Here is a 57,671-nt window from a genome sequence, read left to right as displayed (position 1 = left end):
AGCCGCAGGACCCGCAGCAGGGCCAGCCCGGTTACGGCTACCCGCAGCAGACACCCCCCGGCGTCCCGCCGCAGCAGGGTTACGGATACCCGCAGCAGCCGGGTTACCCGCAGGGCGGACAGCCCGGTTACGGCTACCCCCAGCAGCCGGGCTACGGTGCCCAGCCGCCGTACGCGAACTGGGGCCAGCGCTTCCTCGGCACCCTGGTCGACATGCTCGTGTTCGCCGTCCCCTACATCCTGATCATCGTCGGTAGGGACACCCCGGCGCTGATGCTGATCGGCTACCTCGCCGTCATCGGCATCGCGATCTGGCAGCTCATCCAGGAGGGCCGCACCGGCCAGACCGTCGGCAAGAAGGCGCTCGGCATCCGCCTGGTGCGCGAGATCGACGGCCAGCCGCTCGGCGTCGGCATGGCGTTCGTCCGCCGGCTCGCCCACTTCCTCGACAGCCTGGCCTGCTACCTGGGCTGGCTGTGGCCGGCGTGGGACGCCAAGAAGCAGACGTTCGCCGACAAGGTCTGCTCGTCGATCGTGATCCGCACGCAGTAACGCGTGATTCGCAGGCAGTAACGCGTGATCCGCAGGCAGCGACGAACGCGTCCGCGCGGGCGCCGGCGCTCCGGAACACTGCGGCACCACTGAACCGTTCGCTCCAAGCGCTTCACGCGCCTCAAGCGCTCCAAGGGCCGTGTCTCACCGTGCACAAGGGAGACACGGCCCTGGTGTGTCGTCCTACCCTGTCTCCGGCAGATGCCGGGCCCGGGGAGAACAGGGAGGGCCGGAGATCCAGGTCAAGGCCTCACTGGGCGCCCCGTCCAAGCGGGATCCGGCTCCGGACTCACGACGGACACATGCCGCTGAACGAGGGGGTCACCAACCTCACCTGGTTGGTACCGCTGTGGGTCTGGCCGGGTGACAGCCCATGGCTCAGGTCACCGCTCACGCAGTACGGCAGGGCCGTGTTGTTCGTGACCTCCGCGACCGTCAGCGCGGGATCGTACTTGGCGCTGTCCCCCTCCTTCACCAGGACCGGCACCCCGCTCCCGAGGAGGGGCAGGAGGCACACGTACCCCTTCGCGCAGTACACCGCCGCCGCGTCCTCGGCGGCGGAGGCCGTTCCCAGGGCCGTCGTACCGAGCGAGACGGCCACCGTCGCACTGACGGCGGCAAGACGACGGATCCCGCTGAGTCTGCTCCGCATGACTGAACCTCCAAGGGCCGGGCCAGGATGGGTCGGCCCCTGACACTTCCAGCGGAACGACGGGTTCTGCACTCTGGAATCCGCCATTCCGCCGCGCGTTGGTATCCGCCATTCCGCCACGCGTTGGTATCCGCGGTTCCGCCGCGCGTTGGTATCCGCGATTCCGCCGCGCGTTCCGGCACACGACGCCGTCAAGTGGCCGTGACGACAGCTGCTGCAAAGGCAGGCCGCACCCACGGTGGGGGTGCGGCCTGCCGTTGGCGTGCGTCGGGCGAACTCAGTGGAAGAAGTGCCGCGTGCCGGTGAAGTACATCGTGATACCGGCCTTTTTCGCGGCCTCGACGACCAGCTCGTCACGGACGGAGCCGCCCGGCTGGACAATCGCCTTCACACCGGCGGCGCTCAGGACGTCGATGTTGTCCGGGAACGGGAAGAAGGCATCCGACGCTGCGAAGGAACCCCGTGCCCGCTCGGCGCCCGCCCGCTCGACGGCCAGTTTGCAGGAGTCGACACGGTTGACCTGGCCCATGCCGACGCCGACCGAGGCGCCGTCCTTGGCGAGCAGGATGGCGTTGGACTTGACCGCCCGGCAGGCCTTCCAGGCGAAGCCCAGTTCGGCCAGTTCGGCGTCACCGAGCGCTTCGCCGGTCGCCAGGGTCCAGTTCGCCGGATCGTCGCCGTCCGCCTGGAGACGGTCGGTGACCTGGAGCAGCGCGCCGCCGTCGACGGGCTTGACCTCGACCGGGTTGGACGGGCCGCCGAGGGCCTTGAGCACCCGGATGTTCTTCTTCTTGGCCAGCGCCTCGAGCGCGCCGTCCTCGTAGTCGGGCGCGACGATGACCTCGGTGAAGATCTCCGCGACCTGCTCCGCCAGCTCCTTGCTGACCGGCCGGTTGACGGCGATCACCCCGCCGAACGCGGACAGCGGGTCACACGCGTGCGCCTTGCGATGCGCCTCGGCGACGTCCGAACCGACCGCGATCCCACAGGGGTTGGCGTGCTTGATGATCGCGACACAGGGCTCGGCGTGGTCGTACGCCGCACGGCGCGCGGCATCCGTGTCGGTGAAGTTGTTGTACGACATCTCCTTGCCGTGCAGTTGCTCGGCCTCGGCGAGACCGCCCGTGCCGTCGACGTAGAGGGCCGCGCCCTGGTGCGGGTTCTCGCCGTAGCGCAGGGTGTTCTTGCGCTCGTATGTACGACCGAGGAAGTCGGGGAAGCCGCTGTCGTCGACGGCGGCATAGTCGTCGGCGAACCAGGAGGCGACGGCCACGTCGTACGCGGCCGTGTGCTGGAAGGCTTCGGCCGCGAGCCGCTTGCGGGTGGTGAGATCGAAGCCGCCGTTCTTCACCGCGCCGAGGACGTCCCCGTACCGCGCCGGGCTGGTCACGACGGCCACGGACGGATGGTTCTTGGCGGCGGCGCGGACCATCGAAGGACCGCCGATGTCGATCTGCTCGACGCACTCGTCGGGCGTCGCGCCGGAGGCGACGGTCTCGCGGAACGGGTAGAGGTTGACGACGACGAGATCGAACGGCTCGACACCGAGCTCTTCCAGCTGGCGCCGGTGATCGGGGAGGCGCAGGTCGGCGAGGATGCCCGCGTGGACCTTCGGGTGCAGGGTCTTGACGCGGCCGTCCAGGCACTCGGGGAAGCCGGTCAGCTCCTCGACCTTGGTGACGGGAACACCCGCGGCGGCGATCTTCGACGCGGTCGAGCCGGTGGAGACGAGCTCGACACCGGCCTCGTGCAGCCCGCGCGCCAGGTCTTCGAGGCCGGTCTTGTCGTACACGCTCACGAGCGCGCGTCGGATGGCCCGCTTGTTGCTCTCGGCGGTGGCGGTGGCGGTCACTGGATAACTACCTTTCGTCCCTCAATGCGATAGCCGTTGCGGGCGAGCCGCCCCACGACATCGACGAGCAGGCTTCGCTCGACTTCCTTGATGCGCTCGTGCAGAGCGCTCTCGTCGTCCTCGTCCCGGATCTCGACCACGCCCTGAGCGATGATCGGGCCGGTGTCGACGCCGTCGTCGACGAAGTGGACGGTGCATCCGGTGACCCTCGCGCCGTACGCGAGCGCGTCGCGCACACCATGGGCACCGGGAAAACTAGGCAGCAGGGCCGGGTGCGTGTTGACGAACCGCCCGCCGAACCGGGCGAGGAATTCCTTCCCCACGATTTTCATGAACCCGGCGGAGACGACGAGGTCGGGCTCGTGGGCGGCAGTCGCCTCGGCGAGCGCCGCGTCCCACTCCTCCCGGGTGCCGTAATCCTTGACGCGGCACACGAAGGTCGGCAGCCCGGCCCGCTCTGCTCGCGCGAGCCCCTCGATACCGTCCCGGTCGGCGCCGACGGCCACGATCTCGGCCCCGTACGCCGCCGGCCCCGCCTCCGCGATGGCGTCGAGCAGTGCCTGCAGATTCGTACCTGATCCGGAGACCAGCACAACAAGGCGCTTGGCCACGGGCTTGGCGGCCACGGTGGGGCCCTTTCTCGGGGGAGCGTTTGCGCGGCCGGCTCGTTCGGGCTTGTTTCATGCGTTCACACGCACACATCCACGCTTGTACATTCGTACGAATGCATCGCGCCCCGGGATACGGGGAAGTCTACGAAGCGGCCGACCGTCAGCAACGATACCGGCACACCGGGCGGCCCCCACGGGACGGGGGCGTGGCCGGAAGGTAGCGTCTGGGGAGGATCCACCTGGACCCACCGTCCGGCGCGGGGAACGCCTTGCGCACGTGGGGCGTTGATCTGGGATGGGTACGTGTAGGTCCAGGGCGGTTGTCCCGGGCACACGTGCTTGGGGCGCCGGCCCTGCTGTTACGAAGTCCCGGGGCCCCGGTCCCAGGCACTTGCGCACGGGGCACGAGCCCGCCAGAACCACCAAGGGGAAGACGCACACCTGATGCCGGACCGCAGTCTCCGACTCCCTCCGCTCCTGCTGCGCGAGCGGCGCCCTTCGCCTGTGCCGCCGCGGGAAGGCGGGGGCACGCCCGACTCCGTCCCTGCGGGTGAACAGGGCTCGGCCGACGGGAGCGGGGCCTCGGGCGAGCGAGGCCCGGACACGCCTCCCGCGGGCTCACCGTCGGTGGGCCCGGCCTCCCCGGGCTCGAACTCCTCCGGTGCGGACTCCTCCGGTGCGGACTCCTCCGGTGCGGACGACAATCCGTTCGCCCCGCCCCCGGAGGGGACGCCCGACCGGCCTTGGCAGCCACGGCGGCCCGCGAACGGGCAGGGTTCGGAGGATTCGGGCGAGCACGGTGAGTCCGACGGGTCCGCCGGACAGTCCCGGTGGGGCAGCCAGTGGAGCGACCGGCAGCCCGGCCCCTCCAGCGGCGGCGGTTTCGGCGACCGCCCCGGTACACCGCAGGGGCAGGGCCAAGGCCAGGATCAAGGCAAGGGCGGTCCGGAAGGGCCCGGCACCGGTACGCGCTGGGACCCGACGGACCCGGCCCAGCGCCGCGCACGGTACGCGCTGCTTTCCGGCATGTGGGCGTTCTTCTTCGCCCTCTTCAACTGGCCGTACGTCGCCCTGCTGCTCGGCGCCCTCGCCCTCTACTGGGGCAGCAGCGCCCTGCGGGCCAAGCCCCGCAACGCCGACCCGGACAGTCCGGCGCCCGACCCGGCGAACGCCCGCCCTCAGAAGTCCGCCGCGGTAAGTGGCCTGGTCACGGCGTCCCTGGCCATCGCCATGGTCGCCGCCGGTTTCGCCGCCCAGCTCGTCTACAGCGACTACTACACCTGCACCAACGACGCCCTCACCAACGTCGCAAAGCAGTCCTGCAACGACCTTCTGCCGAAGAATCTGCAAGGAATCCTGGGGACGCAGGGGTAGGCCCCCGGTAGCGGCCGGGGGCAGAGGGGGTAGCGGCCGGGCGGCGGACGGTGCTCGTTTTCTTCAGGCGGCAGCCGTTGGGGTCGCCGATTCGGCTGCGCGGCGGTATTCGGCGTTGATGCGCTGGGCCTCCTCGAGCTGGTCTTCGAGGATGACGATGCGACAGGCGGCCTCGATCGGGGTGCCCTGATCGACGAGCTCACGGGCGCGGGCGGCGACGCGCAGTTGGTAGCGGGAGTAGCGGCGGTGTCCACCCTCGGAGCGCAGCGGGGTGATCAGGCGGGCTTCGCCGATGGCGCGCAGGAAGCTCTGGGTGGTGCCGAGCATCTCGGCGGCCCGGCCCATCGTGTAGGCGGGGTAGTCGTCGTCATCGAGCCGGTTGAACGAGTCGTCTGCTGTCATCGCACCTCTCTGTGAAACGCCTGGAGGGGCCCTGGTGCCATATGACACCAGGGCCCCGAAGGAACTGCTACACCATCTGCCGGCCCTGGTACTGCGCCGGCCTTCTGTTTCCGCACCAGCCCACCGAGGGTGGGGGCGCGTTCAGGGATCGCGGTTGCTCGACCGGAGACCACCTCACTATCGATGTCCTGCGGTACCCGGGCTCTGCGTTTTTCCCGGGCGATCCTGATGGCGCGGGCTCCTCCGTTCTTCCCTCTTGATCAACTACTTACCAACGGGACCTGCGTACTGCTGGTACTGCGACCTGCACTTACGGGTACTGACTTACGGGTACTGCACTGGTGCTGACTTACGGTCCTGCTCGCGGCGGCCCCTGATCACTGCGGGCCACCCGGTCCGGTCGTCAGCCCCGTCGCCATCCTGCGACAACCCTGGCTTCGGAACTCCACCACCGCACCGTCCTGCGTACTGCAACTGCGTACTGCAACTGCGTACTGCTGCCCGGCAGTTCGTGTCTGCCGGGCCCTGCTCGATCTCGGCTACGAGAGAAACCATAACCACACCACCACCCAATGTCTACTCCGGCCGACACAGATTTCCGTGAGCGCGACAGAGAGGTAATCCGGCCCTGGCGGGCGAGGAGAGCGGGGCGGGGCATGGGGCGGGTGGGCGGGACCGGGCATCCGCCGGCGGGAGACCAGAGTGAGGTGGAGACCGGAGTGAAGCGGAGACCGGAGTGAAGCGGAGACCGGAGTGAAGCGGAGACCAGAGTGAAGTGGATGTGCCCGTTGTGCGTCGGGGCGACGACCAAAGGCACGGGCGGAGGGCGAGAAGCCCCGCCCTCATTCCGATTCTTCCGGCTCTTCCGGCTCCCTCGGATCCCCCGGCCCTCCTGAATCCCCCCGCTCCCCCGGCTCTTCCGGCTCCCCCGACTCCGCAGGAGCGGACGCCTCCTTGAGCGCCGCCCAGCGGGCCTCGCGGGCCACATCCTCATGCCACGGGGACCCCACGCTGTCGGACGGCAAGAGGTCATAAAGCTCGTCAAACCCCGAACTCAGCCCCAGCCCCAGCCCCTGCCCCTGCCCCTGCTTCAACCCGAACCCCTGCCCCTTGACCTGGACGGGCGGCGAGCCCTCGGCCTGGTCCGGCACCTGCCCCACAGATTCCCCCGCCCCCCGGTCACCACCGCCCCGCTCGCCACCGCCCCGCTCAGCCCGGGAAACCCACGCCGGCAGCCACGCCCCCGACACCCGCACCCGCGGCAGCCGCCACACCCGAACCCGCCAACCCCGCACCCCCACGACCACAGGAACCCCCACCCCAGCCACCCACAGCACCACCGCAGCCCCCACCTGCCACCACACCGGCCCGAAATGGGCCAGCCGCGCAACCCCGAGCGCCCCCCCGGCCATCCCTGCCAGCAGCGCGAACACACATCCGCACAACCCAGCCGCGACCAGCACACCGCCAACGGTCCGCCCCCGGGACCACACCACCGCACTCCCGGCACCGGCACCGGCACTGGCACTGGCACTGGCACCGACCCCTCCCCCCGGCACCGCCGACGCCACCACGAACCACGCGACCGTCACTCCCGCGGCCACCGGCACCACCCCGCTCGCCCAGTTCAACGGCGTTCCAGCCCCCGGCACCGCGGCCAACAGCGGAAAGGCAGGCAGCAGCGGACCGGGTGCCGCCGCGGACAACGGCCCCGCCACCTGCCCAGCCCCCAGCACGACCCCGGGACCGAGCCCGTAGGACGCCCCCCACACCGCGGCGTTCGGCATGAGCGCCACGCACAGCAGCAGTACGGCGAAGCGCCCCGACCACACCTCGGTGAGCTGAAGGAAGGAACCGCGGGCCGCACCCCCGTGCCACACCAACGACACGGCCACGAGCAACGCCCCTCCCCCGACCAGCACCGCCACCCCGGCTCCGGCTGCCCGCGCCACGCCTCCGAGGAAGCGACGAGCGTCCGGCGCGAACACATGGGTGTCGACGTGGCGGCGTACGCCCATAGGCAGGGCGTCAAGAACCCGGCGGGCCCACGCGGGGAGGGGCTCACGCGGATGCCCGTTCGCCGTCCACACCCCCGCCCCCGCCGCGACGGTGGCAAGCAGCGGCAGGCATACGGCGGTCCACGCCCAGGAGGGCCGCAACTCCCCGCCCGAGGCGTACAGCGCGGCGGCCCCACCGACAGACAGATAGCCGACGACGACACCCGCCCACGCCGCATGGGGCGCTGCTTCTGACTCGTCATCAGCCGCGTCGCGCCCCGCCCGGTGCAGCAGCCACACCGGCAGCACGACGAGGAGCAGCGGTGTGACACCCACCGGCATGGGCGCTCCGGAAAGGGTGTCGGTGCGGACGAGTTCGACGCCGTGGGCCAGCAGCCAGAGGGCCGCGGCCACGTGCAGCGCGCCGCCCGGTCCACTGTCGGGGTACGGGGAGCTGATCCACAGCACGATGACGAGGACTGCGAACGAGCCGAGTCCGAGCCCCGCAGCAAGGACGCCACCCAGGAGGCTGGCGGCCAGTCCGGGGGATCGGTCGCGCATCCGGGTGAGCAAGGGCGGCAACGGGAGCCTGCGGTCGGTCATTTGGGTCACGCCCGCCATGCTCCCAACGACACGCACTTTCTCGTCGTAACAGGCGAACCCCGGATGTGTCGCTCAATATACGGTTATGTACTTTTTCGTACGAAGGGGCGCGCTGTGGAGTCCGAACTGACACAGAGCCCTGCGCCCCCGCTGCCGTCCCCCAAGGAACGCCGCCGCCTGCGCGAGGCCAAGTCGCTGAGTCAGGCCGAGGTTGCGGCCAGATTGGGCGTCACCCGCGAGACGGTGCGCTCGTGGGAGAACGGCCGTACGACGCCACGGGGCCGCAAACGGGGAGCGTACGTGAAACTGCTGACCGCGCCGGATCCGGCGACCCCCGCCGACGTCGAAGACGAGACCGAGACCGAGACCGAGACCGAGAGGGCGGCCGGGGCCGAGACCGAGGTGACCAGCCGTCAGGAAGCGGTCACTGAAGCCGAAGTCGAACCAGAAGTCGAACCCGAGGTCGTGGCGGAGGTCGAGGCCGCGATCGAGGCCGCCGTCGAGATCGAGGTCGTGGCCGAGGTCGAGGCCGAGGCCGAGGCTGAGGCTGAGGCTGAGGCTGAGGCCGAGCGTGGGGGAGAACCCGAAGCCGCAGGCGAACCCCAGCGCGGGGGTGAAGTGGCGAGCGAGAACGAGGGGGAACCCGACCCCACGGCTCCCCCGCCCCCTGCCCTGACACCCCCTCAGGCCTTCGACGCCCTCTACGCGTTCTGCACCCCCGCCCTCGTACGGCAGGCCTACCTGCTCACCGGTCGGCGCGAGCTCGCGCGTGAGTCCGTGGAACGGGCCTTCCAACTGGCCTGGCACCGCTGGCCCGAGGTGGCCGTGGACCGGGATCCGGCCGGATGGGTGCGGGCGACGGCGTACGAGTACGCGCTCTCCCCCTGGCACCGGCTGCGCCCCCGGCATCGGCATCCGGAGGCGCCGCCCGCCGATCCGGCGGACCGCGCGCTGCTCGACGTATTCCTGGAACTGCCGCCGGTGTACCGGCGCACGCTCCTGCTGTACGACGGGATCGGCCTCGACCTGCCGGACACCGCGGCCGAGACGGAGGCGAGTACGCCCGCGGCGGCCAATCGGCTGCTGCACGCACGTGAGGCCGTCGCCGCGCGGCTGCCGGAGCTGGCCGCACCCGACGTACTGCACCGGCGGCTGACCACGCTCGCCGCCACCGAGCGGCTGCGCGCGGCGAAACCGCGCTCCGTCCGCTACGGCAGCGAACACCGTGCCCGCACCTGGACCCGCGCCGCCATCGCCTTCACGGTCCTGCTCATCGGCGCCACCTCGCTGACCCTGCGCACGGCCCCGGACCACTACGAACCTCCCATGGCTCCCGGCGCGACAGTCCGCGGTCTGCCGCCCCGCGCCGCCCCGGGCCCGCTCTCCGACGAGCAGCTGGAACTGCACGCCTTCCTCAAGTCACAGACGGTGAGCGGCCCGGAGAGGCTGGTGCCGGAAGCCCGCTGAGCGCGGGACGCTGGAGACCCCTGAACGCACGGAAGGGCCCGCATCCCGGTGAGGGGTGCGGGCCCTTCCGTGCATTCGAGACCGAGGAACTCAGCCCTGCAGGATCTCGCGGGCCAGCTTCGCCGTCTCGGTCGGCGTCTTGCCGACCTTGACGCCGGCGGCCTCGAGGGCCTCCTTCTTCGCGGCGGCCGTGCCGGAGGAGCCGGAGACGATGGCGCCGGCGTGGCCCATGGTCTTGCCCTCGGGCGCGGTGAAGCCCGCGACGTAACCGACGACCGGCTTCGTCACGTTCTTCGCGATGTAGTCCGCGGCACGCTCCTCGGCGTCGCCGCCGATCTCACCGATCATCACGATCAGGTCGGTGTCGGGGTCGGCCTCGAAGGCCGCCAGCGCGTCGATGTGCGTGGTGCCGATGACCGGGTCGCCACCGATGCCGACGGCGGAGGAGAAGCCGATGTCACGGAGCTCGTACATCATCTGGTACGTCAGCGTGCCGGACTTCGAGACCAGGCCGATGCGGCCCGGCTTCGTGATGTCGCCCGGGATGATGCCGGCGTTCGACTGGCCCGGGGTGATGAGACCGGGGCAGTTCGGGCCGATGATGCGGGTCTTGTTGCCCTTCGACTTCGCGTACGCCCAGAAGGCGGCGGAGTCGTGGACGGCGATGCCCTCGGTGATGACGACCGCGAGGGGGATCTCGGCGTCGATGGCCTCGACGACGGCGGCCTTGGCGAAGGCCGGCGGTACGAAGAGGACGGATACGTTCGCGCCCGTCTTCTCGATCGCCTCGGCGACCGTGCCGAAGACCGGGATCTCGGTACCGTCGATGTCGACCGACGTGCCCGCCTTGCGCGGGTTGACGCCGCCGACGATGTTCGTGCCGTCGGCCAGCATGAGCTTGGTGTGCTTCATGCCCGTGGCGCCGGTCATGCCCTGGACGATGACCTTGCTGTCCTTGTTGAGGAAGATAGCCATGGCGGTTGTTTCCCTCGTCCCTTACTTCGCAGCCGCGAGCTCGGCGGCCTTGTCGGCCGCGCCGTCCATGGTGTCCACGCGCTGCACCAGCGGGTGGTTGGCGTCCGACAGGATCTTGCGACCCAGCTCGGCGTTGTTGCCGTCGAGGCGCACGACGAGGGGCTTGGTGACTTCCTCGCCCTTGTCCTTGAGCAGCTGGAGAGCCTGGACGATGCCGTTGGCGACCTCGTCACAGGCGGTGATGCCACCGAAGACGTTGACGAAGACGGACTTGACGTCCGGGTCGCCGAGGATGATCTCCAGGCCGTTCGCCATGACCGCGGCGGAGGCGCCGCCGCCGATGTCGAGGAAGTTGGCGGGCTTGACCCCACCGTGCGCCTCACCGGCGTACGCGACGACGTCAAGGGTCGACATGACCAGACCCGCGCCGTTGCCGATGATGCCGACCTCGCCGTCGAGCTTGACGTAGTTGAGGTTCTTCTCCTTGGCGGCGGCCTCGAGCGGGTTGGCCGAGTCCTTGTCCTCGAGCGCGGCGTGGTCCGGCTGGCGGAACTCCGCGTTCTCGTCCAGGGACACCTTGCCGTCGAGGGCGATGACCTTGCCGGAGGCGACCTTGGCCAGCGGGTTGACCTCGACCAGGAGGGCGTCCTCCTTGATGAAGGTGTCCCACAGGGTCACGAGGATCTCGGCGACCTGCTCCGCGACCTCGGCCGGGAACTTCGCCTGGGCGACGATCTCGCGGGCCTTCTCGATGCTGACGCCTTCGTTGGCGTCGACCGGGACCTTCGCGAGGGCCTCGGGGTTCTCCTCCGCGACGACCTCGATCTCCACGCCGCCCTGGACGGACGCCATGGCGAGGAAGGTGCGGTTGGTGCGGTCGAGGAGGTACGAGACGTAGTACTCCTCGACGATCTCGGGCGCGGTCTCGGCGATCATCACCTTGTGGACCGTGTGGCCCTTGATGTCCATGCCGAGGATGTCCGTCGCACGGGCGACGGCCTCGTCCGGGGTGGCGGCGAGCTTGACGCCGCCGGCCTTGCCTCGGCCACCGACCTTCACCTGCGCCTTGATGACGGACTTGCCGCCAAGACGCTCCGTCGCCTCGCGGGCTGCCTCAGGCGTGTCGATGACTTCACCGGCCAGCACCGGTACACCGTGCTTGGCGAAGAGGTCCCTCGCCTGGTACTCGAACAGGTCCACGCGCGTCCGTCCCTATCAGTGATCTCGCCGCTCTGCGGTCTGCTGTCTCCGTGGGCGTGCCGCGAAGGGCAACGTGACGTCCGCTGTCACAAGGGTGGCGCACACGGTGTCCGAGCGCGCGGCATGTCCGTCTCGCAGGTTATCGCCGCCGGACGCGGGTCCCTAAATCGCAGGTCGCACCTGAGCGGTGATACCTGTCACAGAGCGGGCCCGGGCAGGGCCTCACCGGGCCGGGGTTTGCCCGGTGAGGCCCTCTGAACAGCCCCGAGGGGCCCAGGGCGGTCGGTCCCCACCCCAATGGGGACCAACCGGACCCCAATGGGGACCAACCGGCCCTTCCGCGGACTTCCTCACGTGGTGTCCGGTATCGGCAACGGACGCTTCTCGACAGCCGCCGCCATCACCTCGGGAAACAGATCGGGTGTGCAGGCGAACGCCGGCGCGCCCAGCGCCGCGAGAGCCGCCGCGTGCTCACGGTCGTACGCCGGTGCCCCCTCGTCGGACAGCGCGAGCAGCGTCACGAACTGCACCCCCGACGCCCTCATCGCCGCGACCCGCTTGAGCATCTCGTTCCGTATCCCCCCTTCGTAGAGGTCGCTGATGAGCACCACGACCGTGTCGGCGGGCCTGGTGATCTGCGACTGGCAGTACGCGAGCGCCCTGTTGATGTCCGTACCGCCGCCGAGCTGCGTGCCGAAGAGGACGTCGACCGGGTCGTCGAGCTGGTCGGTGAGGTCGACGACGGCCGTGTCGAAGACGACGAGCCGGGTGTTGATGGACCGCATGGACGCGAGAACGGCGCCGAAGACGGAGGCATAGACGACGGAGGCCGCCATCGACCCCGACTGGTCGATGCAGAGGATGACCTCCTTCTTCACGGACTGCGATGCCCGCCCGTAGCCGATCAGCCGCTCGGGCACGATCGTGCGGTACTCAGGCAGGTAGTGCTTCAGGTTCGCCGCGATGGTGCGGTTCCAGTCGATGTCGTGGTGGCGGGGCCTGCTGATCCGGGCGCTGCGGTCGAGGGCGCCGGTGAGCGTGGCCCGGGTACGGGTGGCGAGCCGCTTCTCCAGATCCTCCACGACCTTCCGTACGACGGCCCGCGCGGTCTCCTTGGTCGTCTCCGGCATCGCCTTGTTGAGGGAGAGGAGGGTGCCCACCAGGTGTACGTCGGCCTCCACCGCCTCCAGCATCTCGGGCTCCAGCAGAAGGGCGGACAGCCCAAGCCTGTCTATGGCGTCCCGCTGCATGATCTGGACGACGGACGAAGGGAAGTACGTCCGGATGTCCCCGAGCCAGCGCGCGACAGACGGCGCGGACGCTCCGAGCCCAGCTGAACGGTCCCGCCCCGTCTGCCCCTTGCCCCCTTTCCCGTACAACGCGCCGAGCGCCCCGTCCATCGCAGCGTCCTGCCCGGTGAGAGCACGCCCGGTTCCGTCCGCCTCGTCGCCCCCGAGCACGAGCCGCCAGCGCCGCAGCCGCTCGCCCGCAGCGCCGGTCGCAGCACCGATGCCGGTCGCGTCGACCACGCCGGTCGCGTCGGTCGCGTCGGTCGCGTCGGTCGCGTCGGCCAGGTCATTCGCAGTGCTTACGCCGTTCGCGTCCGCCGGTGCGGTCATCGGGTCACCTCCACAAGGTCGTTGTCGTCGCTCGCCCGGTCGTCGGCTGTGGCGCCGCCGCTGGATTCGTCCAGGCCGAGCAGCAGCCGCAGCACCGGCAGTACGGCGTCCGCACGCTCGAAGTCGAGCTCGGGGGCGAACCCGGGTATCCCGGAGGCCACAGCCACGGCGCTGCCTCTCGTCCCTGGGCCGCGTCTGATCAGCTCGCCCAACGTCCGGCGCACCCCGGCCTCGTAGGCTGAGAACGTCCGCCGCAGCAACGGCAGCACATCGGTGAACGCCTCCGCCGGCACCCCGATCAGCCACGCGTCCACCAGACCGAGCAGCCGCTCGTCGTGCAGGAGCAGCATTCCGCCCCCGGGGCCACCGCCGACGAATCCCTCGATCCACGCGGCGGCGTCCCCAGGCTCCGTCCCCGGCGAAAGCACAAGACCCATGAGCCGGGCAGCCTCGTCCTGCGCCAACTCGCCGTCGTCCAGCAGCAGTCGCACGGCCCGTCCTCGGATCACCCCTGGCACGGTGTCCCGCCCGGCCAGCACCCGAAGCACGGAGTGCCAGCGGCGACGCATACCCCCGGATGACGGTTTGCCGTCGGACAGCGGCCTGCCGTCCGATGACGTGGCGACCGGGTCAAATGGCACGGCGGGGTCGGACGACGCGCCGATGTCAGGTGATGCGTCGGCGCCGGACGACGCGGCGGCGTCCGGTGATCCGTTGTCGGGTGCCCCCGCCAGCAGCCCCACCGCCCCCTGAACCGCGTCCACATGGCGTCGCATCTCCTCGGCGGCCTCGGCGTCGAGAGCCGCGCAGGCCGGCGGGAGTCCGACGAAGATCCGCTCGGCGAGGCCCGCCGCGACATCGTTGAGGGCCTGTGTGTCGGTGCCGCGTACGTCGCCGTAGCGCAGGGACCGGACCAGTGCGGGCAGGGCCTGGGCAAGGTGTCCGACGTCGGCGTCGAGGGCCGCCCGGTCGGCGAGGACCCGCATGACCACGGGCAGCGCCTCCGGGAGTTCGGCGAGGAGACAGCGCTCGGCGAGTGCCGTGACCTCGGCCAGGGAGCCCGCGCCGATGGCGTCCGCGTCGGCCTTGGCGGTCGCGGCGGAGAACACGGTCGTCCCCCAAACCCCGGCCTCGGCGACCCGCACGGCCAGCTCGGGCTCCCAGCGCAACCGCCAGGTCTCGCGGAAGGTTCCGGTGCTGCCGCGTGACGCGACGGGCTCGCCCCAGCCGATGGCCAGCAACCGCAGCCGGTGCAGGAGTCTGCTCCGCCCGGCGTCGGTCTCCTTGCGCAGGTCGAGCTCCAGCTCCCGCTCGGCCGCCTCCGGTTTGAGCCGCAGGCTCCGCTGAAGCCGCGCGAGGTCGCGCTGCAACGGCACCGCGGGTGCGGACTCCGGCACCTCCCCCATCACATCGCCGACCACGAGCCGGTCCCGCACGAGAGCCAGCGGCACGTCCGAGCCCTCGCACATCACGGCTCGTACGGCATCGGTGGTCTCGGTCAGGCCGGGCAGGGGACGGCCGCGGATCGCGGCGAGCGTGTCGGCCAGCCGAACCGCCTCGATGACGTGGGCGGACGAGACCATCCGGTCCTCGTCGCGCAGCAGCCGGGCGACCTTCGTCATCCACCGCTCGACCGGGCGGTCAGGGGCGCCGAACAGATGCCCGTACCAACCCGGCGAGTCGATGCCCGCCCCGTATCCGCTGACCCGGGAGAGCCGGCGGTGCGTCCACGGCACCCAGGTCATGTCGGCCTTGGCCTTGGGCAGCCCCTTGAGCAGCGCCCGGTCGGCGCCGACGGTGGTCTTCTGCCGCAGCGCGGGGACGTGCCAGGCACCGCACACCACGGCCACCTCGTCCCCGAACTCCCGCTGCGCCGAACGCATCTGGAGTCGCATGTACGCCTCGCGCAGGAGATCCCGCTCGTGCCCGCCGGCTCCGTACGCCTCGCGCAGCGCGCCCATCGCCTCCTCGAGTGCGGCGAACGGCGCGAACGGATCGCCTCCCGCCCCGCCCCGGTGCTCGACCACGTCCTCCCACCACCGCTCGGGGTCGTCATAACCGGCGGTCTCTGCCAGCACGGCGAGTGGGTCGACACGGACGGCTTCCGACGGGAGCTCCTCCTCATCCTCCGAGTGCTCCGCGGAGGCCCCTTCTTGTTCTTGCCCCCAGGCCAGCGTGTGGGTCGCCGGAAGGTCGATGAACCGGGCCGGGACTCCGTGATCCAGTGCCCAGCGGATGGCCACCCACTCCGGGGAGAACTCGGCCAGCGGCCAGAATGCCGAGCGGCCGGGCTCGTCCACGACGTGGGCGAGGAGGGCGACCGGGGGCCGCATGTCCGGGTCGGCTGCGAGCGGGATGAGATCGTCCGCCTCGGGAGGCCCCTCGATCAGTACGACCGGCGGAGCTGCTGCCTCCAGTGCGGTCCGCACGGCCCGCGCGGACCCCGGCCCGTGATGCCGCACGCCGAGCAGCAGCGGCCCCTGACCGAAAGCCCCTCCCCGCAGCAGTGGCCCGTGACCGAAAGCCCCTCCCCCAGGCGGTGGCCTCTCGACGTCCGTCACACGATCCCCCTCGGTCTCGACGTGCTCGGCGCTCTCCTCCCGGTCTCCGCTCATACGCTCACTTCCCGGCAGGCTCGGTAGAAGTCCTTCCAGCCGTCCCGCTCACGGACGACCGCCTCCAGGTACTCCTGCCAGATGACGCGGTCGGCCGCCGGGTCGCGGACGACGGCGCCGAGGATGCCGGCGGCGACGTCACCCGCTCGCAGGACGCCGTCGCCGAAGTGGGCTGCCAGCGCAAGCCCGTTGGTCACGACGGAGATCGCCTCGGCGGTGGAGAGCGTGCCGCTGGGCGACTTCAGCTTCGTACGCCCGTCGGCCGTGACTCCGTCGCGCAGCTCGCGGAAGACGGTCACGACGCGGCGGATCTCGGCGATGCCGTCGGGCGCGGCGGGCAGGTCGAGGGAGCGGCCGAGCTGGTCGACACGGCGCGAGACGATGTCGACCTCTGCGTCGGCGCTCTCCGGCAGGGGCAGCACCACCGTGTTGAAACGGCGGCGCAGCGCGCTCGACAGCTCATTGACCCCGCGGTCGCGGTCGTTGGCCGTGGCGATCACGTTGAAGCCGCGGACGGCCTGCACCTCCGAGCCCAACTCCGGTATGGGCAGCGTCTTCTCCGACAAGATCGTGATGAGCGTGTCCTGCACGTCGGCGGGGATACGGGTCAGTTCCTCGATCCGCGCCGTCATCCCTTCCGCCATGGCGCGCATGACCGGGCTCGGCACCAGGGCGGCCCGGCTCGGCCCGTGCGCGAGCAACTCGGCGTAGTTCCAGCCGTACCGGATCGCCTCCTCGGGCGTGCCGGCCGTGCCTTGCACGAGCAGCGTGGAGTCACCGCTGACCGCCGCGGCCAGATGCTCGGACACCCAGGTCTTGGCGGTGCCGGGCACACCGAGCAGGAGCAGCGCACGGTCGGTGGCAAGCGTGGTGACAGCTACCTCGACGATGCGGCGCGGTCCCACGTACTTGGGTGTGATCACCGTGCCGTCCGGCAGAGTGCCACCTTGCAGATAGGTCGCCACGGCCCACGGCGAAAGCCGCCAGCGGGCCGGACGCGGCCGGTCGTCCTGTGCGGCCAGCGCGGCGAGTTCGGCGGCGAAGGCGTCCTCGGCGTGTGGCCGCAACACCTCGCCCGCCTCGTGCGGGGCCGCGCCCGCGGGCGGATTGACGGACGTCGACTCACTCGGCTCAACGGAAACAGACATGGCTAGGTCCCCCTCCAGCTCGGCCGGTTCGATCGGCCGGTTCGGACTGGTTCCACCGTGCACCACGCCACTGACAATGCGATCTGACCTGCGCAAACGCCGTTGCGGGAGTCGATTGTCAGTGGTGGGACCTACCTTCGATGACATGACTCAGCAGGGGGTGCGCTGGACTGCGGATCAGGTGCTGGCACTGGCGCCTGACGCAGCGTCACGCAAAGCGGGAAGCAAGCTCGGCGCGACCGGGCCGTGGTCGGAGACAGGCAGTTCTGACGAGGGGACGGTATGGGGACTGTGCGCGGGAAGTGGCAGCAAGCCGTATCAGACGGTCATCGATATCGCGGACCCCACCGGGCCCGCGTACAAGTGCAGTTGCCCAAGCCGCAAGTTCCCGTGCAAGCACGCGCTCGGGCTGCTGCTGCTCTGGGCGGGCGAGGAGGGCACGGTGCCGCGGGGGCATGCACCGGACTGGGCGGAGCAGTGGACAAAGGGGAGACGACAGCGCGCGGAGGCGAAGGGGACGACGACGGGCGGGGCATCTGGGACGGCCTCGTCGGGTGATCCGGAGGGGGCACGGCGCCGGGCGGAGCGGCGGGCCGAGCGGATCACCGCGGGCGCGGCGGAGCTGGAGCAGCGGCTGGCGGACCTGTTGCGGGGCGGCCTGGCCGGGGCCGAGCAGGCGGGGTACGGCCTGTGGGAGGAGACGGCGGCCCGGATGGTCGACGCGCAGGCACCTGGACTGGCCGCGCGGGTGCGGGAGTTGGGAGCGGTTCCGTCGTCCGGCCCGGGCTGGCCGGTGCGGCTCCTGGAGGAGTGTGCGCTGTTGCACCTCCTCGACCAGGGCTGGCTGCGGCGCGAGCGACTGCCGGACGGCCTTGCCACGACGGTCCGTTCCCGGATCGGGCTGCCCAGCTCGGCCGACGGGCCACCGGTGCGCGACCGCTGGCTGGTCCTGGCCCAGTACGACACGGCGGACAGCCGTCTCACCACACGCAGGATCTGGCTGCACGGATCGAGGTCCGGCCGCACCGCGCTGCTCCTCTCCTACGGAGCCGCAGGCCGCGCACCGGACCTGGCTCTGCCCGTCGGGCTGGCCTTCGAGGCGGAGCTGTCGGCGTACACCGGGCAACTACGAGCGGCACTGGGCGAACAGTTCACACCCCCGGCCCCCACCACGACACGGCCTCCGGGAGTCACCACATCCCGGGCGGCGGCCTGTTACGGAGAGGCTCTGCGGGCCGACCCGTGGCTCGACTCCTACCCCGTCACCCTGGACCGGGTCATACCGACCCCGGACGGCGACACAACCGCGGGCCCGCCACGCTGGCAACTGGCCGACGCCGACGGGGAGCTGGCCCTGCCCATCACCCCGGCGTGCCGCTCCCTCCCCGGCCTGTGGCGCCTCGTCGCCCTCTCCGGCGGCGCTCCCGTCACCGTTTTCGGCGAGTGCGGCCACCACGGCTTCACTCCTCTGACGGCGTGGCCAGAGGGCCAGGGAGAGGCGGTGCCGCTGTGCTGACCAGCTCCGTACGGAAAGGAAGCCGACGCTCATGAACACGACCTCTGCTCCACCGGGAGCGTCCGCCGGGAACTGCTGGGAGGACCTCGTCACCGTGGCGCTGCTCGGAACCGAGCGGCGTACGCCTCCAGGGTGCGGGCCGGGACAGGACGCACCGACGGCCCTCCTGGACGTGGCCGCGGTGGAGACGCTGCGGCGGCGGGCCGGGGTGCGGCCGGCACGTGCGGCATCCCGGCCCGACCCGGCGGCGCCGGATCCACGCCCGCCCCTGCCGGCCGCCGCGGCCCACAGACTCACACTGCTCCTGGCGGACCGGCCCGGCACCGGAGGCGGCAGCCGCAGAGGAACGGCACCTGATCTCATGGAGCTGCTGCCGCAGTGGCTCGCCCTGGCCAATGCGCACGGGTTCGCGGCACCCCCGCAAGCCCTGCCCGCGCTCCTGGACACGGCCCGGGGCCGGACGGATCTACGCCCGGCCGCGCTGACCTTCGCCGGGCCGCGCGCCCTGTGGCTGGCACGGCTGAACCCGGAATGGCGCTTCGCACTGCGCTCCATGCCGGGCGGCGGCACGGCGCTCCCGGACTCCGCTGAGCCCGAGCGCGTACAACAGCTCTGGCAGGAAGGCCTGTTCGCCGAGCGGGTCGCGCTGCTCACGGCGATACGGACCCGACAGCCGGCCGCCGCACGCGAACTGCTCACCACGACATGGGCGACCGAGCGGGCCGAGGACCGACTGATGTTCCTCGACTCACTGCGGTCAAAGCTGGGCGCTGCCGACGAGCCTTTCCTGGAACAGGCGCTCGCCGACCGGAGCCGCAACGTGCGGGCGACGGCGGCCGAGTTGCTGTCCGCACTGCCGGAATCAGCGCTCGCCGCGCGGATGGCTGCCCGAGCGGGTTCCTGCGTGGCTGTCGACCGAACCCGGGGCACCCCCACGATCGTGGTCGAGGCACCGCATGAGTGCGACCCCGGCATGGAGCGGGACGGCGTGGTGCCGAAGGCGCCCGCCGGGCGAGGTGAACGGTCCTGGTGGCTGGGCCAGTTGGTCGAAGCGGCACCACTCTCGACCTGGCCGCGACGGCTGGGCGGGCGTACTCCGGATGACATCGTCGCGCTGCCCGTGGCGGACGACTGGCAGGGCGAGCTGCACGCCGCGTGGTGCCGGGCCGCGGTGCGGCAGCGGGATCCGGGGTGGTCCAGGGCCCTCCTCGGGGCGCCCTCCGCCCCTGAGGCCGGGGGGCCCGGAGCGGTGTCCCTGGCGGAGCGGTCGAAACTCCTCGCCACGTTGGGCTCGGCCGAGCGGGCGGAGTGGGTGGCCGGGTTCATCGGCACGCACGGGTTGTCCGAGGCGTTTCAGTTGCTCGGGGTGTGTGCGGTGCCCTGGACGGGGAGCTTGGGGCGGGCGGTGGTCGACGCGCTCGATATCGCGCGGGACGCGGGAAGTTACCCCTGGAGCTTCAGTGGGGTCATGGGGCTGGCCGAGCGTTGCCTCGACCCTGCCGAGGCCGTACGACTCGAAGCGCTCACGGGCGTTCCCGACGAACCGGAGCACGCCGCCCCCGGCGCCGGCAGCTACTGGTCCGAGGCCTTCCAACGCCTCGTCACCACCCTCCGCCTACGCACCACGATGACCAAAGAACTCACCCCGCCCACCTCGACGTAGAGGAGTTTCCTTGCCCCCTCCAAACGCCCATAGGGCTCGTCAACGACCCGGACGGACCGGACGGGCCGGACGGGCCAAAGATCTCAGCCCCGCCGGGGCTGAAGAGATGAGGACTGCCCACCGGAGCTGGAAAATGTTGCTGCGACCCCCGCAGCGGCAGCCGAATGACGGCGGAAGGGGGCGTGCCGGTACGTCCAGATGCCCGTCGCGTACGCCCGCGTCACCGGACCCCCACACCCCTGCCCGACGCCTGATCCGGCGGCGACGGGCGGGACGTACCGGCACGCCCCCGACCCACCCACCGGACGACACCCGCACCCGCACCGGCACCGGCAGCGGCCAGCACGCACACGCACCGCACAGCTACCCCCGGCTAGCACGCACCCGCACCCACCCGCACAAGGCGCCCCCGCCAGCCCTACGCGCCGGCAGGCTGCCGAACATTCGCCCGCACCCAGTCCACGATCGACCCGGTGGTCGCCCCCGGGGTGAAGATCTCCGCGACCCCCTTCTCCTTGAGAGGAGCGATGTCCGCCTCGGGAATGATCCCGCCGCCGAAGACCTTGATGTCGTCCGCCTCGCGCTCCTTGAGGAGGTCGATGACGGCCGAGAACAGCGTGTTGTGGGCGCCGGACAGGATCGAGAGACCGATCGCGTCGGCGTCCTCCTGGATCGCGGTGTCGACGATCTGCTCGGGAGTCTGATGGAGCCCGGTGTAGATGACCTCCATACCGGCGTCGCGCAGCGCCCGCGCGATCACCTTGGCCCCGCGATCGTGGCCGTCGAGCCCCGGCTTGGCCACCACCACGCGGATCGGACCGGCTGCCACACCCATCACTGCCTCCATGAACCGACTACACGAACCTGCACCAACACACACGGACAGCTATTGCACATTGCATCGCTCAGCAGACCATGCACGGACCAGCCGCACACCACACGCGGCGCCCACCGCACAGGCGCCCGGCCCCCGCATCGGCCGACGAAGTGAACGAACGTTATCCCCAGCATCCCGCAACCGGCAGTTTCGCGGTGGGTACCGAGGGGGAAATCACACGTGGGACAAGTTAGCCGCGCACCGCTCCGGGTTTTTGCGGCACACGCACCGCATGGACCCGCGGCGCATGGGCCCCGGCCGGAGTCCGCGCAAGGAGAGCCGCTATCAGGTGGCCGCACCACGGCGTCGTCAGCGGGACACCGCGGTGGTGGGGCACATCGGCGATGGCACGACGATTGCACGACAGCGGGGAGCCAGCCCCGTACGAGGACGACGAGGACCGAGGGCCCCACCGCACGCCGGAGGAGCCCGCCGCCGCACAGCCGGCGAAGACAGGAACCCACGTCACCCCGACGGAACGGCCCCCCGTCGCGTCACCGGCGCCCCACGCGCCACAGACGTATCGTCGCGACACCACCGACACCGGCCGAACGACCGCCGAGCCGAACCGGGCCCGGCGTCGAGCCGGGATCGGCCGGCCTCGACCCGGCACCCTGCCGAGTTCGAGCCGACGTCGACCGAGTCACCACCGGCAAACGCGACTCTCCACGAGTGCACACGGGGGACAGAGCTGCCCTCCGCGTGCCGACAGGAGGTCGGCCATGAAGGTCACCAGGGCAGCGTTGCCCTTTCTTCCCCTCTGCCAGCGCCTGTTTCCGAGCAGGCTGGCAGGCCTCTCGATGGTTCTCCTGAAGGCGACAGCCCTGGAGATCGCGATCCTCGCCGGACACCTCCTCCTCTACCCATCAGGCGTGGCCCAGGAGCGCCGCGCCACCCCCACGCTTCCCTCACCGGAGGCCACACGGCTACCCACCGAGGCCAAGCCCCCGGTCGTCCTCCTGCACGGCTTCATAGACAACCGCTCGGTCTTCGTCCTGCTGCGCCGCAGCCTCGCCCAGCACGGCAGGCAGCACATCGAGTCCCTCAACTACTCGCCCCTGACATGCGACATCCGCACCGCCGCGGAGCTGCTCGGCCGGCACATAGTGGAGATCTGCGAGCGCACGGGCCAGGACCGCGTGGACATCGTCGGGCACAGCCTCGGCGGACTGATCGCGCGTTACTACGTGCAGTGCCTCGGCGGCGACGCGCACGTGCGCACCCTCGTCACGCTCGGCACACCGCACTCGGGAACCCGCGTGGCCCCATTGATGAACGCACATCCGATCGTCCGTCAGATGCGCCCGGGCTCCGAAGTGATCGAGGAACTGCGCAGGCCGGCGCCGGGCTGCCGCACGCGTTTCGTGAGCTTCTGGAGCGACCTCGACCAGCTCATGGATCCGCTGGAGACGGCCTGCGTCAATCACCCGGACCTGCTCGCACAGAACGTACGGGTGAGCGGTGTCGGCCATCTCGCCCTGACCGTGCATCCCGCCGTCGCGACCGGCATACGGCAGGCGTTGGACACCCCGGAACAGCCGGTCCCGGCCGCCGTTCACACCAGCGGCGGCCTCACCGTCGCCTGACGCCGGTGTGCCAGTCACCCGGGAGAGAAGAGAGGGGGGAGAGGAACCGGGAGTGGGGGGAAGTGGCCCCCGACAGCCGGCCGAGAGCGGGCGAAGTGGGCCCCGACAGCCGGCCGAGAGCGAGCTGACAGCGGGCGGACAGCCGTCCAGAATCGAACGATGGTCGAACGCCAGGCCAAAGCCGTGCCCACAGTCCCCCGAAACACCGCCGAATGCCCGTTTCCTGCGACGGGGAAACCTGCGGAAGATTGTCGCGCGCGCGTACTGCCGGGTACAGTCACCGCACTGCTCTGCCAGCCCCTGTTGTCGGCGAAAGAGAAGTTGGTGAACGACCGTCCTCCGTCGGGGATTGCCACTCCCCCGGCCACGGCTTCCGATGCCGCCCCGACGCCTTACGCGTCGCACAGCGGGCAGGAAGCCCAGTACGGCGACTTCACCACGTACGACGGTTACCCCGCCACCGGTTTTGAAACGGGCTCCAACGCCGCATATGCGACCGGGCACTTCGGAACGCCGGCCTTCGAGACCGCAGCTTTCGAAACGGCGAGCTTCGCGACCGACCCCCTCTTCGGCGACATGCCGGGCGACGGCACGGGTTCGTACGACGCCACGCAGTGGAGCACCGGCGGCCACCAGACGCTGAGCACCGGCAGCCACCAGACGCTGAACTACGACCCGTACGCGGCGCAGCACCAGGCCGCCTACGACACGGGCAGCTATGAAACGACGACGTGGGCGGCCGGCTACCAGCAGCTCGCCGACGTTCCCGCGCAGCACCCCAACCCGGACGCCTCGGGCCAGTGGGACGCGAACGCCTGGCTCCATCCCGAGCAGCCGGCCGACCGGACCCAGCAGTGGAGCGCACCCACCCAGGACACGGGCGCGTACGACGCCACGCAGTGGAACACCGCCGGTGGCCACGACACATACGAACACGAACACCCGCAGCCCGAGTCCTACGAGCATCAGCATCAGTCCGAGCCCGAACCCCTCGACCAGTCGGCGACCGCGACCTTCGAGCAGGTCCAGCACGAGCAACCCGCCGCCGCGGAGGAGAAGTTCGAGGGTCCGGCCGACAGTCATGACGCAGGCGACGAGCCCGAGGCGTCGCTGCTGCTCGACGACATGGAAGAAGTGATCCTGGCCCCGCGATCCGTGTCGCGGTCCGCCGCCCGCTCCCGTCGCCGTAGCCCTGCGAAACGTTCCGCGCTGCTGACCGTGGCCGTTCCCTCAGCCTGTGTGATGGGGGTCGCGGGGATCGCCGCCGCCTCGGTGGTCAGCGTCGACGGGGACGAGACCCAGGGTCAGACGCTCAGCGCGTCTTCCGCGACCGAGGTGAAACCGTCCACCGCGAACAACAAGCTGGACACTCAGCTCGAGAGTCTCTCCGCGGGCGCCGACGACTTCGCCGACCGGGCGAGCCGCACGCAGGAACGTATCGACCTCGAAGCCGAGCAGGAAGCACAGCGCAAGAAGGCGGCGGAGGCGGCCGCGACCAAGGAGCGGCTTCGTCCGAAGTTCGCGCTGCCGGTGGCGCAGCACGGGCTCAGCGCGTACTTCGGCCAGGCGGGCGTCAACTGGATGTCGATCCACACAGGCATCGACTTCCCGGTGCCGTACGGCACGACGGTTATGGCCGCGACCGACGGGACCGTCCGGACGCAGTGGAACAGCGCCTACGGCAACATGATGATCGTGACCGCGATGGACGGCACGGAGACGTGGTACTGCCATCTCTCCAGCTACCAGGTCGCGTCCGGCACGACCGTGAAGGCCGGTGACCCGATCGCGAACTCCGGGAACTCCGGCAACTCCACCGGCCCGCACCTGCACTTCGAGGTCCGCCCTGCAGGCGGCTCGGCGATCGACCCGCTGTCATGGCTGCGCAGCCACGGCCTGGACCCGACGTAACCACCGCGTCCCCTCCTGGCCCCGGACCGACGTGACCACCAGATCCCCACCTGGCCCGTGCCCGACACAGCCACGGGATCCCCGTCCGCGCCGGACCCGACGTAACCACCAGACCCCCGCCCGGCCCAGACCCGACACAGCCACCAGGTCCCGGCCCGGCCCGGACCCAACCAAACCAACCCAAGACGTGACCGCCAGCCCCCACCCCTCGCCCCCGCGCCTACATACCTACATACCTACATACCTACATACCTACAGCTTCTCCACCGGCGCGTACCGCAGCAGCAGCCGCTTCGGCTTGGGCTCCCCGAAGTCGACCGTCGCCTCGGCGTTCGCGCCCGTGCCCTTCACCTCGACGACCGTGCCCAGGCCGAACTGGTCGTGCGTGACCCGGTCGCCGACCGCCAGCGACACCACCGGCTTCTCCGCGATCCCGCGCCGCGTCGCGAAACCGGAGGCACCCGAGGCCGCGGACCGCGAACGTGAGGCCGACAGCGAGGACGACAGTGAAGCCGCCACGCCCGACACGGGGCTCGACGAGGCGGGACCCATCGCACCCGTGCGCTTCCAGTCCAGGTGGGCGTCCGGGATCTCCTCCAGGAAGCGGGACGGCGGGTTGTACGAGGGCTGCCCCCACGCACTGCGCAGGGACGACCGCGTCAGATACAGCCGCTCCCGCGCGCGCGTGATGCCGACGTACGCGAGGCGCCGCTCCTCCTCCAGCTCCTTGGCCTGTCCCAGCGCGCGCATGTGCGGGAAGACGCCGTCCTCCATGCCCGTCAGGAACACCACGGGGAACTCGAGGCCCTTGGCGGTGTGCAGGGTCATGAGGGTGATGACGCCGTTGCCGTCCTCCTCGTCGGGGATCTGGTCGGAGTCGGCGACGAGCGCGACCCGCTCGAGGAAGGCCGAGAGCCCGCCCGGGGTCTCCCCCTCGCCGGTCTCCTGCTCGAACTCCAGGGCGACGGCGGCGAGTTCCTGAAGGTTCTCGATCCGGGTCTCGTCCTGCGGGTCGGTCGAGGCCTGCAGCTCCGCGAGGTAGCCGGTGCGTTCCAGTACCGCCTCCAGGACAGTGGCCGGACCCGCTCCCGACTCGACGATCGTCCGCAGGTCCTCCATCAGCGTGTTGAACCGCTTGACCGCGTTCGTGGAGCGGGCCGCCATCCCGTAGGCCTCGTCCACGCGTCGCAGCGCCTGCGGGAAGCTGATCTTCTCGCGCTGTGAGAGGGCGTCGATCATCGCCTCGGCGCGGTCGCCGATGCCGCGCTTGGGGACGTTGAGAATCCGGCGCAGCGGAACGGAGTCCTCCGGGTTGGACAGCACCCGCAGATACGCGAGGACGTCCCGGACCTCCTTGCGCTCGTAGAAGCGGACGCCGCCGACGACCTTGTACGGCAGGCCTACGCGGATGAAGACTTCTTCGAATACACGGGACTGGGCGTTCGTACGGTAGAAGACCGCGACATCGCCGGCCTTGGCGTCGCCCGCGTCGGTGAGACGGTCTATTTCGTCGGCGACGAACTGGGCCTCGTCGTGCTCGGTGTCGGCGACGTAGCCGGTGATGTTCGAACCCGCGCCCGCGTTCGTCCACAGGTTCTTGGGGCGGCGGGATTCGTTGCGCTCGATGACCGCGTTGGCCGCGCTGAGGATCGTCTGGGTGGAGCGGTAGTTCTGCTCCAGGAGGATCGTCGTCGCGTTCGGGTAGTCCTCCTCGAACTGGAGGATGTTGCGGATGGTGGCGCCGCGGAAGGCATAGATCGACTGGTCGGCGTCGCCCACGACGCACAGCTCGGCGGGCGGCAGGTCGTGGTCACTGGGCGGAACGTCCACGGGGTGCTCGGAGGTGCCGACGAGTTCGCGCACCAGGGCGTACTGCGCGTGGTTGGTGTCCTGGTACTCGTCCACCAGGACGTGCCGGAAGCGGCGGTGGTAGTGCTCGGCGACGTCCGGGAAGGCGCGCAGCAGGTTGACCGTCGTCATGATCAGGTCGTCGAAGTCGAGCGCGTTGGCCTCACGCAGCCGCGACTGGTACATGGCGTAGGCCTGGGCGAGGGTCTTCTCGAAGCCGTCGGTGGCCTGCGCTGCGAAGTCCTCCTCGTCGATCAGCTCGTTCTTCAGGTTCGAGATCTTGGCACTGAAGGACTTCGGCGGGAAACGCTTCGGATCGAGGTCCAGGTCACGGCAGACCAGGGCCATGAGCCGCTTGCTGTCGGCGGCGTCGTAGATCGAGAACGACGACGTGAAGCCGAGCCGCTTGCTCTCGCGGCGCAGGATCCGTACGCACGCGCTGTGGAAGGTCATCACCCACATGGCGTTGGCGCGCGGGCCGACGAGGTGCTCGACGCGCTCCTTCATCTCGCCCGCGGCCTTGTTGGTGAAGGTGATCGCGAGGATCTGGCCGGGGTGGACCTGGCGCTCGCCCAGCAGATACGCGATCCGGTGCGTGAGCACGCGGGTCTTGCCGGAACCCGCGCCGGCCACGATGAGCAGAGGGGAGCCGGAGTGCACCACGGCCGCCCGCTGGTTCTCGTTCAGCCCGTCCAGGAGCGCGGCCGCGTCCACGACGGGGCGCGGGGCGCCGTCGCGGTAGTACGCGTCCCGGCTCGGCGGCGCGTCGAAGCGGCCGCCGAACAGGTCGTCCGGAAGCGGCTCGGCCGCTCCGTCCTCGGGCGGCGGCGGGGGCTCTTCCTCATGAGCCCCCGAGGGCTTGAGGTCCGCCAGGAAGCTGTCATCAAAGAGGCTGCTCATCGCTCTCCGAGTCTAGGCGGCCCCACTGACACCCCGCCGCCACCCCGAAAACTCCACCGGAACTCGTGACGGTGCTCAGCGTCCGAGAATCTTCCGGAGCCGGCCGCCCTCCACCTTCGTGCGCCTCCACCCACCTTCGTACTCTCCAGTTCGTACCCCTCCAGAACCATGCCGTCACGTTCAGCGACCGGCCGGACCGGCACGCGCCCCGTCTCGCCGTACGGGTCCACGGCAACCCCCACCGCGAACGGCAAACCTCCGGGTTCACGTGCGCTCCCTCCACCGCTCCACGCAACTCGCCCCATACCCCTCCCAATTGACAACGGACGGCGAAGCGCATGACTAAGGTCACGAAAACGTATCGGGCATTTCGAACATCAACCTTCACAGAAGCCGCACGAGTTGGCTAGCGTGCTGATCAGGCCGCCCGACCCCCACCGGCGAACGTCGCCGGGCCGCGGTGGCCTCCGCCGAATTCGGTGTGCCCTCGTGGCAGCCGGAACCGGGGACCCACCGAACTTGGGGTGAATCGGTCCAACTGCCTTGTCGGGCAGGGACCGTAGGGCAACCCTTCCGAACCACCCGCCCGAACCCGACAGCTAACCCGGTAGGCGGATGATGGAAGGAGTCGCCTCCCTTGGCGTCGCAACGCAAATGGTTCTCGGGTTCGCGCGTGGCGGGCACGGCCCCCGCTCTCGCCACAGCGGCCCTCACGTCCGTGGCCCTGCTCTCCCAGACGGCGAACGCCACGCCCTCCGAAGAGCCCAAGCCGAGCCTCGAAGAGGTCGAGAAGAAGGTCGACGCCCTCTATCGGCAGGCCGAGTCGGCCACCGACAAGTACAACGCGGCCAAGGAGAAGACCACCAAGCAGCGCAAGAAGGTCGACACCCTCCTCGACGACGTCGCGCAGCGCGCGGAGAAGCTCAACACCGCGCGTGAGGAGCTGGGCTCGTACGCCGCGGCGCAGTACCGCACCGGGGCCGCGGCCCCCGACACCGCCTCCCTCCTGCTGGCCGACAATCCGCAGGACTACTTCGACCAGACCCAGCTGATGGACCGTCTGACAACCCGCCAGAAGGCCGCTGTCGACGACTACGTCACGGAGCAGGCCGCCGCGACCGAGGCGCGTACGGAGGCCTCCCAGAGCCTGGAGACGCTGACCACCTCGCAGAGCGCCCTGCAGGCGTCCAAGACCGACGTCCAGCAGAAGCTCGCCCAGGCGCGCGAGCTGCTTTCGCAGCTGACCGCCGAGGAGAAGGCGCGGCTCGCCGCGATCGAGGAGGAGCAGCGCAAGGCGGCCGAGCGCAAGGCGGCGGAGCTGGCGCAGCAGCAGCAGGCAGAGCAGGAAGCAGCCGACGCCGCGGCGCAGGCAGCCCAGGAGTCGCCCTCGAGCGCACCTGCCGGCACCCCCGGCTCGGCCACCACCACCGCCGACGCCGCGTACGCGACGAAGGCGGCCAAGGCCCTCACGTTCGCCCGCGCCCAGGTCGGCAAGCCGTACGTGTGGGGCGCCACAGGCCCCGGCTCGTACGACTGCTCGGGCCTCACCCAGGCCGCCTGGAAAGCCGCCGGCGTCACCCTCCCGCGCGTCACCTACGACCAGGTGACGGCCGGCACGACCGTCCCTCTCTCCGCCGCTCAGCCCGGGGACCTGGTCTTCTTCTACGGCGACGTGAGCCACGTGGGCCTCTACATAGGCAACGGAATGATGATCCACGCCCCGAAGCCGGGTGCGTACGTCCGCGAGGAGTCGATCTTCTACGACGGTGAGTCGGCCATCCACAGCGTGGTACGGCCCGCGTAACGCCTCGCCCGCGCGCCACCTTCCGGACACCTTCCGCGGGGCACGCACGCGTGGAGCACGAAAACGTGCTCCACGCGTGCGTGCCCCGCGTTTTCATCCCCGCACGCGCGTGCCCCGCGGGCAACCCGCCCGAAGCTCCTTAGCATCGGGCGCATGCCAGCCATCTCCCAGCTCCGCGCCTGGTGGGCCGGGCGGCCGCCCGCCGCCGGTGCCGCCGTCATGGGGACCGGCATCATCTCGCTCGGCTTGCATCTGACCGGCTACGAGACGCTGTCCCGTGCCGCACTGGCCCTGGCGTCCGTCGGATGGCTCGCGCTCGCCGCGGACTTCGCCGTACGGCTGGTACGGGACCGGTCGCGCTGGGCGGCTGAGGCGAGCGGGCTCCCCGCGCTCACCGCCGTCGCGGCGACGACCATCCTCGGCACCCGGCTGTCCGCGCTGGGGTGGCAGGAGGCCGCCGAGGCCCTGCTCGCGCTGTCCGCCGCGCTGTGGCCGGTGCTGCTCCTCGTCGTCGTACGGCACTGGAGCCGTCGTATGCCGGGCGGGGTGTTCCCCGTGTGCGTGGCCGCTCAGGGGCTTTCGGTGCTGGGCGCCACCCTCGCTGCCGCCGTGGGCGCGGACTGGCTCGCGCATGCCGCGCTGGTGCTGTTCTGGCTCGGAATCGTGCTCTACGGGGTGGCGTTCGCACGCTTCGACATCAGAGAGGTGGTGACGGGCGCCGGGGACCACTGGGTCGCGGGTGGCGCGCTCGCCATCTCGGCGCTGGCCGGGGCCGAGCTCGTCGCGGCACACGACGTCGACGCGTATTTGTGGAACGACGACGACAACGGCGTCCTGCGCGCCGTCACCACCGCCCTGCTCGTCCTCGGCCTCGCCTGGTACTGCGTCCTGGCCGGCGCGGAACTGGCCCGGCCGCGCCTGCGCTACGACGTGCGGCGCTGGGCGACCGTGTTCCCCCTGGGGATGACGGCGGTGGCGGCTCTGGCGGTCTCGGCAGCCCTGGACGTCTCGTGGCCCGACGGGCTGGGAGAGGTACTGCTGTGGATCGCGGTCGCCGTCTGGCTGGTGGTGACCGCCGGAGCCGTCAGGTCCACAACACCGCGATGAACCGGACCACTCAGGTCCACAACACCTCGTAGAACCAGACCGCTCAGGTCCACAACACCGCGATGAAGATGTTCGCCGTCGTCAGCAGCCCGACGAGCCCGAAGAGACCCTTCTCCACCTGCTCGTCGTCGCGCTTCACATAGACGAGCCCCAGGATCACGATCAGCAACGCCAGTTTCACGCCGATCTTGATGTTGTTGACCGGCTGGTCGTCCGCCTGGTTGAGGCCGACCAGCACGACACCCGTGACCAGCATGGTCAACGCGCCATGCAGCATCGCGGGGACGAAACGGGCCGCGCCCTGGCCCATCGCCTTCATCTGGGTGAGGAAGCCACCGAGGAGCGAGGCGATGCCGATGATGTGCAGGCCGACGAAGAGATGGATGAGTACGTCCATGAGGCCGGAGCCTATTCGTCCACCCCGGCCCCTCTTGTCACCGGCCCACCCCATGTAACCCATAGCACCGTCGCACGCCTGGTTGTCCCGGATTCGCCTCATCGGTCATCACACTCCGTGAAGTCGGCGTCACCGGACAGGAATTATGGTCATTCACGGTCATCGAGTGATCCACTGGCGCCAATTGTGTACATGGCGTTACCCACCCATCACGCTCAGGTTTAGCGTCCTCCACCAGGTGCCCGGCTCCCCGTCGCCGCCCGGGCCAAGGGCGGCAACCGGACACCCCGCCGAAAAGGTCCGGCGGCGGCCCGCTACCCCTGTGCGGGCCGCCGCCGGACGCGTAACCGCTGACCGCCGGGCTTCCGCTCCGGCGGCCGTACGGAAGGATGTGGCGCCCTCGTGGCAGCGCACCGCAAGCCCAGACAGCGCTCGCTCGGCGGAAGCAAGGCCCGCACAGCCGCGACCATCGCCCTCGCGGGCGCGGCGACTGCCACCGCCTTCGACGGGACGGGGTACGCCGAGCCCCAGTTGTCGACGGCGCAGGTGAAGGCCAAGGTCGACAGGTTGTACGAGGAGGCGGAGGTCGCCACCGAGAAGTACAACGGCGCCAAGGAGAAGGCCGGCAAGGCGGCAGAGCGGCTGGGCATACTCCAGGACGAGGCGGCACGCAAGGAAGAGCGCCTCAACTCGGCGCGCGACGCGCTGGGTTCGATCGCCGCCTCGCAGTACCGCAGCGGCGGCCTCGACCCGGCGCTGCAGCTCGCGCTGTCCGACGATCCCGGCCAGTACCTGGAAGGTGCCGCCTTCGCCGAACGCGCGGGCAGCAGGCAGGCAGCGGCCGTGGAGAAGGTCCGCCAGCAGCTGCGGGAGATCGAGCAGTTGCGCGGGGCAGCGCACGTCGAGCTGGCCTCGCTCAAGTCGCGGCAGGCAGAGCTGAAGCAGCACAAGAAGACGGTCAACGGGAAACTCGACGCGGCGCGGCAGCTGTTGGGCCGGCTCAGCGACGAAGAGCGCGCACGGTTCGGGGAGACCGGAGACCCGGGCGACCGCGCTTCGCGCACCTCGACGCGGGACCAGGCCAACGCGGTACCCCCGGCTGGTTCCGTCGCCGCCCCCAACTCCCGTGCGGCAGCAGCCGTCTCGTACGCCTACGGGAAGCTCGGCAGCCCCTACGTGTGGGGCGCCACCGGGCCCGACGCCTTCGACTGCTCCGGCCTCTCCCAGGCCGCGTACCGCGCCGCGGGCATCGCGCTCCCCCGTACGACCTACGCCCAGATCAACGCCGGCCGCCGTGTCTCACGCTCCGAACTCCTTCCGGGTGACCTGGTGTTCTTCTACTCGGGCGTCAGCCATGTGGGCATCTACGTGGGCAACGGCCAGATGATCCACGCCCCCAACCCGAGCGTGCCGGTGCGGCTGGCTCCGATCGACCAGATGCCGTTCGCGGGGGCTGCCCGGGTGGCGTGAGGGCCGCCCCGAACCGTCGTCCGCGTCCTCGGCTCACACCAGCCGACGAGCCGTGGCCCACCGCGTCAGCTCATGCCGGTTCGACAGCTGAAGCTTCCTCAGTACCGCCGAGACATGGGACTCGACCGTCTTGACGGAGATGAACAGCTGCTTGGCGATCTCCTTGTACGCATAGCCGCGGGCGATGAGGCGGAGGACCTCGCGCTCGCGCTGTGTGAGACGGTCGAGGTCCTCGTCGACCGGCGGGGCGTCGGTCGAGGCGAACGCGTCGAGGACGAACCCCGCCAGGCGCGGCGAGAAGACCGCGTCGCCGTCCTGGACGCGGAAGATGGAGTCCACGAGGTCCGTACCGGTGATCGTCTTGGTGACATAGCCCCGGGCGCCGCCACGGATCACACCGATGACGTCCTCCGCGGCGTCCGACACGGACAGTGCGAGGAAGCGGACCGGCTGCTCGGCGTCGGCCATCAACGGGGCGCAACGGCGCAGGACTTCAACACCACCGCCGCCCGGCAGATGCACGTCGAGCAGCACGACCTCGGGCCGCGTGGCCGTGATGACCGTGACCGCCTGGTCGACGTCCGCGGCCTCGCCGACGACCTCGACTCCGGTCCGCTCGGTCTCCCCGATCTCGGCCTGAACTCCCGTACGGAACATGCGGTGGTCGTCGACGAGCACGACCCTGGCATGCCGGCCGCTCCCGGCAGCGGCCGGCCCGGCCGCGTTCGCGGCCTCTCCGGATGCGACGGCGGCCGAAGGGGTCTCCTCCGCACCGGCAGAACTGCCGGACTCCACAGGACCGTTCGTGTCACTCATGACGTCCTCTCCGCCCTCTCCATCTCCAGCTCGACCTCCGTGCCGCCGTCCGGCACCGCGCGCAGCCGCGCCGTACCGCCGTTGCGCTCCATACGGCCGATGATCGATTCTCTGACACCCATGCGGTCGGCGGGTATCGCGTCGAGGTCGAAGCCGGGGCCGCGGTCGCGGACGGACACGAACACCGTCGTGCCCTCGACTTCGGCGAAGACCTGTACCGCGCCGCCCTCGCCACCGTACTTGGCCGCGTTCACCATCGCTTCCCGCGCGGCCTGCATCTGCGCGGAAATGCCGTCGTCCAAGGGGCAGTCGCCGACGACCACGACCTCGATGGGGACGCCGTGCTTGTCCTCGACCTCCGCGGCATTGCGCCGGACCGCCTCGGCGAGGGTGTCGGGCTCCTCGGCCTCGTCCTTCCCGGTGCCCTCCGGTTTGTAGAGCCAGGTGCGCAGGTCGCGCTCCTGGGCGCGGGCCAGTCGCCGTACCTCGTTCCCATTGTCCGCGTTGCGCTGGATCAGGGTCAGGGTGTGCAGCACGGAGTCATGGACATGGGCGGCGACTTCGGCCCGCTCCTGGGCGCGGATACGCATCAGGCGCTCCTCGGAGAGGTCCTGTGTCATGCGTACGAGATAGGGGCCGGCAAGCAGCGCTATGCCGACCAGGACCGCGAGTGCCGCCTGGAGGACGGAACCGAGGTGGGCGGCTGAGCCCTGGAGAACGAATATCCCGGACACCCCGGTGGTGACCAGCAGGACGCCCGCCGCGGAACGCAGCAGCGTGAGCGTGCGCCGACGGCGTCCGACCTCGACCCAGCGGGCCCGCCGCGCATTGTCCGCCTGACGCCAGACCAAGGCGACGCCCGCGCCGACGAGCACGGTCGGCCAGAGATACGCCTTCGCTCCGCCGCCCAGGTTCACATTGCCGACGAAGACCATGGCCACGACGACCATGAGGAGCAGCGCGACCATCTGCCCCTTGTCCGGCTTTCTGGCCACGAGTCTGCGGCGGCCGTCGGGAGCGGTCTCGGTGGAGATGCCCGGCGCACGCCCGCCGGCGGCCCCGGCGGCTCCTCCCACCCCGCCGACGCCGAGCGGCACGAAGAACCAGAACGCGGCATACAGCAGCGCCCCCAGCCCGTCCGCCATGAACAGGCCGATGAACGTGAGCCGGACCCAGACCACTGGCAGCCCGAGATGCCCGGCGAGCCCTCGCGCCACGCCCCCGAGCCAGCGTCCGTCGCTGCTGCGGTAGAGCTTGCGCGGGGGCCGCGGGACGTCCAGGGCAATGGCTGCGGCTTCCGGCATGCCATCGATGTTCACACGCCCGGCGGGCCCGGGCATCAGGGTCGGCCCCCGAGACACCCCTGATCTTCGAGAAACCGATATCCGATCCTGGCGAGACCGGCGCCGAGTCTCGAGAACCAGGTGGCTGAGCCTTGAGAACCAGATAGCTGAGCCTTGAGAACCCGGTGCCGGATACCGCAGCAACCACTGCCTGAACCTCAGGACCCCCTGTCTGAACCTCAGAAACGACTGCCTGAGCCTCAGGACCCCTGTCTGAACCTCAGAAACCCCGCCCTTGCCCATCGAGAATCCGCCGATCGAACAGCTCCCCCGCTCCCCTCAGGGCCGAAATCAGGGTTCGGCCAGGGTCATCCCGACTGCCGCCGCGCCTCCCCGCCCGTCACCATGGACGCATGACAGAGCACCAGCACGCGGCGGCGGAGCCGGACCCCGTCCGCGGCCCGGCCGCCCCGCCCCCGGGCCCCGGGCCGCAGGACGCCGTGCCGCCCGCCACGGGTGAGGAGCCGCGCGCGCACGAAGACCAAGTCACGACAGGGGCGGCGACGACCGCAGGCGGCACGCCCCTCAAGTTCCGCCGCGACCGGCGCCACAAGATGCTGGGCGGGGTGTGCGCCGGGCTGGGGCGCCAGTGCGACATGGACCCGGTGATCTTCCGGATCGTGCTCTCGGTACTCGCCGCCACCGGCGGCATCGGCCTCATCTTCTACGGCTTCGTCTGGCTCTTCGTGCCGTATGACGACGACGAGGAGAACGAGGTACGCAAGCTCCTGACCGGCCGCGTGGACGGCCAGGCGCTGACGGCCGTGCTGTTCGCCCTGGTGGGCTGCGGGGTGTTCCTCTCGATGCTCAACAACGGCGGGGTGCTGACCTTCGCCGTGGTCCTCGCCCTGCTCCTGGCGGGCGCGGGGTTCTGGTCGCAGCAGCGCGGCGCCCCCGACCCCGACCCGCTCGCGGCCCAGGCCGTCGCCGACGCCCCGCCGGAGGCACAGGCACCGCCCGTCCCCGCCTCCTACCCCTCCTGGTGGCGCGACCCGATCGTCAAGGACGGCTCCCATGTGGGCGGTACCGGCTATCTGTGGGGACCGCAGGACGCACGGGACCGGGACGTGTCAGCGGCACTCAACATCGCCCGGGGCACCAGCCGCCCGGACATACGCACGGCACTGCAGCCCAAGCCGTCCGGCCCACGCTGGATCGGCGGCTGGGTGTTCGTGCTGGCGCTCGTCGCCGGCATCCTCGGCACGAGCCTGACGTGGGAGGAGCACACGCTCGGCACCAGCCTGCAGACCGGCCTGGCCTGCGCGCTGATCGTGTTCGGCCTGGGCATCGCGATCAGCGCGTTCAAGGGGCGTACGGGAGCGGGCTCGATCTTCCTCGCGCTGATCACCGCGGGCCTGCTCGCCTGCTCCGCCGCGCTGCCGAAGGACATCAGCACCCACTGGGTGCGCACGAACTGGACGCCGACCACCGTGGCCGCCGTACAGGAGTCCTACGACCTCGGCACGGGCGTGGGCACCCTCGATCTGCGGCGCCTCGACCTCGCCAAGGGCCAGACGGTGTCGACGAAAGCGGAGGTGGGGGCGGGCCGACTCAAGGTGATCGTCCCGAAGGGCGTCACCGTGAAACTGACCGTGGATGTCGGCGTCGGAGACATCCAGTTGCCGGGCGACGACAAGAAGGACGTGGACGTGCAGCCGGGCAAGCACAAGAGCGTGACACTCTCTCCCGCGACCGCCGACCAGAGCGGCGGCACGCTCGACCTCGACCTCCAGGTCGGCGTCGGCCAGGCGGAGGTGACCCGTGCGACGTCATGAGTTCCAGCCGGGAAAGCTGGTCGCGGGTTGCTTCCTCACCCTCGCGGGTGTCATCTACGCAGGCGACGCGGGCGGCCTGTGGGAGACGCCGTGGTTCGCGATCATCCCCGTCGTCGCATTCGGCCTCTGCCTCGCGGGCACGGTCGCTCTGCTGACCCACGCCGTACGGCGACGCCGCAGGTCACGCCGGGAACCGGTGGCGGCGCCGGAGAAGGGGAGTCAGCCCAGTCGGAGGTCCTAGCGATAACCGCCGGCCCGTTGCCTGCGCCTGGACCTCATTGCCGCGTCCAGAGAGAAGACCGAGGCGCCTGCCAGCACCAGCGGCAGCCAGGACATCAGATAGATCAGATCGTTGCCGTAGTAGTACGGATCGGCGGCCCAGCTCACGGTCAGCCAGAGGCTGAGGGAGATGAGGGCGCCACCGAAGGCGGCGAGGCGGGCCAGCAGACCGATCAAGGTGCCGATACCGACGGCGAGTTCACCGAGGGCGATGGCGTAGCCGAAACCGACGGGGTTCTTCAGCGACAGGTCCACGAGGGCCGGGATCGCCGAGGAGTCCCGGACAGTGCGCATCATGTCGCCGACCGAGCCGGCGCCGGAGTCGGCCATGAACGCGCTGTCGGTGAGTTTGTCCAGGCCGGCGTAGATGAAGGTGACGCCGAGAAAGACGCGCAGGGGAAGCAGGGCGTAGCGGGTGGCGGAGTCCCGCCAGTCACGCCCCCCATCGAGATAGGGACTGGGGGTGTCCGTTCGCATACCGTGAGTCATCGCTCTCCGCCGCCTCTCGCCCGCGTTCCGTTGACCCCTCAACAGACCATACGTACGACAGCAGGTCCCCGCTCAAGGCTCGGGGGCCCGTTTTTCCCCGCGGCCTTCCAGCGACCCGGTGCTACGGCCACCCGGCGCGGGTGGCCGACCTGTCTTTTTCGCCACCCGCACCGGACGGGCACACGCACCCGACAGCAACCCCCTCAGTCCGTCACATCGATCACGCACCGGTTCGTCTCGACCCCCGCAGCCGTAACCACCTGCACCTCCACCCGGCCCGGCTCCACATCCACCGGCACAGGCACGGTGAGCACCGCGTCCGTGGGGTTGCTGAACCCCCCGGCGACGGGAACCAGCGGCACATGGACATGCACCGGACCGATCCGCACGACCATCCGTGACAGCCGGTCGGCCGTCTGCGCACCGGGGGGCACGAATCCGGCCCCGCGGATCTCGATGTCGTCCCCGGTGCGGATCGGCGCGTCGAGGTCGCCCGCCTCACGGGAGCGGACGACGGAGAGGATCACCGGTTTCCCGCCCTCGGCGTACTTGCCGGCGAGATAGGTGGCGGCGGACACCAGGACCAGCAGCGCCAGTCCCCACGGCAGGTCCGGCAGCTGCGAGGGCCGCCGGGCCAGCCGTACCGCCGCGAAGACCAGAGCAACCGCGACGATCACCACGTACTGGATGTCCGCGAAGGATCCCCGCCCGGAGTCGTCGGTCAGAAGATCGGACGCCTGCGGCCGATCCGCCCGCACCTTCTGCAACCGCTGGCCGAGCACCCGCAGCCCGACCACCCGCCGAACCAGCACGGCGATCCCGCACACCACGGCGACGACGGTCACCACACCGGCGCCCCGGGCGAGTTCGAGACCCGCGATCAGCTCGTCGCGGGTGCCGTGCGCGGAGGCCGCCGCCAACTGCCCGACGAGCACGAGGACGGCGTACACCACGAAGAGAACCCAACCCCCCGCCACCACACGCGAGGTGGAGAGACGGTTGTCCTCGCCGATGAAGGGGGCGAGGGCGCCGCCCCGCGCCCGGTGGAGATACCCCGCACCGGTCAGCGCTCCGCCCACCACCAGAGCCGCGAGCAGCCCGGCCGTCCGCGCGGCGGTCCACCCCGCACCGATGGCGGTGAGCGCCTGCACCAGAAGCAGCGCGACGACGGTTCCCCACACGACGAAGGCCGTACGCCGCCACAGCCGCCCGAGCCACGCCTCGCCGTCGACGCGCCCGCGCTCGGCGACGATGTCCGCGGCCTGGGTCAGTTCGTCCGAGACCCACTGCCGGGACGCGGACGCCGAGTGGGCGACGGCGACGGGCAGCCCGTGCCCGGACGCCAACTCGTCGCGCTTGGCGAGGAATGCGGCGACGGCGCGCCGGTGCCCCTCGCGCGCGCCGTGCGGACAGTCCCCGCAGGTGCACCCACCGCCGTGTGTGCCCTGCCCGGAACCCAGCCCGGAACCCAGCCCGGCGCCAAGCCCGTCACCGGACCCCGCACCACGCCCCGCACCACGCTCCACGCCGTGTCTCGCCTCCTGCACCGCCACGTCCACTGCCGCCTTCCCCGCGCCAAGAACTCCCTTGCGGCCAGACCTTCCGTACGCCTGACTGCCGTACAACTGCCTTACTACTGCGCCGCGATGACAGCGCATTGTGCCGTACGTAACACGGCCCGCATCCGGCAGGTCTGGTCAGCGCGGGTGAAGCACAAGCGCCCGTGTTGACCCGGCTGCGAGAATTCGCGTATGGCCGAGATCATCCAGCGCGACGGGACCTGGGCCTTCGACGGCAACACGGTCAGGATCACGCCGGGACTGCACCGCTCCGTGCCGCTGTTCCGGCAGACGTACGGAGAGATCGCCGTTCCCCTGGAGGCTATCTCAGGGATCGTCTACGAACCCGAACGCAAGCGCGGCCGCCTCCGGTTGAGACTGCGTGAGGGGGCAGACCCGCTCCTCCAGGCGACCGGCGGCAGACTGCCCGATGCGGCCGACCCGTACCGGCTGGCGGTCGACATCGACCGTGCCGGGGTCGCGGAGTACGTCGCCGAGGAGATCCGCCGCGCGCTGCTTCTCGACCAGGTCCCCCAGGAGCCGGCGGAGACCTATCTCCTTCCGGGCCCGCCGGTTCCCGTCTCCGTCCGCTCCAGCGACGGCACGGTGTCCTTCGACGGGGCGCAGGTGCGGATCGACTGGGCGGACACCTCGGACCGGGTCAAGCGGGCGACAGGGCCGCGGATCATCGCCGTGAGTGATCTCGTGCAGGTCGAGTGGCTGCCCAACTCCGGCTACGAGGACGGCTTTCTGCGCTTCGTGACCGGCGAGACGGTCTTCTCCAAACTGCCGACCGAGAAGGACCCGTACGCCCTCGATCTGTGGGGCAGCACCCGCCGCGACCTGCTCACGGCGCTCGTCGCCACCGCGGTCACCGCACGCCTGCCGCACCCGTCCACCCGCACGGGCGAGCACGTGGACGGCCCCCAGCCGGCTTCCGCCGCGCCGCCCCCGGCCGACCACCACGACGTACTGCTGCGCCGTCTGCGGGAGTTGGGCGAGCTGCACCGCGAGGGCGTGCTCACGGACGAGGAGTTCGCGGCGACGAAGGCGGCCGTCCTGCGCGGCTTCTGACCCTCCACGAGGCCTCTATAGCCCATATAGCTCATATAGCTCATATAGCCCATATAGCCTCCAGGGCCTCCAGGGCCTCCAGGGCCTCCAGGGCCTCTACGACAGCAGATCAGGCTCGCTCCGGCTGATGTCCTGCCACAGCGGCTGGTAGTTGATCCACGCGACCAGATCGCCGCCGAGCTGCTCCCGGGTCGCGACCGCCTGCTTGTGGTCGATGAGGATCGGCCGGCCCGCGGCCCGCGCGGTGAGCTGCACCTGGCTCGACCGTTCCATGGACAGGAACCACCAGGCCGCCGCGTCCACCGAGTCCCCGACCGTCAGCAGCCCGTGGTTGCGCAGCACGAGGGCCTTGCCGGTGCCGAGCGCGGAGGCGATCCGGCGGCCCTCCTCGGCGTCGACGACGACGCCGGTGTAGGAGTCGTACAGTGCGTGGTCCTCGTAGAAGGCGCAGCTCTCCTGGGTGATCGGGTCGAGCAGGTCGCCGAGGGCGGACAGGGCGCGTCCGTGCACGGAGTGGCAGTGGGCGACGGCGACGACGTCGGGGCGGGCGGCGTGCACCTGGGCGTGCACGGTGAAGGCCGCCTGGTTCACGTGGTAGCTGCCGTCGATCACCTGCCCGTCCTGGTTGGCCATGACGAGGTCGCTCACGGTGACGTGCTTGAACGGCATTCCGAAGGGGTTCACCCAGAAGCAGTTGCTGTACTCCGGGTCACGCGCGGTGATGTGACCGGAGACCCCGTCCTCGAACCCGAGCCGTCCGAAGAGCCGCAGCGCCCCGGCCAGCCGCTCCTTGCGGTGTCGTCGCTCGTCGTCCATCGACTCGTGCATCGGCGGCATGGCGAACCGCAGCCGGTCGGTGGGCAGGGGTGGGGGCGGGGTGGGCCCGTGCATATGTCCTCCAGCACTGGCGTGTCCGGTACGGAGCGGAAGTTACCCTCGGTCAGCCCCGGAGAACAGGGCAGTTCCATGAAGCGAGTGCGCAACCGTTACGAGTCCCGGGTGCCCTCGGTCGCCGAGAGCACCCGGAAAGCCGCCGAAAGTACGCGGAAAGTCGCCGAGAGCACGCGAATACCGGACAGAGGATGTCGGGTAGCCGCGCGAGACTCGTCGTATGACTCGCACCACGCGTACGGCGGCGACTCGCACCACACATACGGCGGCGAACTGGGCGGCTTTCAGCAGCGCGGCGCCCGACCTGGCCGGCACGGTCGAGGACCGGTTCGCGGCCTTCACTCACCACACCCTGGCGACCCTCCGCAAGGACGGATCCCCCCGCACCTCCGGCCTCGAGGTCCGTTTCCTGCACGGTGAGCTGTGGCTCGGCATGATGCCGGGCTCGCTCAAGGCGCTGGACCTGCGCCGCGACCCGCGCTTCGCGCTCCAGGCGAACCCCGGGCCGGGGACCGCCATGGCGGGCGGCGATGTCCGGATCAGCGGACGGGCGTACGAGGCGGACGGCCCGGACGATTCGGCAGCGAAGGCCGCGTACGTGAAAGAGGTGGAACCGCCGCAGCCGTTCCACCTCTTCCGCACCGAGCTGACGGAGGTCGTACGGACCTACGTCGAGGACGACACGTATCTGGTCGTCGAGATCTGGAAGCCCGGCGAGCCGGTGCGCACTCTCAGGCGGACGTGAGCGCTGGGGTTGTCACTCCCACTCGATGGTGCCCGGCGGCTTGCTCGTCACGTCGAGGACGACTCGGTTGACGTCCGCGACCTCGTTCGTGATGCGGGTCGAGATCTTCGCGAGGACGTCGTACGGAAGTCGCGACCAGTCGGCGGTCATGGCGTCCTCGCTCGACACCGGGCGCAGCACGATCGGATGACCGTACGTGCGGCCGTCGCCCTGGACGCCGACGGAGCGGACGTCCGCGAGCAGCACGACCGGGCACTGCCAGATCTCCCGGTCGAGGCCGGCGGCGGTCAGCTCCTCGCGGGCGATCGCGTCGGCCTCGCGGAGCAGGTCGAGCCGCTCCTTGGTCACTTCGCCCACGATGCGGATGCCGAGCCCGGGACCGGGGAACGGCTGGCGCTGGACGATCTCGTCCGGCAGGCCGAGCTCCTGGCCGACCATCCGGACCTCGTCCTTGAACAGCTTGCGCAGCGGCTCGACGAGTTCGAACTCGAGGTCCTCGGGGAGGCCGCCGACGTTGTGGTGGGACTTGATGTTGGCCGTGCCCGTACCGCCACCGGACTCGACCACGTCCGGGTAGAGCGTGCCCTGCACCAGGAAGGCGACGTCCTCGCCGGCCGCGGCCTCGGCGATGATGTCGGCCTGCGCCTGCTCGAAGACCCGGATGAACTCGCGCCCGATGATCTTCCGCTTCTCCTCGGGGTCGGACACCCCGGCGAGCGCGGCGAGGAAGCGCTCCTGCGCGTCCACGACCTTGAGCTGTACGCCGGTCGCGGCCACGAAGTCCTTCTCGACCTGCTCGGTCTCGCCCTTGCGCATCAGGCCGTGGTCGACGTACACGCAGGTCAACTGCGAGCCGATGGCCTTCTGTACGAGGGCGGCGGCGACGGCGGAGTCCACGCCGCCCGACAGGCCGCAGATGGCCCGCTTGCTGCCGACCTGCTCGCGGATCAGCGCGACCTGCTCGTCGATGACGTTGCCCGTGGTCCAGGACGGGGTGAGACCCGCCCCCCGGTACAGGAAGTGCTCGAGCACCTGCTGGCCGTACGTGGAGTGCATGACCTCGGGGTGGTGCTGGACCCCGTACAGCTTCTTCTCGTCGTTCTCGAAAGCGGCGACCGGGACGACGTCCGTGGAGGCGGTGACGGTGAAGCCCTCGGGGGCTGCGGAGCAGGCGTCTCCGTGCGACATCCACACCGACTGCTCGTCGGGGGTGCCCTCGAAGAGAGTCGAACCCGACTTCGAGACATGGAGCGGCGTACGGCCGTACTCGCGGGCCCCGGTGTTGTCGACCGTGCCGCCGAGCGTCGTCGCCATCAGCTGGAAGCCGTAGCACATGCCGAAGACGGGGACGCCCGCATCGAACAGCGCGCGGTCGAGGCGGGGGGCGCCCTCCGCGTACACCGACGAGGGACCGCCGGAGAGGATGATCGCCGCCGGGTTCTTGGCGAGCATCTCCTCGACCGGCATGGTGCTCGGCACGATCTCGCTGTAGACCCGGGCCTCGCGGACGCGGCGGGCGATGAGCTGGGCGTACTGCGCACCGAAGTCGACGACCAGGACGGTGTCGGGGGCGGCGGGGGACACTTCTGGCACGGTTTGCCTTCCGGCGGTGAGCAAAGGGTGTGTGGCGCCGAGTCTACCGGGGGTGCGGGTGGGGGGTGGCTGGGGAGGTTTTTTCGCCCCGCACTCCCTTCCGCTCCCGCACTCCCTTCCGCTCCCGCACTCCATTCCGTCCCTCGCTCCCTTCCGTCCCTCGCTCCCTTCCGTCCCTCGCTCCCTTCCGTCTCACCATCCGAACCGTCTTGGCCCGGACGGGCCGCGCCTGCATACTGCTCCCATGCTCACCCACGCGACGAACTTCGTCTTTACCTATGGCAACCGGCCCACCGGCTGCCATGGTCGTGCTGCTTGAGCAACTGACAAGCGACTTCCCAGGCGCCCCGGGCCGACAAGGCCCGGGGCGTCTGCCGTTTCCGGACCTCGCCGCTCCGGGGCACCCCGTCACCAGAAGACACAAGAGGAGCCCCACCATGGCCGACGCGGCCGACGTACTCGACAGGACCGGCGCCCGCACCGACGAGGCTGCCGACACGATCACCGGTGCCCGTGAGCGCATCGACGCCCTGGACGACCGGATCATCGGCCTCGTCCAGGAACGCATGGCCGTCTCGGCGGTGATCCAGGAGGCCCGGATCTCCTCCGGCGGCCGGCGCGTGAACCTCTCCCGCGAGATGGAGATCCTCGGCCACTACAGGGACGCGCTGGGCAAGCCGGGCACCGCGCTGGCGATGACGCTGCTGGAGCTGTGCCGAGGCCGCGTCTGAGTTCCGCGCGGGGCGACATCTGTGGCCGCGTCCGAGTCCCGCGCGGAGGTCGCATCTGTGGCCGCCTCCTCAGTCCCGCGCGGCGGCCGCATCCGTGGTCCGTACGGCGCCGTACGCACGTACGCATGCCCTCTCACCCGTACGGCGCGTGACCGCTTCCGCGGGGGCTTCGTTGGTCCCGGTGTCCGTGCCAGCCAGGGGCGGGCCCGAAAAAACCACGCGTGGCTTCGCTGGAGCGATGAGACGTACGGAACGTGCCGTGCGTCGTGGGACCTCGCTCCAGGGTTGGGACCGGACGGCAGGGGACAGCAGCCCGGTCACCCAAGAGAACGGCCGGCTCCGGGGACGCCCGGGGCCGACCGGCGGAATCTGTTCAGATGCGGTCGTAACGGTTGCGGAGTCCGTCGCCCCTCCCGCACGATGCGAGAACAGCCCAAGTCCCCCGCAAGACAACCGAATTGCTCAACCCAATTGCTCAAGTACCGCCAATGGTCGACACCACGTGCGCGCCCCCAGTGCGCCGGGGCGCCGACCGGCGGCCCCCAGACCAGCGGCGCACCCCCCGGCGCCGCTCCCCCGGCACCGGCGCTGCCCCGACGTCGGTGCTGACCTCGAAGGGCCCCGCGGCTCCGCCCCCAGCTCATGGATTCGTCCGAGCAGAGGGTTACCCCCACCGCGGGGCCTTTCGCATGCCCGCCCCATGGGGTCGCATGCCCGCCCCATGGGACGACCGGCCTGCGACTCATCCCATGGGACGGCCGGCCCGCGACTCATCCATGTGACCCACCCCACATAAAGTTCCCGTGAAGGCGGGCACAACCATTCACAGGTTTCTCGTGTCACACCTGCTGAACCAACGGCCACACCCGCGCCCCACCGCGAAGGCCCCCACGTGAGCACCGCGGCCTCGCGGTGCCCCCGACTTTCCCGAGGTCTTCATGAAGCTTCGTCGAGCCATGGCCGTTGCGGCCGCGACGGCTGCTCTGGCCCCGCTGGCGCTGTTGTCGGCACCGGCCGCGTTCGCGGAGGACACCACTCCCCCGGCCACGGCGGGAAGCACCCCCTCGACCGAGGACACCACTCCGGCGGCCGAGGACACGACGCCCGCCGCTGAGGACACCACCCCGGCGGCCGAGGACACCACTCCCGCCGCTGAGGACACGACTCCCGCGGCTGAGGACACCACCCCCGCCGCGGCCGAGAGCACCCCCGCGGCCGGCGACAGCAGCCCGGCCGTCACGCCGACCCCCACTTCGAGCGTCCCGGACAAGGGTGACGAGCCCGAGCTCTGCATGGACGAAAGCGACACCGTCGAGATCAGCACCGACCTGACCAGCGGCCTGTCGGGCCTGCCCGAGACCATCGTCGCGGGCAGCGGCTGGACGAAGTTCTCGTTCAACGTCTCCAACAACGGCGACGACACGATCACGGACATCGTGCCGCTGATCGGTGTCGCGGCGATCGGCTGGGACGAGGAGGACTACTCCGGCAAGATCAGCGTGCAGGTCCTCGACAAGGCATCCGGCACCTGGCAGACGGTCTCGGACGCCGCGGGCGAGGGTGGCGTCTTCCCCGCGTTCGAGCTCGCTGCCGGCGGGTCGACCTCGTACCAGCTGCGCCTGAGCGTCAGCGGCGATGTGCCGGACGCCATCGGGCTGACCGCCGGCTTCGCCCAGTACGCGGACGACCAGGGCTGCTGGGTCGCCGACGACCCGAACGGCTGGCTCTACTTCTTCGACATCCTCGCCGCCGGCTCGGACGCGGGCAGCCCGCCGGACGCCAAGCCGCAGACCGGCGGTGCGAAGGAGATCACCGACGTGAAGACGGTGGACGCCTCCGGCTCGCTCGCCGAGACCGGTTCCTCGTCCGTGCTGCCGCTGATCGGCCTCACCGGCGGTGTCGCCGTCATCGCCGGTGCGGGTGCGGTGTACGTGGTCCGTCGCCGCAACTCGGGCGGCACCACCGCCGCGTAAGGCGGGCCGGCCCAGTGGCCACAGCTGAATGAAGGACCTGCGCTCGGAGGGGGGCGCAGGTCCTTCTTTCTGTACTCGGTTGCTGTACGCGGTTGCTGCGACGCAGTTGCTGTACTCGATTGCTGCACGCAGTTGCTGTACACAGTGGCTGCACGCAATGGCTGCACGCAGTTGCCTGCGGGGTTACGACTTCGGCGGCACCGTCGGTATCCCCAGGAACGGCAGCTTCAGCGCGCCGAACGCGTCCGCGGGGACGGCGGGGCTCCGCGGCTCGACCGGCTTGAGGCGCTCGTACGCCGCTCCCTGTGCCGGGCGCTGGTCGGCCTCGCCCTTGTTGGGCCAGTAGGACATCGCGCGCTCGGCCTGGGCCGTGATGGTGAGCGACGGGTTGACGCCGAGGTTGGCGGAGACGGCGGCGCCGTCGACGACGGAGATGCCCGGGTGGCCGTACAGCCGGTGGTACGGGTCGATGACGCCGGAGGACGCCGAGTCGCCGATCGGGCAGCCGCCCAGGAAGTGCGCGGTGAGCGGCATACCCATCAGCTCCCCCACGTTGCTGCCCGCGAAGCCGTTGATCTCGGCGGCGATCGCGGAAGCGCCCTCCGAAGCCGCCCTGATCTGCCGGGGGTTGGGAGCACCGTGTCCCTGACGTGCCGTCAACAGGCCTTTACCCGCGCCCTTGGGCTTCAGGTACGTCGTCAGGGAGTTGTCCACCGACTGCATCACCAGACCGATGATGGACCGCTCGGACCAGTGATGGTTGGAGAGCGAGCGGAGCACGAGGAGGGGGTGCTTCGCGGCGTTGGCCAGCCATGCCGGCAGCGGCGATGAGCCCTCTGTGTAAGGAACTTGGAGGATGGACAGGCCGCCCATCGAGTTCGAGCCCTTGCCGTAGCGGACGGGCTCGATGTGGGTGTTCTCGTCGGGATGGATCGAGGACGTGATCGCGACGCCCTGCGTGAAATCGACCTTCGGCGTGCCGTGCGCCTTGCGGTACCGGCGGTTGTCGGTCTGCGCGCCCACCACTGCCTCGGAGTTGGTACGGGTCAGCTCGCCCAGCCTGCCTGAGATGTACGGCAGTTGACCGCTCGTCTTCATGCGGTGCAGCAGGGTCTGCGTGCCGTAGGTGCCGGCGGCGATCACGACGCGGCGCGCCTTGAACATCCGCCCCTCGCCCTTACGTTTCTCGTCCGTGGGCAGGGTGGTGACGGCGTACCCGCCCTGCGAGTCGTCCGTGACGGACACGACCGTCGTCATGGGGTGGACGACGGCGCCCGCCTTCTCCGCCAGGTGGAGGTAGTTCTCGTTGAGGGTGTTCTTCGCGCCGTGCCGGCAGCCGGTCATGCACTCGCCGCACTCGACGCAGGCCTTGCGGGCGGGCCCGGCGCCCCCGAAGTAGGGGTCCGCCACTTCACCGCCGGGCCTGGCCTTCACCGTCCCGTCGGCGTCCTCGCCGTCCCCGAAGAAGACACCGACCGGCGCCATGTGGAAGGTGTCGCCGACGCCCATCCGCTGGGCGGCCGCCTTGAGATGGACGTCGGAGGGGGTCATGGTCGGGTTGAGCCGCACGCCGAGCATCCGCCGGGCCTGGTCGTAGTACGGCTTCAACTCACCTTCCCAGTCGGTGATGTCCTTCCACTGCGGGTCCTCGAAGAAGGCCTTCGGCGGTACGTAGAGGGTGTTGGCGTAGTTCAGGGACCCGCCTCCGACGCCGGCACCGGCGAGCACCATGACACTGCCCAGGAGATGGATGCGCTGGATTCCGTAGAGGCCGAGCCTGGGTGCCCAGAGGTAGTTCTTCAGGTCCCAGGAGTTCTTGGGCAGCGAGCCGCGAGTGAAACGGCGGCCCGCCTCCAACACGCCTACGCGGTAGCCCTTTTCGGTGAGCCGGAGGGCCGTGACCGACCCGCCGAACCCGGAGCCGACGACGATGACGTCGTAGTCGTACGCGGCGTCATCGCCGTCATACGCGCCGTCATCGCCGTCGTACGCGTCGTCAGTCGGTTCCTGGGCGGAGTTCTCCTGTGCCACGTGCCGCTCTCCTCGTCGAGAACCTCGAGAACCTCGAGAACTTGAGAACCAGTAGTTGAGGACGTCTACGGCAGACGCAGCGCCTTCATCACCCTGAGGCTCCGGCTCATGAACGCCGCGTACTTCTCGTCGTCCATCCCGAACGAGGGCGCCATCGGCAGCAGCCGCTGGTGGGCAACGGTCTGCGCCTCGGTGTACTTGAGGATGCCCTCGGAGCCGTGCCGGCGGCCGAGGCCGGAGTCCTTCATGCCGCCCATGGGCGACTGGACGCTGCCGTACGCGGGCGCGTAGCCCTCGTTGACGTTGACGGTTCCGGTGCGCAGCCGGGCCGCGACCGCGCGACCGCGCCGCCCGTCCTTGGTCCAGACGGAGGAATTGAGGCCGTACGCCGTGGAGTTGGCGAGTTCGACGACCTCGTCCTCGGTCTTGAAACGGTAGAGGGAGACGACGGGCCCGAAGGTCTCCTCGGCGCAGACGGCCATGGGCGCCTCGACACCGTCGAGGATGGTGGGCTCGTAGAAGTAGGGGCCCACGTCGGGGCGGGCGACGCCGCCGGCCAGGACCTTCGCGCCCTTGGCGACGGCCTCGTCCACATGCCGGGTCACGGTTTCCAGCTGCCGCTCGCCGACCAGCGAGCCCATGTCGGCCCCGTATGCGAGGGAGGTGCCGAGCCGCATCGCCTTGGTGCGTGCGGTGAACCGCTCCGCGAACAGATCGGCGATGTCCTCGTGGACGTACAACCGCTCGATGGAGATGCAGAGTTGACCGGCGGAGGAGAAGCAGGCGCGCACGGCGCCTGCGGCGGCCTTGTCGATGTCCGCGTCCTCCAGCACCAGCATGGCGTTCTTGCCGCCGAGTTCGAGCGAGACGCCGACGAGACGGGCGGCGGCGCCCTGCGCGACCTCGCGCCCGGTCCGGGTGGACCCGGTGAAGGAGACGTAGTCGGCGTGCTTGACGATCTCGGGCCCGACGACCGGTCCGTCGCCGAGGACGACCTGGAACACCTCGGCGGGCAGCCCGGCCTCGATGAGCAGGTCGCGCGCCCAGAGGGCGGTGAGGCAGGTCTCGGTGTCGGGCTTCATGACGACGGCGTTGCCCGCGACGAAAGCGGGGAGCGCGTCGCCGACCGACAGCTCCAGGGGGTAGTTCCAGGGCGCGATCTGGCCGACGACCCCGCGCGGGTGGCGCAGTTCGGTCACCTTGGTGAGGGCCGGAATGGCACCGGTGTGCCCCTTGGGCCGGAGGTAGGAGGGTGCCTTGCGCCCATAGTGCCGCGCGGCCACGACAACGGCCTGGACTTCCTCGTGCGCGTGCAGCCGCGCCTTGCCGGTCTCCAGCTGGATCAGGTCGAGGACCTCGGCCTGGCGCGCGAGCACGAGGTCGTGGAAGCGGAGCAGTACGGCGGCACGCTGCCGTACGGGGGTGGCGCCCCAGGCGACCTGAGCCGCGCGGGCCCGCTCGAAGGCGGTCGCCACGTCCTCGGGGGTGGACTCGGGGAGATCGGCCAGCTTCTCGCCCGTGAACGGGGTGTGGTTGGCGGTCCGGCCGGACCCGACGACCCCCTTCGTGAGCTGCGCGACCAGCTCGGGGGTGACGACGTCCACGGCGGTGCGGGCGCCTGCGGGGGCGGGGGCGAGGGGGTTGGTGCCGACCGTGGCGCCAACGCCTGCGGTGGCGGTCTTTTCCGTGGCCTGCTCCGCGGCCTGCGAGTCCGTCATGAGCCGCAGGGTATGCCCGCCGGAGCCCTTTGGGTACCCGTGGGTAACGCGCTTTCACCGGGCGCTCACACGACGCCAGTGATCACTGGCAATGAATGCGCTGATCAGGGGGTTGTGGGTGCGGCGACCACGGGGTGGATCACTCTTCGACGTCGCGGTCGCCGTCCGGGCGGACGGCGAACCCGGACGTGTTCAGCGCGAAGTCAAAGGGCGCGGGCACGTGAAGGGGCTCCCCGAAGGGGACGGTGGTCCGCGACCGGTACCCCTTCGCAGACGGATCCCAGAACGCGGCGATCTCCTCCGCCTGCATGTCGAGCAGGAGATATACGGGTACGACACGTCAGCGAACTCATCGACGCCGCAAGCAAATTGGAGACGTACAGGCTCGTCTTGGACCGCATGGAGCAAGCCACCCTCAAGCCCACAGCATGCCGGGACCTCGTCCACCGCATCGCTCAGGACACCTCGGGACCTCGTCCACCGCATCGCTCAGGACACCTGAGGAGAGACACCGTGACCGAACTCAACTGGCAGAAGTCCTCCTCCAGCGAGGAAGCCTCCTCCTGCATCCACCTCACCACCACCCCCGCCGGAACGATCCTCCTCCGCGAAGCGAGGAACCGGAGGTCATCCTCTCGACTGACAAGCTGCAGCTCACGGCCTTGATATCCACCCTGCACAGCCGGGCCCTGGAACAAGACTCCTAGGACCTGTCCCATGACTCGCGTGAGCTGGTCAGCGTGCCGTGGCCTACTGTTTGCTGCTGAACGACGGGGGCGTTTGTCGCCCGATACAGCCGAAGCAGAGGCGGGGATGAAGGGGATCACGTTTTCTGCCTGGCAGGGGAAGCACTACGTGACCCTGGCTGAGCTACTGGTCCGCCTCGGCAGCTTCGGCCTGGATCTGAAGTGGCGCGTCCAATTCGACGAGTTCGTCGATCCTCGCTGTGCCGAGTTGGCGAGACGGTCTACCGACGCCGGCATGGACACGTTGACTCTGCTGTCGCTGACGACTCCGTCCCTCCAGCTGATCGACGCCGAAGCACGTGGATCCGCCGAGGGCAGGGTGATGGTCGTTCTGACCGAAGTAGACAGCTCGTTGTGGGACGTCAGGGCTGTCGACGAGCGCGTACTCAGCGAACTTCGTCGCCACTATCCGGGTGCAACGGACCTCTGAGCGGAGCGTCTCCCCCCGAGCGGAGCCATAGGCGAATCGCGGCCACAGTGACCATCCCCTAGAAGACGTACGCCCTCTTGTCGCAGCGCGTGGCGATGGCCCGGAAGTTCTTGAGCCGGTTAATGGTCCGCTCGACTTCGTTGCCGCGACCGTAGTCGTAGCCGTACTCCGTCCAGCAGGGGGAAGCCCCGCCGACGTCGAGGTCGAGGTCGGGGTCGGGGTCGGGGTCGGGGTCGGGGTCGGGGTCGGGGTCGACGCTCCCGCGGAGCGGGCCGCAGCCCCCGTTACTTGACGTCCTTTTGACCATGCCCGCATAGTCCAATCTGCACTCTCACTTCACACCTAGCACACTGCTCACACCAAAGGGACTCCCTAGAACATGAAGAAATTCGCGCTGCCCCGTACGGGCATCGCAGCAGCCGCGTCGGTGCTGTCGCTCGCCCTGGCCACTGGCTGCTCCGACAGTGGATCCGACTCCGCGGACAGTGACAAGGCCGGTGACGCCAAGGCGTCGACGGCAGCGGCGAAGGCTCTCAGCAGTACCGAGTTGGAGAAGCTGATCATCGCCACGGGCGACGCCGACGGCTACGAGGTCACGCCCCCCACGGATTCCGACGCGTTCGCCCCTTCCAAGGAAGAGGTCAAGGTCGTCGAGGAGAAGTGCGCGCCGATCGCCTACATCCTCACCGGGTTCGCGCCCGGTGACTCGACCGCGTACCTCCACCGCCAGGTCCTGTCGGCGGCCCCCGAGGCCGAGCCCAGCGCGTCTGCCGGCCTGAGCCTGGAGGACATGACGGATGAGGAGGTCCAGCACCAGATGGACGCGCTCACCGACGCCATCAGCGGCACGATGACGTTCGTCTCGCTCTCCTCCTACGAGGGGGACGGCGCCCAGGAGACCCTGGCATCCGTCTCCGAGGCAGTCGAGGGCTGCGCGAGCGGGTTCGATGCCACCGGGAACGGCGAGACCCAGAAGTTCACAAAGGTCGAGTCCGGCAAGGGCTCCGGAAGCGGTGACGAATCGGTCGGGTTCACCGTGATCGGAGACTCAGAGGGCGACCCGTTCCCGATGAAGGTCGAGGTCGTGCGCCACGGCAGCACGGTCGCGACGTACCAGTCGATAGCACTGGCAGCCATGGCCGGCGAGACAGACGTCGACTACGACATCCCGGCCGAGATCATCAAGGCCCAAGCGGCCAAGCTCGGCTGACTCGCCCGACCGGCCGGGGCAGCTGACGGCCCTGTCGACCTCGGTTGAACCCACTGGCCGACAAGGCTCCCCGCATCCCTCACAACTGGTTGATGTCCAGGTTCGCGATCGCCGTCCTGGCGACTTCACGGCCGCGTGCCGTGAAGTCGCCCTTGCCGGGATAGCTGATCGTGAGCTTGTACATGTCTCCCGTTGCGGCAGACTTGTAGTAGAAGATCTTGAGCTCGCGGGGGCGGGGGTTCTGGCTGTCGGTGGTCGTGTAGATCACCGTGTTCTCGGCAGACTGCCTGCCTTGGTACTTCGTCTCTTTCGGGTCCGTCTTCGTCGGGTTCTCGGGCATGTCGAGCTCGTACGCGCCGCTCTCCTTGAACCCGCCGTCGTCGTCGTACATTTCAGCGGCGGCGGACGCGCTGATCTGACCGCTGGTGTCCTCGGACTTCTTCGCGAGGTTCAGGCCGATCCAGATGCTGCCGCTGTAGTCGGAGTACGTGACCCAGTTCTTGTCCGTGTCGTCGGCGGTCGGCCTGCCCACCTGATAGGTCACGGGGACTCCCAGCGTCACGCCCAGCTTCGGGTGTGCCCGAGTCTTCCAGCCATCCGGCAGTGGGCCCGCGAACGGGTCCGCGACCACCAGGTACGCGGCCACCGCCGCGGCGACGATCACCGCGCCCAGGCCGATGAGGCTCTTGCGGCCGACACGGATCCCCTTACCTCCGTCGGGGGCCGCGATCCGCACGACCTGCGTCGGAGCCGGAGCGGGCGGCCGGGCGGCCTCCTCCAGGAGGTGGCGGACCCGGATCGCGTCCGGGCGCCGAGAGGGCTCCTTGTCCAGCAGACCGTTGATCGTCTCGGCGAGCGGACCGTCCGCCGAAGCGGGCGCCGCGGGCGTGGAGTTGAGGACGGACTGGAGGGTCGCCGGGGTGTTGCTGCGGCGAAAGGGTGAGACGCCCTCGGTGGCCGCGTAGAGCACGACGCCGAGGGACCAGAGGTCACTCGCCGGGCCCGGACGCTGCCCCAACACCCGCTCCGGCGCGATGTACTCGGGCGATCCGACGAAACCGCCCGTGTCCGTCAGGCTGGTCTCCCCCTCGATCTGGGCGATGCCGAAGTCGGTGAGGACGACGCGGCCGTGCCGGCCGAGCAGGACATTGTCCGGTTTCACGTCCCGGTGCAGGATGCCGGCCGCATGCGCGGCCTCCAGGGCGCCGAGAACCTCAAGGCCGACGCGCGCCGCCTCGCGGACACCGAGCGTGCCCTCCTGAAGGGCGTCGCCCAGCGAACGCCCCTGCACCAACTCCATGACGATCCAGGGCTGTCCGTCCACCACCGCGACATCGTGGACGTTCACGACCGACGGGTGGTCGAGCCGAGCAGCCGCGCGCGCCTCCCGGCGCATCCGTTCGAAGGCGTTCGCGCGTTCACGCTCGGGAAGATGGTCCGGAACCCGAGGCTCCTTGACGGCGACCTCGCGGTCCACCGTCTCGTCCTTCGCCCGCCAGACCGTGCCCATGCCCCCGTGGCCGAGCTTGGCGAGGAGACGGTAACGGCCGGCGACAAGACGCCCCACTCCCGGCTCCGGCTTCACCTGCTGGGGATGCGGCTGCGGCTGCGGCTGCGCAACCTGCTGGGTCTGGTGGGCCTGCTGCTCCGGGACGATCTGCGTGGGTGCGGCGGCGTACGGATTACCGGGGTAGGGCACACCCGGTCGCGGCGCTTGCAGGCCGAAACTCGTTGGCTCATCGGCCTCGTAAGGAACTCCCCCGTTATTGCTCATGAGTCCATCCATATCGCGGCAAGCACTTCGGCATCCAGCCCCGTCGCTTTCCGGTCACAGACCCGTGACGCGAGCCGCCCTTTATCTTCCCTTTATCCGGTACGGGAGGCACGAGAGTACGAGGACACGAGACTACGAAGGTACGAGAGTACGAAGGTACGAGGGCTGCCACTCTCCAACACGGCGCTACGAGGCCACGAACGAGTCCACTGCCACGTCGAAGTACTCCTTCGCCTCCGTCGCCCTCCCGACCGGCGCCGACACCCACACGTCGTACATCCGGCCGCCCTCCTCCCAGCACAGGTCGTACGTGTGCCGCGCGCCCTCCGTCTCGGTGAACCCGTCCCAGGTGAACTCCCAGAAAGCGGCGGGTTGTCCTGCGTGCGTGGCCGAGGCGACGGCGGCATCGCGGTAACCCGGGTTCGTGGCGGGCCCCTTGGCGTCCCCGCGCCGCATCACCGCGAGTGGGCCGCCCGGTTCGGTGTCGGCCACCTTGATGCCGAGGCGGAAGGTCCGACCGGGCGACACGTAGAAGACCCGCTCCCCCTGCGGCTCCCGGGTGAAGTCGTCGGGCACGGCGAACGCGAACCCGCTCGGGTCCTGCGCCACGCGGTATCCCGGGGGCACCTTGCGGAGGGCAGCGGGACCGGCCGGCGGACTGGAGACCGACGCGCTCGCGGACTCCCCCGGCGCCCCGGGCGTCGACGTACCAGCAGTACTGCCCGAACTCGACGTACCACTCGACGTACCAGCAGTACTGCCCGAACTCGACGTACTCGTCGCGCCGGCCGTTGTGCTCGTCGTGCCGGCCGTGCTCGACGGCGTCGGCGAACCACCGCCCCCACCCCGACCGTCGTTCATCAGCAACGATGCCGCCGACACCCCTGCCCCGACCATGGCGGCGACCAGCGCGGCGGCGACGAGGATGCTCCGGGTGGAGCGCGGCACCCCGGGAGACGGCGAGGACATCGGGGCAGAGGGGGGCATCCTCGCAGGTATGTCCCGCTGCGTGGGCGTGTATCCGGCCGTGACCGGCGGCGTCCGCCCCGTGTCCCGGAACGCGCGCAGCATCCGCTCCGCCTCCGCTGCGTCGAGCCGCCGCTCGGGATCGCGCTCAAGCAACCCTCGTACGACGGGAAGCAGGGGCGCGGCCTGGGCCGGCGGCCGGATCTCGTCGACGACGACCGCGTGCAGGATGCCGCCCAACGAGTCGCGATGGAACGGCGATTCACCGCTCAGGACGGTGCACAGCAGCACGCCCAGCGACCACAGGTCGGACTCGGGGCCCGTCCTGGCCCCGGACATCCGCTCGGGCGCCGTGTACTCGGGCGAACCGACGAACGCCCCGCTCTCGGTGAGCGTCGTCGCGCCCGCGACCTGGGCAATACCGAAGTCGGTGAGGACGGCCCGCCCGTCGTCCGCGATCAGCACGTTCGCAGGCTTGAGGTCCCGGTGCAGGACACCCGCGTCGTGCGCGCGCCGCAGCGCCCCGAGGAGGCCGATGCCGATGCGGGCGGCCTCGCGCGCGTCCACCGGGCCACCTGCTGAGACGCGCTCTGCGAGCGAACCGCCCTCGATCAACTCCATGACGATGTACGGGCGTTCGTCGTCCTCGACCACGTCGTGCACGACGATGATGTGCGGATGTTGCAACTGCGCGACTGCGCGTGCCTCGCGCAGGGTGCGGTCGCGCTGCCGGCGGGACTCGTCCGCGGAGAGCGTGGTGTCGAGGGCGATTTCCTTGACCGCGACGTCACGGCCGAGCAGTTGGTCGGTCGCGCGCCAGACGACACCCATGCCACCCCGCCCGATTCTGGCCTCCAGCCGGTACCGGCCGGCGATCACACGGACGTTGTCCCCCTCGGTCCCCATGCGTCCCATCATGCCCCAACGGAGCCCGACCCTCCGGGTCAGCGAGCTGCCGTGGCCGGTATCCGGCCGTGCTGCCCGGGGGTCGCTGTCCGGCGCCAGGCGCCACTCCCAGGCCTCACTGTCTGGCGCCGCTGACAAGCGTCACGGTCAGGCCTCACTGTCTGGCGCCGCTGACAAGCGTCACTGTCTGGCGCCGCTGCCAGACTCCACTGCCAGGCGTCACGGTCTGGCGCGCCGCTGTCAGGGGCCGCTGTCAGGCCCTGGGGCGCCAGCTCCTCAGCATCGCGTCGAACTGCTCGCGCGCCGTGTCCCAGTCCGCGACCGGCGCGGACATGTAGATCGCGTACTCGACGCCGTCCCGGGCGAGATACGTCTGCTCGATGGCGCGGCGCGGGCCCGGGAACTCCGTCTGCCCAGGAAGCGCTGTCCAGGTGAAGTCCCACAGTGCGCCGTCGCAGTCGCGGAAGGTGTTGGACTCCAGGCTCACCCGGTGGTAGTCGGCCAGCTTCGTCAACTGCTCCTCCAGATCGAGCAGATGCATGTACGGGTTGTCGAAGTCCGGTGAGTCGTCCACGGCTATGCGTACGAAGTGATCCCCGTCGTCGGGTGTGTAGTCGACCTGGCTGCCGTTGGCCTGCCGCTCCCAGCCCTTGGGGACGGCGAGACTGAAGCCCTCGACGTCGTCCACGCGCACCCAGTTGTCGGGCACGGCACCGGCCGGCTGCTGCACGCTCTCACCGGCCTGCGGGCTGGTGGCGGCGCCCGACTGCCCCGTACCGCCTCCCGCTTCCTCGGTACTGGCGACCGCGTCCGTGCCCGAACGCCAGTCGCCCGCGAACTTGATCACCGCGGCAGCGCCGGCGCCGACCAGCACCGCCAGTACCAGGACAAGGGCGATGGTGCGGACCCGGCGCCGTTTCCCGGGGACAGCCGGGACGGCCGACGTGGCCGAAGCGGGCCCGGCGGGCGCGGCCAGGAGAAAGCCCTGGTCCTGGGTCCCGGGCCCACCGGGGACATGGGATGACGAGACATGTCCATTGGCGCCATGTCCGTGAGCGTTGTGTGCGGACGGGCCATGGGCCCCAGTGTCACCGCGCTTCGCAGCGTCACCGCGGTTCCCGGCGTCACCACGGTTCGCAGCGTCACCGCGGTTCCCGGCGTCACCGCGGTTCCCGGCGTCACCGCGGTTCCCGGCGTCACCACGATAGGGGTGATCCGTATCCACCCCGGCTGCCACATGTTGCGTCGTCGGCACATACGCCTGCGCCGCGCCCGGCCGACGCCCCTCCGCCGCCTCGGCGAGCATCTGCTCGGCTTCCTCCGCGCTGGGCCGTAGGGCGGGGTCCTTGCGCAGCAGAGCGGTGATCACTGGCCCCAGCGGACCGGCGTACGCGGACGGTTCGGGCTCGTCCTCCACGACGGCCCGCATGGTGGTCAGCGGCGTGGTGCGCCGGAAGGGCGACCTGCCCTCCACCGCTGTGTATAGCGTCGCGCCCAGCGCCCACAGGTCGGAGGACGGGCCGAATTCGTAGCCGCGCACCCGCTCGGGAGCCAGATAGTCGACCGAGCCGACGATCTCGCCGGTGCGCGTGATCGTCGTATCGCCCTCGACCTGCGCGATCCCGAAGTCGGTGAGCAGTACGCGTCGATCGGTGGCGAGGAGGACATTTCCGGGCTTCACGTCCCGGTGCAGCACACCGGCGGCATGCGCGGCCCGCAGCGCGCGCAGCACCCATAGCCCGATCCGCGCCGCCTCGGCCGGCTCGATGCGCCCCTGTTTTTTGACCTCGTCGGCAAGGGAGTTGCCCTCGACCAACTCCATGACGATCCACGGCCGGTGGTCGTGCTCCAGGACGTCATGAACGGTGACGACGGCCGCGTGGTTGATCCGCGCGGCAGCCCGCGCCTCGGCGCGCGTCCGGGCGATCAACGGAGCCCGGTCGCTCTCGGCGACGTACAGCGCGGCCGTCAACTCCTTGACCGCGACTACACGGTGCAGCACTTCATCATGTGCGCGCCACACCCGGCCCATGCCACCGCTGCCGATGGATTCGACAAGCCGATAGCGGCCCGCGAGGAGCTGACCCTGCATCTGATTCACGTTTCCCCGCAATGGTCTTGACAGGGTCAGACTAAAGAGCGGCCCCCGCGCAGGGAACCGCCTGGGCCCTACGGAAACCGCACTGTGACGGTTATCCCTTCCGCCCGCGGACGGGAACCAAGGGAACCATGAGTCCAAGGAAGCCTACGGAGGCATCTGCCATTGCCCTGAGCCAGTGTCACCCATGCCTTGGCCGGTGCCATCCGGTGGCCATCCCATGGTCATCCCATGGTCATCCCGTGGCCTGATACGTCCCTGACGCCTGCTCGTACAGCCGCGTCACCTCGTCCCGTTCGGCCTCCGGGCCGCGCACCTGCACCACGTGGTAGTGCCCGTCGATGATGATCGCGAGATTGCGCACGAAGATCTCGTGCCC

General features: G+C 70.2%; 44 protein-coding genes, 1 pseudogene and 1 riboswitch (2 of these 46 only partly in view). Of the genes and pseudogenes, 18 read left to right on the top strand and 27 right to left on the bottom strand.

Features of this window, described 5'->3' with window-relative positions:
* A protein-coding gene (locus ACFYPC_RS21200; RefSeq protein ID WP_388678332.1) for an RDD family protein crosses the window boundary here: on the top strand, positions 1–551 show its 3' portion. 31 nt of this gene lie to the left of the window's left edge; 551 of the gene's 582 nt are visible here — the last part of the coding sequence; its start codon lies off the left edge, out of view; it ends in the stop codon at positions 549–551.
* A gap of 289 nt (positions 552–840) precedes the next feature.
* Here ACFYPC_RS21200 and ACFYPC_RS21195 read toward each other — a convergent pair whose 3' ends face one another.
* The 3 genes from ACFYPC_RS21195 to purN all read right to left on the bottom strand — a co-directional run bounded on the left by ACFYPC_RS21195 (position 841) and on the right by purN (position 3,681).
* Positions 841–1,203 carry a hypothetical protein gene (locus ACFYPC_RS21195; RefSeq protein ID WP_388678329.1) on the bottom strand — a complete coding sequence of 121 codons (363 nt, stop codon included), beginning with the start codon at positions 1,201–1,203 and terminating at the stop codon, positions 841–843.
* Between the two features lie 277 nt (positions 1,204–1,480).
* Complete coding sequence (gene purH, locus ACFYPC_RS21190; protein WP_388678327.1) at positions 1,481–3,055, bottom strand: bifunctional phosphoribosylaminoimidazolecarboxamide formyltransferase/IMP cyclohydrolase; 1,575 nt, start codon at positions 3,053–3,055, stop codon at positions 1,481–1,483.
* On the bottom strand, positions 3,052–3,681 hold the full coding sequence (purN, locus tag ACFYPC_RS21185) for a phosphoribosylglycinamide formyltransferase (RefSeq protein ID WP_388678325.1): 630 nt from the start codon (positions 3,679–3,681) through the stop codon (positions 3,052–3,054). Before purN ends, purH begins: the two co-directional genes overlap by 4 nt.
* A 429-nt stretch (positions 3,682–4,110) precedes the next feature.
* Between purN and ACFYPC_RS21180 the strand changes: the two genes are divergently transcribed.
* Positions 4,111–5,040: a hypothetical protein gene (locus ACFYPC_RS21180; protein WP_388678322.1), complete on the top strand. Its 930-nt coding sequence runs from the start codon at positions 4,111–4,113 to the stop codon at positions 5,038–5,040.
* A 63-nt stretch (positions 5,041–5,103) separates the two neighbouring features.
* Here the strand turns inward: ACFYPC_RS21180 and ACFYPC_RS21175 are convergent, their stop codons facing one another.
* On the bottom strand, positions 5,104–5,442 hold the full coding sequence (locus ACFYPC_RS21175; protein WP_388678320.1) for a helix-turn-helix domain-containing protein: 339 nt from the start codon (positions 5,440–5,442) through the stop codon (positions 5,104–5,106).
* A gap of 842 nt (positions 5,443–6,284) precedes the next feature.
* The gene (locus ACFYPC_RS21170; protein WP_388678317.1) at positions 6,285–8,060 is read right to left on the bottom strand and encodes a DUF6350 family protein; all 1,776 of its coding nucleotides are present in this window, start codon (positions 8,058–8,060) and stop codon (positions 6,285–6,287) included.
* Positions 8,061–8,168: 108 nt separating this feature from the next.
* Between ACFYPC_RS21170 and ACFYPC_RS21165 the strand changes: the two genes are divergently transcribed.
* Positions 8,169–9,509, top strand: coding sequence for a helix-turn-helix domain-containing protein (locus tag ACFYPC_RS21165; RefSeq protein ID WP_388678847.1), 1,341 nt, complete (start codon positions 8,169–8,171; stop codon positions 9,507–9,509).
* A gap of 90 nt (positions 9,510–9,599) precedes the next feature.
* Here the strand turns inward: ACFYPC_RS21165 and sucD are convergent, their stop codons facing one another.
* The 5 genes from sucD to ACFYPC_RS21140 form a co-directional block, all read right to left on the bottom strand.
* Entirely contained in the window at positions 9,600–10,484 is an 885-nt protein-coding gene (gene sucD / locus ACFYPC_RS21160; protein WP_388678314.1) for a succinate--CoA ligase subunit alpha, read from the bottom strand.
* Between the two features lie 21 nt (positions 10,485–10,505).
* On the bottom strand, positions 10,506–11,684 hold the full coding sequence (sucC, locus tag ACFYPC_RS21155; RefSeq protein ID WP_388678312.1) for an ADP-forming succinate--CoA ligase subunit beta: 1,179 nt from the start codon (positions 11,682–11,684) through the stop codon (positions 10,506–10,508).
* Between the two features lie 350 nt (positions 11,685–12,034).
* Positions 12,035–13,303 (bottom strand): vWA domain-containing protein, encoded by a 1,269-nt coding sequence (locus ACFYPC_RS21150; RefSeq protein WP_388678309.1) that lies wholly within the window; start codon positions 13,301–13,303, stop codon positions 12,035–12,037.
* Positions 13,300–15,918 (bottom strand): DUF5682 family protein, encoded by a 2,619-nt coding sequence (locus ACFYPC_RS21145; protein WP_388678306.1) that lies wholly within the window; start codon positions 15,916–15,918, stop codon positions 13,300–13,302. The genes ACFYPC_RS21150 and ACFYPC_RS21145 overlap by 4 nt, the downstream gene beginning before the upstream one ends.
* The gene (locus ACFYPC_RS21140) at positions 15,915–17,066 is read right to left on the bottom strand and encodes an AAA family ATPase (RefSeq protein WP_388678303.1); all 1,152 of its coding nucleotides are present in this window, start codon (positions 17,064–17,066) and stop codon (positions 15,915–15,917) included. The genes ACFYPC_RS21145 and ACFYPC_RS21140 overlap by 4 nt, the downstream gene beginning before the upstream one ends.
* 145 nt (positions 17,067–17,211) lie before the next feature.
* On the opposite strand from ACFYPC_RS21140, the gene ACFYPC_RS21135 reads away from it, so the two are divergent.
* Together ACFYPC_RS21135 and ACFYPC_RS21130 are read left to right on the top strand one after the other, a co-directional pair.
* A complete protein-coding gene (locus tag ACFYPC_RS21135; protein ID WP_388678300.1) occupies positions 17,212–18,582 on the top strand; it encodes an SWIM zinc finger family protein in 1,371 nt (456 codons plus the stop codon).
* A 31-nt stretch (positions 18,583–18,613) separates the two neighbouring features.
* Entirely contained in the window at positions 18,614–20,245 is a 1,632-nt protein-coding gene (locus ACFYPC_RS21130; RefSeq protein WP_388678297.1) for a DUF5691 domain-containing protein, read from the top strand.
* Between the two features lie 418 nt (positions 20,246–20,663).
* Here the strand turns inward: ACFYPC_RS21130 and ACFYPC_RS21125 are convergent, their stop codons facing one another.
* On the bottom strand, positions 20,664–21,080 hold the full coding sequence (locus tag ACFYPC_RS21125) for a cobalamin B12-binding domain-containing protein (RefSeq protein ID WP_388678294.1): 417 nt from the start codon (positions 21,078–21,080) through the stop codon (positions 20,664–20,666).
* Between the two features lie 764 nt (positions 21,081–21,844).
* Here ACFYPC_RS21125 and ACFYPC_RS21120 point away from each other — a divergent pair.
* The gene (locus tag ACFYPC_RS21120; protein ID WP_388678291.1) at positions 21,845–22,708 is read left to right on the top strand and encodes an esterase/lipase family protein; all 864 of its coding nucleotides are present in this window, start codon (positions 21,845–21,847) and stop codon (positions 22,706–22,708) included.
* A 324-nt stretch (positions 22,709–23,032) separates the two neighbouring features.
* Complete coding sequence (locus ACFYPC_RS21115; protein WP_388678288.1) at positions 23,033–24,619, top strand: peptidoglycan DD-metalloendopeptidase family protein; 1,587 nt, start codon at positions 23,033–23,035, stop codon at positions 24,617–24,619.
* Positions 24,620–24,871: 252 nt separating this feature from the next.
* On the opposite strand, the gene pcrA is transcribed toward ACFYPC_RS21115, so the two are convergent.
* The gene (gene pcrA, locus ACFYPC_RS21110) at positions 24,872–27,367 is read right to left on the bottom strand and encodes a DNA helicase PcrA (protein ID WP_388678286.1); all 2,496 of its coding nucleotides are present in this window, start codon (positions 27,365–27,367) and stop codon (positions 24,872–24,874) included.
* A 458-nt stretch (positions 27,368–27,825) separates the two neighbouring features.
* A riboswitch (cyclic di-AMP (ydaO/yuaA leader) is annotated at positions 27,826–27,997 on the top strand.
* A gap of 7 nt (positions 27,998–28,004) precedes the next feature.
* On the opposite strand from pcrA, the gene ACFYPC_RS21105 reads away from it, so the two are divergent.
* Entirely contained in the window at positions 28,005–29,171 is a 1,167-nt protein-coding gene (locus tag ACFYPC_RS21105; protein WP_388678284.1) for an NlpC/P60 family protein, read from the top strand.
* Between the two features lie 153 nt (positions 29,172–29,324).
* Positions 29,325–30,278: a tellurite resistance/C4-dicarboxylate transporter family protein gene (locus tag ACFYPC_RS21100; RefSeq protein ID WP_388678281.1), complete on the top strand. Its 954-nt coding sequence runs from the start codon at positions 29,325–29,327 to the stop codon at positions 30,276–30,278.
* A gap of 43 nt (positions 30,279–30,321) precedes the next feature.
* Here ACFYPC_RS21100 and ACFYPC_RS21095 read toward each other — a convergent pair whose 3' ends face one another.
* Complete coding sequence (locus ACFYPC_RS21095; protein WP_388678278.1) at positions 30,322–30,675, bottom strand: hypothetical protein; 354 nt, start codon at positions 30,673–30,675, stop codon at positions 30,322–30,324.
* Between the two features lie 402 nt (positions 30,676–31,077).
* Between ACFYPC_RS21095 and ACFYPC_RS21090 the strand changes: the two genes are divergently transcribed.
* On the top strand, positions 31,078–32,145 hold the full coding sequence (locus ACFYPC_RS21090) for an NlpC/P60 family protein (RefSeq protein ID WP_388678276.1): 1,068 nt from the start codon (positions 31,078–31,080) through the stop codon (positions 32,143–32,145).
* 33 nt (positions 32,146–32,178) lie between these two features.
* On the opposite strand, the gene ACFYPC_RS21085 is transcribed toward ACFYPC_RS21090, so the two are convergent.
* Positions 32,179–32,961, bottom strand: a complete 783-nt coding sequence (locus ACFYPC_RS21085; RefSeq protein WP_388678273.1) for a LuxR C-terminal-related transcriptional regulator — start codon at positions 32,959–32,961, stop codon at positions 32,179–32,181.
* Complete coding sequence (locus ACFYPC_RS21080; protein WP_388678271.1) at positions 32,958–34,301, bottom strand: PspC domain-containing protein; 1,344 nt, start codon at positions 34,299–34,301, stop codon at positions 32,958–32,960. Before ACFYPC_RS21080 ends, ACFYPC_RS21085 begins: the two co-directional genes overlap by 4 nt.
* 356 nt (positions 34,302–34,657) lie before the next feature.
* Here ACFYPC_RS21080 and ACFYPC_RS21075 point away from each other — a divergent pair, with 356 nt between their 5' ends.
* Entirely contained in the window at positions 34,658–36,079 is a 1,422-nt protein-coding gene (locus ACFYPC_RS21075; RefSeq protein ID WP_388678270.1) for a PspC domain-containing protein, read from the top strand.
* Positions 36,066–36,320, top strand: a complete 255-nt coding sequence (locus ACFYPC_RS21070) for a hypothetical protein (protein ID WP_388678267.1) — start codon at positions 36,066–36,068, stop codon at positions 36,318–36,320. The genes ACFYPC_RS21075 and ACFYPC_RS21070 overlap by 14 nt, the downstream gene beginning before the upstream one ends.
* Here ACFYPC_RS21070 and ACFYPC_RS21065 read toward each other — a convergent pair.
* Together ACFYPC_RS21065 and ACFYPC_RS21060 are read right to left on the bottom strand one after the other, a co-directional pair.
* Complete coding sequence (locus ACFYPC_RS21065; RefSeq protein ID WP_388678264.1) at positions 36,317–36,847, bottom strand: DoxX family protein; 531 nt, start codon at positions 36,845–36,847, stop codon at positions 36,317–36,319. The genes ACFYPC_RS21070 and ACFYPC_RS21065 overlap by 4 nt on opposite strands.
* A gap of 203 nt (positions 36,848–37,050) precedes the next feature.
* Positions 37,051–38,400 carry a hypothetical protein gene (locus tag ACFYPC_RS21060; protein ID WP_388678262.1) on the bottom strand — a complete coding sequence of 450 codons (1,350 nt, stop codon included), beginning with the start codon at positions 38,398–38,400 and terminating at the stop codon, positions 37,051–37,053.
* 198 nt (positions 38,401–38,598) lie between these two features.
* On the opposite strand from ACFYPC_RS21060, the gene ACFYPC_RS21055 reads away from it, so the two are divergent.
* Positions 38,599–39,480: a DUF4429 domain-containing protein gene (locus ACFYPC_RS21055; protein WP_388678259.1), complete on the top strand. Its 882-nt coding sequence runs from the start codon at positions 38,599–38,601 to the stop codon at positions 39,478–39,480.
* Positions 39,481–39,576: 96 nt separating this feature from the next.
* Here the strand turns inward: ACFYPC_RS21055 and ACFYPC_RS21050 are convergent, their stop codons facing one another.
* On the bottom strand, positions 39,577–40,371 hold the full coding sequence (locus ACFYPC_RS21050) for a class II aldolase/adducin family protein (RefSeq protein ID WP_388678257.1): 795 nt from the start codon (positions 40,369–40,371) through the stop codon (positions 39,577–39,579).
* A 220-nt stretch (positions 40,372–40,591) separates the two neighbouring features.
* On the opposite strand from ACFYPC_RS21050, the gene ACFYPC_RS21045 reads away from it, so the two are divergent.
* Positions 40,592–41,116 (top strand): pyridoxamine 5'-phosphate oxidase family protein, encoded by a 525-nt coding sequence (locus tag ACFYPC_RS21045; protein ID WP_388678255.1) that lies wholly within the window; start codon positions 40,592–40,594, stop codon positions 41,114–41,116.
* Positions 41,117–41,128: 12 nt separating this feature from the next.
* On the opposite strand, the gene guaA is transcribed toward ACFYPC_RS21045, so the two are convergent.
* Positions 41,129–42,709, bottom strand: a complete 1,581-nt coding sequence (gene guaA / locus ACFYPC_RS21040; RefSeq protein WP_388678252.1) for a glutamine-hydrolyzing GMP synthase — start codon at positions 42,707–42,709, stop codon at positions 41,129–41,131.
* 437 nt (positions 42,710–43,146) lie between these two features.
* Here guaA and ACFYPC_RS21035 point away from each other — a divergent pair, with 437 nt between their 5' ends.
* Together ACFYPC_RS21035 and ACFYPC_RS21030 are read left to right on the top strand one after the other, a co-directional pair.
* Entirely contained in the window at positions 43,147–43,440 is a 294-nt protein-coding gene (locus ACFYPC_RS21035) for a chorismate mutase (RefSeq protein WP_388678250.1), read from the top strand.
* 938 nt (positions 43,441–44,378) lie between these two features.
* Positions 44,379–45,413 (top strand): hypothetical protein, encoded by a 1,035-nt coding sequence (locus ACFYPC_RS21030; protein ID WP_388678248.1) that lies wholly within the window; start codon positions 44,379–44,381, stop codon positions 45,411–45,413.
* A 183-nt stretch (positions 45,414–45,596) separates the two neighbouring features.
* Here ACFYPC_RS21030 and ACFYPC_RS21025 read toward each other — a convergent pair whose 3' ends face one another.
* From ACFYPC_RS21025 to ACFYPC_RS21015, 3 genes are all read right to left on the bottom strand, one after another.
* Positions 45,597–47,444 (bottom strand): GMC oxidoreductase, encoded by a 1,848-nt coding sequence (locus tag ACFYPC_RS21025; RefSeq protein WP_388678245.1) that lies wholly within the window; start codon positions 47,442–47,444, stop codon positions 45,597–45,599.
* A gap of 65 nt (positions 47,445–47,509) precedes the next feature.
* A complete protein-coding gene (locus ACFYPC_RS21020; protein WP_388678243.1) occupies positions 47,510–49,162 on the bottom strand; it encodes a succinic semialdehyde dehydrogenase in 1,653 nt (550 codons plus the stop codon).
* 139 nt (positions 49,163–49,301) lie between these two features.
* Entirely contained in the window at positions 49,302–49,472 is a 171-nt protein-coding gene (locus tag ACFYPC_RS21015) for a hypothetical protein (protein ID WP_388678240.1), read from the bottom strand.
* 545 nt (positions 49,473–50,017) lie between these two features.
* Here ACFYPC_RS21015 and ACFYPC_RS21010 point away from each other — a divergent pair.
* Entirely contained in the window at positions 50,018–50,338 is a 321-nt protein-coding gene (locus ACFYPC_RS21010) for a hypothetical protein (RefSeq protein ID WP_388678238.1), read from the top strand.
* Positions 50,339–50,396: 58 nt separating this feature from the next.
* On the opposite strand, the pseudogene ACFYPC_RS21005 reads toward ACFYPC_RS21010, so the two are convergent.
* Positions 50,397–50,601 (bottom strand): annotated as a pseudogene (locus tag ACFYPC_RS21005) (IS5/IS1182 family transposase); the annotation flags it as partial.
* A 116-nt stretch (positions 50,602–50,717) separates the two neighbouring features.
* Between ACFYPC_RS21005 and ACFYPC_RS21000 the strand changes: the two are divergent.
* Positions 50,718–51,548: a hypothetical protein gene (locus ACFYPC_RS21000; RefSeq protein WP_388678236.1), complete on the top strand. Its 831-nt coding sequence runs from the start codon at positions 50,718–50,720 to the stop codon at positions 51,546–51,548.
* Between the two features lie 79 nt (positions 51,549–51,627).
* Here the strand turns inward: ACFYPC_RS21000 and ACFYPC_RS20995 are convergent, their stop codons facing one another.
* The 4 genes from ACFYPC_RS20995 to ACFYPC_RS20980 form a co-directional block, all read right to left on the bottom strand.
* Complete coding sequence (locus tag ACFYPC_RS20995) at positions 51,628–53,322, bottom strand: serine/threonine-protein kinase (RefSeq protein WP_388678234.1); 1,695 nt, start codon at positions 53,320–53,322, stop codon at positions 51,628–51,630.
* A 186-nt stretch (positions 53,323–53,508) separates the two neighbouring features.
* Complete coding sequence (locus tag ACFYPC_RS20990; RefSeq protein ID WP_388678232.1) at positions 53,509–55,194, bottom strand: serine/threonine-protein kinase; 1,686 nt, start codon at positions 55,192–55,194, stop codon at positions 53,509–53,511.
* Between the two features lie 253 nt (positions 55,195–55,447).
* On the bottom strand, positions 55,448–57,286 hold the full coding sequence (locus ACFYPC_RS20985; protein ID WP_388678844.1) for a protein kinase: 1,839 nt from the start codon (positions 57,284–57,286) through the stop codon (positions 55,448–55,450).
* 241 nt (positions 57,287–57,527) lie between these two features.
* Positions 57,528–57,671 carry the end of a protein kinase gene (locus ACFYPC_RS20980; RefSeq protein ID WP_388678230.1) on the bottom strand. It continues 2,757 nt past the right edge of the window, so the window shows 144 of its 2,901 coding nt (coding positions 2,758–2,901); its start codon lies beyond the right edge, outside the window — the gene reads right to left on this strand; its stop codon occupies positions 57,528–57,530.

Origin of the sequence: Streptomyces sp. NPDC005808 (assembly GCF_042871385.1) — a bacterium.
Lineage (GTDB): Bacteria > Actinomycetota > Actinomycetes > Streptomycetales > Streptomycetaceae > Streptomyces.
The sequence above is the reverse complement of the archived record's forward strand: the minus strand, read 5'-3'. Positions and strand labels throughout refer to the sequence as shown.

What these genes read in the sequence shown, in the direction of transcription:
- ACFYPC_RS21095 (WP_388678278.1), bottom strand. Translation starts at nt 30,675, where the DNA reads ATGGACGTACTCATCCATCTCTTCGTCGGCCTGCACATCATCGGCATC.
- ACFYPC_RS21050 (WP_388678257.1), bottom strand. Translation starts at nt 40,371, where the DNA reads ATGCACGGGCCCACCCCGCCCCCACCCCTGCCCACCGACCGGCTGCGG.
- ACFYPC_RS20990 (WP_388678232.1), bottom strand. Translation starts at nt 55,194, where the DNA reads ATGGGGACCGAGGGGGACAACGTCCGTGTGATCGCCGGCCGGTACCGG.
- sucD (WP_388678314.1), bottom strand. Translation starts at nt 10,484, where the DNA reads ATGGCTATCTTCCTCAACAAGGACAGCAAGGTCATCGTCCAGGGCATG.
- ACFYPC_RS21125 (WP_388678294.1), bottom strand. Translation starts at nt 21,080, where the DNA reads ATGGGTGTGGCAGCCGGTCCGATCCGCGTGGTGGTGGCCAAGCCGGGG.
- ACFYPC_RS21145 (WP_388678306.1), bottom strand. Translation starts at nt 15,918, where the DNA reads ATGAGCGGAGACCGGGAGGAGAGCGCCGAGCACGTCGAGACCGAGGGG.
- ACFYPC_RS21130 (WP_388678297.1), top strand. Translation starts at nt 18,614, where the DNA reads ATGAACACGACCTCTGCTCCACCGGGAGCGTCCGCCGGGAACTGCTGG.
- ACFYPC_RS21015 (WP_388678240.1), bottom strand. Translation starts at nt 49,472, where the DNA reads ATGCAGGCGGAGGAGATCGCCGCGTTCTGGGATCCGTCTGCGAAGGGG.
- ACFYPC_RS20995 (WP_388678234.1), bottom strand. Translation starts at nt 53,322, where the DNA reads ATGAGCAATAACGGGGGAGTTCCTTACGAGGCCGATGAGCCAACGAGT.
- ACFYPC_RS21140 (WP_388678303.1), bottom strand. Translation starts at nt 17,066, where the DNA reads ATGTCTGTTTCCGTTGAGCCGAGTGAGTCGACGTCCGTCAATCCGCCC.
- ACFYPC_RS21030 (WP_388678248.1), top strand. Translation starts at nt 44,379, where the DNA reads ATGAAGCTTCGTCGAGCCATGGCCGTTGCGGCCGCGACGGCTGCTCTG.
- ACFYPC_RS21080 (WP_388678271.1), bottom strand. Translation starts at nt 34,301, where the DNA reads ATGCCCGGGCCCGCCGGGCGTGTGAACATCGATGGCATGCCGGAAGCC.
- ACFYPC_RS21195 (WP_388678329.1), bottom strand. Translation starts at nt 1,203, where the DNA reads ATGCGGAGCAGACTCAGCGGGATCCGTCGTCTTGCCGCCGTCAGTGCG.
- ACFYPC_RS21035 (WP_388678250.1), top strand. Translation starts at nt 43,147, where the DNA reads ATGGCCGACGCGGCCGACGTACTCGACAGGACCGGCGCCCGCACCGAC.
- ACFYPC_RS21045 (WP_388678255.1), top strand. Translation starts at nt 40,592, where the DNA reads ATGACTCGCACCACGCGTACGGCGGCGACTCGCACCACACATACGGCG.
- ACFYPC_RS21065 (WP_388678264.1), bottom strand. Translation starts at nt 36,847, where the DNA reads ATGACTCACGGTATGCGAACGGACACCCCCAGTCCCTATCTCGATGGG.
- ACFYPC_RS21000 (WP_388678236.1), top strand. Translation starts at nt 50,718, where the DNA reads ATGAAGAAATTCGCGCTGCCCCGTACGGGCATCGCAGCAGCCGCGTCG.
- ACFYPC_RS21180 (WP_388678322.1), top strand. Translation starts at nt 4,111, where the DNA reads ATGCCGGACCGCAGTCTCCGACTCCCTCCGCTCCTGCTGCGCGAGCGG.
- ACFYPC_RS21135 (WP_388678300.1), top strand. Translation starts at nt 17,212, where the DNA reads ATGACTCAGCAGGGGGTGCGCTGGACTGCGGATCAGGTGCTGGCACTG.
- ACFYPC_RS21085 (WP_388678273.1), bottom strand. Translation starts at nt 32,961, where the DNA reads ATGAGTGACACGAACGGTCCTGTGGAGTCCGGCAGTTCTGCCGGTGCG.
- ACFYPC_RS21175 (WP_388678320.1), bottom strand. Translation starts at nt 5,442, where the DNA reads ATGACAGCAGACGACTCGTTCAACCGGCTCGATGACGACGACTACCCC.
- ACFYPC_RS21055 (WP_388678259.1), top strand. Translation starts at nt 38,599, where the DNA reads ATGGCCGAGATCATCCAGCGCGACGGGACCTGGGCCTTCGACGGCAAC.
- ACFYPC_RS21120 (WP_388678291.1), top strand. Translation starts at nt 21,845, where the DNA reads ATGAAGGTCACCAGGGCAGCGTTGCCCTTTCTTCCCCTCTGCCAGCGC.
- ACFYPC_RS21170 (WP_388678317.1), bottom strand. Translation starts at nt 8,060, where the DNA reads ATGGCGGGCGTGACCCAAATGACCGACCGCAGGCTCCCGTTGCCGCCC.
- ACFYPC_RS21075 (WP_388678270.1), top strand. Translation starts at nt 34,658, where the DNA reads ATGACAGAGCACCAGCACGCGGCGGCGGAGCCGGACCCCGTCCGCGGC.
- ACFYPC_RS21150 (WP_388678309.1), bottom strand. Translation starts at nt 13,303, where the DNA reads ATGACCGCACCGGCGGACGCGAACGGCGTAAGCACTGCGAATGACCTG.
- ACFYPC_RS21100 (WP_388678281.1), top strand. Translation starts at nt 29,325, where the DNA reads ATGCCAGCCATCTCCCAGCTCCGCGCCTGGTGGGCCGGGCGGCCGCCC.
- ACFYPC_RS20985 (WP_388678844.1), bottom strand. Translation starts at nt 57,286, where the DNA reads ATGCAGGGTCAGCTCCTCGCGGGCCGCTATCGGCTTGTCGAATCCATC.
- pcrA (WP_388678286.1), bottom strand. Translation starts at nt 27,367, where the DNA reads ATGAGCAGCCTCTTTGATGACAGCTTCCTGGCGGACCTCAAGCCCTCG.
- ACFYPC_RS21020 (WP_388678243.1), bottom strand. Translation starts at nt 49,162, where the DNA reads ATGACGGACTCGCAGGCCGCGGAGCAGGCCACGGAAAAGACCGCCACC.